Origin of the sequence: Streptomyces sp. NPDC046859, from assembly GCF_040645135.1 — a bacterium.
Classification (GTDB): domain Bacteria; phylum Actinomycetota; class Actinomycetes; order Streptomycetales; family Streptomycetaceae; genus Streptomyces.
Window position 1 is genome coordinate 56923 of the sequence record NZ_JBEYXR010000023.1, and the last position, 53071, is coordinate 109993.

Annotated in this window: 50 protein-coding genes and 1 pseudogene (1 of these 51 cut by a window edge); 31 read left to right on the forward strand and 20 right to left on the reverse strand. The window is 71.6% G+C overall.

The window, feature by feature from the left end:
* The 3 genes and pseudogenes from ABZ899_RS28110 to ABZ899_RS28120 all read left to right on the forward strand — a co-directional run.
* Positions 1-295, forward strand: partial view of an acetyl-CoA C-acetyltransferase gene (locus tag ABZ899_RS28110; RefSeq protein WP_361351134.1) — the final stretch only. The gene continues 908 nt to the left of window position 1, outside the view; only the last 295 of its 1203 coding nucleotides appear in the window; its start codon lies off the left edge, out of view; it ends in the stop codon at positions 293-295.
* Positions 296-344: 49 nt separating this feature from the next.
* Positions 345-1301 (forward strand): methylmalonyl Co-A mutase-associated GTPase MeaB, encoded by a 957-nt coding sequence (gene meaB / locus ABZ899_RS28115; RefSeq protein WP_361351220.1) that lies wholly within the window; start codon positions 345-347, stop codon positions 1299-1301.
* A 146-nt stretch (positions 1302-1447) separates the two neighbouring features.
* Positions 1448-2688, forward strand: a pseudogene (locus ABZ899_RS28120) (MFS transporter).
* Between the two features lie 2 nt (positions 2689-2690).
* Here the strand turns inward: ABZ899_RS28120 and ABZ899_RS28125 are convergent.
* A complete protein-coding gene (locus ABZ899_RS28125; RefSeq protein WP_361351136.1) occupies positions 2691-3356 on the reverse strand; it encodes a PepSY domain-containing protein in 666 nt (221 codons plus the stop codon).
* A 132-nt stretch (positions 3357-3488) separates the two neighbouring features.
* On the opposite strand from ABZ899_RS28125, the gene ABZ899_RS28130 reads away from it, so the two are divergent.
* Complete coding sequence (locus ABZ899_RS28130; protein WP_361351138.1) at positions 3489-4166, forward strand: response regulator transcription factor; 678 nt, start codon at positions 3489-3491, stop codon at positions 4164-4166.
* Complete coding sequence (locus ABZ899_RS28135; protein ID WP_361351140.1) at positions 4163-5611, forward strand: HAMP domain-containing sensor histidine kinase; 1449 nt, start codon at positions 4163-4165, stop codon at positions 5609-5611. Before ABZ899_RS28130 ends, ABZ899_RS28135 begins: the two co-directional genes overlap by 4 nt.
* Positions 5612-5623: 12 nt before the next feature.
* Here the strand turns inward: ABZ899_RS28135 and ABZ899_RS28140 are convergent, their stop codons facing one another.
* The 4 genes from ABZ899_RS28140 to ABZ899_RS28155 form a co-directional block, all read right to left on the reverse strand.
* Positions 5624-6100: a MarR family transcriptional regulator gene (locus tag ABZ899_RS28140; protein ID WP_361351142.1), complete on the reverse strand. Its 477-nt coding sequence runs from the start codon at positions 6098-6100 to the stop codon at positions 5624-5626.
* A gap of 104 nt (positions 6101-6204) precedes the next feature.
* Complete coding sequence (locus ABZ899_RS28145; RefSeq protein WP_361351143.1) at positions 6205-7002, reverse strand: AIM24 family protein; 798 nt, start codon at positions 7000-7002, stop codon at positions 6205-6207.
* Positions 6999-7649 (reverse strand): AIM24 family protein, encoded by a 651-nt coding sequence (locus ABZ899_RS28150; RefSeq protein ID WP_361351145.1) that lies wholly within the window; start codon positions 7647-7649, stop codon positions 6999-7001. The genes ABZ899_RS28145 and ABZ899_RS28150 overlap by 4 nt, the downstream gene beginning before the upstream one ends.
* Before the next feature lies 1 nt (position 7650).
* Positions 7651-8283, reverse strand: coding sequence for an AIM24 family protein (locus ABZ899_RS28155; protein ID WP_361351222.1), 633 nt, complete (start codon positions 8281-8283; stop codon positions 7651-7653).
* 226 nt (positions 8284-8509) lie between these two features.
* Here ABZ899_RS28155 and ABZ899_RS28160 point away from each other — a divergent pair, with 226 nt between their 5' ends.
* The 9 genes from ABZ899_RS28160 (at position 8510) to ABZ899_RS28200 (ending at position 14574) form a co-directional block, all read left to right on the forward strand.
* Positions 8510-8854 carry a DUF3817 domain-containing protein gene (locus ABZ899_RS28160; protein WP_361351147.1) on the forward strand — a complete coding sequence of 115 codons (345 nt, stop codon included), beginning with the start codon at positions 8510-8512 and terminating at the stop codon, positions 8852-8854.
* On the forward strand, positions 8851-9147 hold the full coding sequence (locus ABZ899_RS28165; protein ID WP_361351148.1) for an MTH1187 family thiamine-binding protein: 297 nt from the start codon (positions 8851-8853) through the stop codon (positions 9145-9147). The genes ABZ899_RS28160 and ABZ899_RS28165 overlap by 4 nt, the downstream gene beginning before the upstream one ends.
* A gap of 242 nt (positions 9148-9389) precedes the next feature.
* A complete protein-coding gene (locus tag ABZ899_RS28170) occupies positions 9390-10499 on the forward strand; it encodes a SchA/CurD-like domain-containing protein (protein ID WP_361351150.1) in 1110 nt (369 codons plus the stop codon).
* Between the two features lie 44 nt (positions 10500-10543).
* Complete coding sequence (locus ABZ899_RS28175) at positions 10544-11008, forward strand: cupin domain-containing protein (protein WP_361351152.1); 465 nt, start codon at positions 10544-10546, stop codon at positions 11006-11008.
* On the forward strand, positions 11005-12276 hold the full coding sequence (locus ABZ899_RS28180; RefSeq protein ID WP_361351153.1) for a beta-ketoacyl-[acyl-carrier-protein] synthase family protein: 1272 nt from the start codon (positions 11005-11007) through the stop codon (positions 12274-12276). Before ABZ899_RS28175 ends, ABZ899_RS28180 begins: the two co-directional genes overlap by 4 nt.
* Positions 12273-13523 (forward strand): beta-ketoacyl synthase N-terminal-like domain-containing protein, encoded by a 1251-nt coding sequence (locus ABZ899_RS28185; protein WP_361351155.1) that lies wholly within the window; start codon positions 12273-12275, stop codon positions 13521-13523. Before ABZ899_RS28180 ends, ABZ899_RS28185 begins: the two co-directional genes overlap by 4 nt.
* Before the next feature lie 19 nt (positions 13524-13542).
* A complete protein-coding gene (locus ABZ899_RS28190) occupies positions 13543-13809 on the forward strand; it encodes an acyl carrier protein (protein ID WP_361351157.1) in 267 nt (88 codons plus the stop codon).
* Position 13810: 1 nt separating this feature from the next.
* Positions 13811-14266 (forward strand): SRPBCC family protein, encoded by a 456-nt coding sequence (locus tag ABZ899_RS28195; RefSeq protein WP_361351159.1) that lies wholly within the window; start codon positions 13811-13813, stop codon positions 14264-14266.
* Entirely contained in the window at positions 14251-14574 is a 324-nt protein-coding gene (locus ABZ899_RS28200) for a TcmI family type II polyketide cyclase (protein ID WP_361351160.1), read from the forward strand. The genes ABZ899_RS28195 and ABZ899_RS28200 overlap by 16 nt, the downstream gene beginning before the upstream one ends.
* 94 nt (positions 14575-14668) lie before the next feature.
* Here the strand turns inward: ABZ899_RS28200 and ABZ899_RS28205 are convergent, their stop codons facing one another.
* Entirely contained in the window at positions 14669-15637 is a 969-nt protein-coding gene (locus tag ABZ899_RS28205; RefSeq protein ID WP_361351161.1) for an amidohydrolase family protein, read from the reverse strand.
* A 49-nt stretch (positions 15638-15686) separates the two neighbouring features.
* Positions 15687-17318, reverse strand: a complete 1632-nt coding sequence (locus ABZ899_RS28210) for an FAD-dependent monooxygenase (protein WP_361351163.1) — start codon at positions 17316-17318, stop codon at positions 15687-15689.
* Positions 17319-17464: 146 nt separating this feature from the next.
* Here ABZ899_RS28210 and ABZ899_RS28215 point away from each other — a divergent pair, with 146 nt between their 5' ends.
* From ABZ899_RS28215 to ABZ899_RS28235, 5 genes are all read left to right on the forward strand, one after another.
* Positions 17465-18733, forward strand: coding sequence for a cytochrome P450 (locus tag ABZ899_RS28215; RefSeq protein WP_361351164.1), 1269 nt, complete (start codon positions 17465-17467; stop codon positions 18731-18733).
* The gene (locus ABZ899_RS28220) at positions 18730-19050 is read left to right on the forward strand and encodes an antibiotic biosynthesis monooxygenase family protein (protein ID WP_361351166.1); all 321 of its coding nucleotides are present in this window, start codon (positions 18730-18732) and stop codon (positions 19048-19050) included. The genes ABZ899_RS28215 and ABZ899_RS28220 overlap by 4 nt, the downstream gene beginning before the upstream one ends.
* 83 nt (positions 19051-19133) lie before the next feature.
* Positions 19134-19643, forward strand: coding sequence for a MarR family transcriptional regulator (locus tag ABZ899_RS28225; RefSeq protein WP_361351168.1), 510 nt, complete (start codon positions 19134-19136; stop codon positions 19641-19643).
* 43 nt (positions 19644-19686) lie between these two features.
* Positions 19687-20019 (forward strand): DUF3817 domain-containing protein, encoded by a 333-nt coding sequence (locus tag ABZ899_RS28230; protein ID WP_361351170.1) that lies wholly within the window; start codon positions 19687-19689, stop codon positions 20017-20019.
* 73 nt (positions 20020-20092) lie between these two features.
* The gene (locus ABZ899_RS28235; protein ID WP_361351172.1) at positions 20093-21793 is read left to right on the forward strand and encodes a methylmalonyl-CoA mutase family protein; all 1701 of its coding nucleotides are present in this window, start codon (positions 20093-20095) and stop codon (positions 21791-21793) included.
* A 39-nt stretch (positions 21794-21832) separates the two neighbouring features.
* Here ABZ899_RS28235 and ABZ899_RS28240 read toward each other — a convergent pair whose 3' ends face one another.
* On the reverse strand, positions 21833-22462 hold the full coding sequence (locus ABZ899_RS28240) for a TetR/AcrR family transcriptional regulator (RefSeq protein WP_361351174.1): 630 nt from the start codon (positions 22460-22462) through the stop codon (positions 21833-21835).
* Positions 22463-22685: 223 nt separating this feature from the next.
* Here ABZ899_RS28240 and ABZ899_RS28245 point away from each other — a divergent pair, with 223 nt between their 5' ends.
* From ABZ899_RS28245 to ABZ899_RS28275, 7 genes are all read left to right on the forward strand, one after another.
* Positions 22686-23660: a tetratricopeptide repeat protein gene (locus tag ABZ899_RS28245; protein ID WP_361351176.1), complete on the forward strand. Its 975-nt coding sequence runs from the start codon at positions 22686-22688 to the stop codon at positions 23658-23660.
* 652 nt (positions 23661-24312) lie between these two features.
* Positions 24313-24951 (forward strand): DUF6230 family protein, encoded by a 639-nt coding sequence (locus tag ABZ899_RS28250; RefSeq protein WP_361351178.1) that lies wholly within the window; start codon positions 24313-24315, stop codon positions 24949-24951.
* A gap of 149 nt (positions 24952-25100) precedes the next feature.
* Entirely contained in the window at positions 25101-25673 is a 573-nt protein-coding gene (locus ABZ899_RS28255; RefSeq protein WP_361351180.1) for a DUF6114 domain-containing protein, read from the forward strand.
* Complete coding sequence (locus tag ABZ899_RS28260; RefSeq protein ID WP_361351181.1) at positions 25663-27030, forward strand: hypothetical protein; 1368 nt, start codon at positions 25663-25665, stop codon at positions 27028-27030. The genes ABZ899_RS28255 and ABZ899_RS28260 overlap by 11 nt, the downstream gene beginning before the upstream one ends.
* 395 nt (positions 27031-27425) lie before the next feature.
* On the forward strand, positions 27426-27872 hold the full coding sequence (locus tag ABZ899_RS28265) for an RNase A-like domain-containing protein (RefSeq protein ID WP_361351183.1): 447 nt from the start codon (positions 27426-27428) through the stop codon (positions 27870-27872).
* Between the two features lie 73 nt (positions 27873-27945).
* A complete protein-coding gene (locus tag ABZ899_RS28270; protein ID WP_361351185.1) occupies positions 27946-29214 on the forward strand; it encodes a hypothetical protein in 1269 nt (422 codons plus the stop codon).
* On the forward strand, positions 29211-29600 hold the full coding sequence (locus ABZ899_RS28275) for a hypothetical protein (RefSeq protein ID WP_361351187.1): 390 nt from the start codon (positions 29211-29213) through the stop codon (positions 29598-29600). The genes ABZ899_RS28270 and ABZ899_RS28275 overlap by 4 nt, the downstream gene beginning before the upstream one ends.
* Positions 29601-29681: 81 nt before the next feature.
* Here the strand turns inward: ABZ899_RS28275 and pyk are convergent, their stop codons facing one another.
* From pyk to pta, 3 genes are all read right to left on the reverse strand, one after another.
* Entirely contained in the window at positions 29682-31112 is a 1431-nt protein-coding gene (gene pyk / locus ABZ899_RS28280; RefSeq protein ID WP_361351189.1) for a pyruvate kinase, read from the reverse strand.
* 113 nt (positions 31113-31225) lie between these two features.
* Positions 31226-32440 (reverse strand): acetate kinase, encoded by a 1215-nt coding sequence (locus ABZ899_RS28285; RefSeq protein WP_361351191.1) that lies wholly within the window; start codon positions 32438-32440, stop codon positions 31226-31228.
* Positions 32437-34539, reverse strand: coding sequence for a phosphate acetyltransferase (pta, locus tag ABZ899_RS28290; protein ID WP_361351193.1), 2103 nt, complete (start codon positions 34537-34539; stop codon positions 32437-32439). The genes ABZ899_RS28285 and pta overlap by 4 nt, the downstream gene beginning before the upstream one ends.
* A 302-nt stretch (positions 34540-34841) precedes the next feature.
* Here pta and ABZ899_RS28295 point away from each other — a divergent pair, with 302 nt between their 5' ends.
* The gene (locus ABZ899_RS28295; RefSeq protein WP_361351194.1) at positions 34842-35867 is read left to right on the forward strand and encodes an ATP-dependent 6-phosphofructokinase; all 1026 of its coding nucleotides are present in this window, start codon (positions 34842-34844) and stop codon (positions 35865-35867) included.
* 19 nt (positions 35868-35886) lie between these two features.
* Here ABZ899_RS28295 and ABZ899_RS28300 read toward each other — a convergent pair whose 3' ends face one another.
* From ABZ899_RS28300 to ABZ899_RS28325, 6 genes are all read right to left on the reverse strand, one after another.
* Positions 35887-36510, reverse strand: coding sequence for an XRE family transcriptional regulator (locus ABZ899_RS28300; RefSeq protein WP_361351224.1), 624 nt, complete (start codon positions 36508-36510; stop codon positions 35887-35889).
* A gap of 468 nt (positions 36511-36978) precedes the next feature.
* Positions 36979-37818: a carbohydrate ABC transporter permease gene (locus ABZ899_RS28305; protein ID WP_361351196.1), complete on the reverse strand. Its 840-nt coding sequence runs from the start codon at positions 37816-37818 to the stop codon at positions 36979-36981.
* 3 nt (positions 37819-37821) lie between these two features.
* Entirely contained in the window at positions 37822-38757 is a 936-nt protein-coding gene (locus tag ABZ899_RS28310; RefSeq protein WP_361351198.1) for a sugar ABC transporter permease, read from the reverse strand.
* A 10-nt stretch (positions 38758-38767) separates the two neighbouring features.
* A complete protein-coding gene (locus ABZ899_RS28315; RefSeq protein ID WP_361351200.1) occupies positions 38768-40141 on the reverse strand; it encodes an extracellular solute-binding protein in 1374 nt (457 codons plus the stop codon).
* A gap of 181 nt (positions 40142-40322) precedes the next feature.
* Positions 40323-41027 (reverse strand): response regulator, encoded by a 705-nt coding sequence (locus ABZ899_RS28320; RefSeq protein ID WP_361351202.1) that lies wholly within the window; start codon positions 41025-41027, stop codon positions 40323-40325.
* Complete coding sequence (locus ABZ899_RS28325; RefSeq protein ID WP_361351204.1) at positions 41024-42700, reverse strand: sensor histidine kinase; 1677 nt, start codon at positions 42698-42700, stop codon at positions 41024-41026. The genes ABZ899_RS28320 and ABZ899_RS28325 overlap by 4 nt, the downstream gene beginning before the upstream one ends.
* 196 nt (positions 42701-42896) lie before the next feature.
* Between ABZ899_RS28325 and ABZ899_RS28330 the strand changes: the two genes are divergently transcribed.
* The 4 genes from ABZ899_RS28330 (at position 42897) to ABZ899_RS28345 (ending at position 47522) form a co-directional block, all read left to right on the forward strand.
* On the forward strand, positions 42897-44294 hold the full coding sequence (locus ABZ899_RS28330) for a cation:dicarboxylase symporter family transporter (protein WP_361351206.1): 1398 nt from the start codon (positions 42897-42899) through the stop codon (positions 44292-44294).
* Between the two features lie 115 nt (positions 44295-44409).
* The gene (locus tag ABZ899_RS28335) at positions 44410-44796 is read left to right on the forward strand and encodes a MerR family transcriptional regulator (protein ID WP_361351208.1); all 387 of its coding nucleotides are present in this window, start codon (positions 44410-44412) and stop codon (positions 44794-44796) included.
* Positions 44797-44810: 14 nt separating this feature from the next.
* Positions 44811-45125 carry a thioredoxin domain-containing protein gene (locus ABZ899_RS28340; RefSeq protein WP_361351210.1) on the forward strand — a complete coding sequence of 105 codons (315 nt, stop codon included), beginning with the start codon at positions 44811-44813 and terminating at the stop codon, positions 45123-45125.
* A 180-nt stretch (positions 45126-45305) separates the two neighbouring features.
* Positions 45306-47522, forward strand: coding sequence for a UvrD-helicase domain-containing protein (locus ABZ899_RS28345; protein WP_361351212.1), 2217 nt, complete (start codon positions 45306-45308; stop codon positions 47520-47522).
* A gap of 73 nt (positions 47523-47595) precedes the next feature.
* On the opposite strand, the gene glgB is transcribed toward ABZ899_RS28345, so the two are convergent.
* From glgB to ABZ899_RS28360, 3 genes are all read right to left on the reverse strand, one after another.
* Complete coding sequence (gene glgB, locus ABZ899_RS28350) at positions 47596-50406, reverse strand: 1,4-alpha-glucan branching enzyme (RefSeq protein WP_361351226.1); 2811 nt, start codon at positions 50404-50406, stop codon at positions 47596-47598.
* A gap of 155 nt (positions 50407-50561) precedes the next feature.
* The gene (locus ABZ899_RS28355) at positions 50562-52010 is read right to left on the reverse strand and encodes a maltokinase (RefSeq protein ID WP_361351214.1); all 1449 of its coding nucleotides are present in this window, start codon (positions 52008-52010) and stop codon (positions 50562-50564) included.
* Positions 52011-52093: 83 nt separating this feature from the next.
* The coding region (locus tag ABZ899_RS28360) for an alpha-glucosidase C-terminal domain-containing protein (protein ID WP_361351216.1) at positions 52094-53071 on the reverse strand (978 nt) is incomplete at its 5' end.

Genomic DNA, 53071 nt, shown 5'->3' on the forward strand with positions numbered 1-53071 from the left:
GCACGCCCTGAAGAAGGAGGGCCTGGAGGTCTCCGACCTCGACCTCATCGAGATCAACGAGGCCTTCGCCGCCGTCGCGGTGCAGTCAATGAAGGACCTCGGCGTGTCATCGGAAAAGGTGAACGTCAACGGTGGTGCCATCGCCCTGGGTCACCCGATCGGCATGTCGGGCGCCCGTCTCGTGCTGCACCTGGCCCTGGAGCTGAAGCGGCGGGGCGGCGGCGTCGGCGCGGCCGCGCTGTGCGGTGGCGGCGGTCAGGGTGACGCGCTGATCGTGCGGGTACCGAAGGCCTGACGTCCTTTCCGGAGGACGCAGGAGCGAACGATCTGTGAACGGAGCTGTGATGCAGGACGTCTCCACCCTGGTGGCCCAGGCCAGGGAAGGCCGGCCGCGGGCCGTGGCCCGGCTGATCTCCCTCGTGGAGGGGGCGTCCCCGCAGCTGCGGGAGGTCATGGCGGCGCTGGCGCCGCTCACGGGCAACGCCTACGTCGTCGGCCTGACCGGCTCGCCGGGCGTGGGCAAGTCGACGTCCACGTCCGCGCTCGTGACGGCCTACCGCAAGCAGGGGAAGCGGGTCGGCGTCCTGGCCGTCGACCCGTCCTCGCCCTTCTCCGGGGGCGCCCTGCTCGGCGACCGGGTCCGGATGTCGGACCACGCCTCCGACCCCGGCGTCTACATCCGGTCCATGGCGACCCGGGGCCATCTGGGTGGCCTCGCGTGGGCCGCCCCGCAGGCCATCCGCGTCCTGGACGCGGCCGGCTGCGACGTCATCCTGGTGGAGACCGTCGGCGTGGGCCAGTCGGAGGTGGAGATCGCCTCCCAGGCCGACACCTCCGTCGTGCTCCTCGCCCCCGGCATGGGCGACGGCATTCAGGCCGCGAAGGCGGGCATCCTGGAGATCGGAGACGTCTACGTCGTCAACAAGGCGGACCGCGACGGCGCCGACGCCACCGCCCGCGAGCTCAATCACATGCTCGGCCTCGGCGAGTCCCGCGGCCCCGGCGACTGGCGCCCGCCCATCGTCAAGACGGTCGCCGCCCGCGCCGAGGGCGTCGACGAGGTCGTGGAGGCCCTGGAGAAGCACCGGGCCTGGATGGAGGAGCGGGGCGTCCTGTCCGAGCGCCGGCGCGCCCGCGCCGCCCGCGAGGTCGAGACCATCGCCGTCACCGCGCTGCGCGAACGCATCGCCGACCTGCACGGCGACCGCCGCCTCGGCGCCCTCGCGGAGCGGATCACCGCCGGCGAACTGGACCCGTACCGCGCGGCCGACGAACTCGTGGCGGGCCTGACCCGCACCTGAGGGCTGTCCGCCCCCGCGCGGGCGCTGCTACCTTGATCCGCATGTTCCTCTCCTTGGCGTAGGCGCGCACCGGGCCGCGGTCCGAGCCCCCGGGCTCCCGCGGCTCCTCGGTGCCCCCTTCTCCCACGCCACCGCGAGGACTCGTCATGCCTGCCTCCTACGCGCACGTGCTGCGCCTGCCCCATGCCCGCACCACCTTCGCCGCCGCCCTGCTGGGCCGGCTGTCGTACGGGATCGTGCCCCTGTCCGTGATGCTCGCCGTGACCCGGGCCCGCGGGTCCTACACGGTGGCGGGCGCCGTGATGGCGCTGTTCTCCGGGACCAGCGTCTTCCTGTCGCCCGCCCGGGCCGCCCTGGTCGACCGGCACGGGCCGCGCCGGGCGCTCGTGCCGATGACCGCCGCCTACGCCGGGCTGCTCGGGCTGCTGGCGGCCGTCGTCTGGCGGCCGGGCGCCGCCTCGCCGCTGGTCCTGGGCGCCGTGGCCGCAGCCGCGGGCGCCTGCACCCCGCCGCTCGGCCCGGCCATGCGGGCCGTGTGGGGCAGGATCGCCGCCGACCCGGACCTGCTGCGGCGCGCCTACAGCCTGGACGCCGTCGCCGAGGAACTGCTGTTCGTATCGGGCCCGTTGCTGGTCGGCGTCGTCGTGGCCGTCGCCCCGCCGGCCGTGGGCATGTGGCCGGAGCGGTGCTGATCGCGGCCGGCGCGGCCGGCTTCGTGATGTCTCCGGCGGTGCGGTCGGTACGGCCCGGGCGCGCGGGGGCGACGGCGCACGACGGTGCCCGTGGCCGGGTCCTGAGGGCGATCCGGCGGCCCGTGACCGCCGCGCTGGGCGTCGGGCTCGCGCTCGGCGCCGCCGACCTGCTCGTCGTCGCGTTCGCCGAGGACCACGGCCCGGGCGGCGGTGGCGCCGCCTGGCCGCTGGCCGCCCTGTCCGCCGGGAGCGCCGTCGGCGGACTGCTCAACGGGGCGGTGTCCTGGCGCACGCCGGCGGGCGTACGGCTGCCGCTGCTGACGGCCGGGCTCGGCCTCGCCGTGCTCCTCGCGGGCCTGGCGACCGGCCTCGGCACGCTCACGGCAGTCATGGCGGCCGCCGGGTTCTTCGTGGCGCCCGCCCTCACCACGGCCTACCTCCTCGCGGACGAGGCGGCGCCCTCCGGGGCCCGGGTGCGGGCGGGCGCCTGGGTCAACACGGCGGTCAACGCGGGGAGTACGGCCGGCACGGCGGCCGCCGGGGTGCTGGCCGGGCTGCTCGCCACGGGCTGGTGTCTGGCAGCGACCGGCGCGGCGACGCTGCTCGTGGCGGCGACAGCGGTGAGGGGCGCCACCCCGCGGGGTGACGCCCCTCGACCCGTGGGGGACGGGGATCGTGTGACGACGACGCCCTGACGTCAGTCGTCGTCGCGGTCGTCGCGGTCGTCGCGGTCGTCGTCCCGGCCCGCGTCGTCGTGGTGCGGGGTCACCGCGCCGCTCTTCGGGTCGACGTTCCACTCGCCCTTCGAGGTCTCGGCCTTCCAGGCGGCCGGACCGTCGTCGTCCAGGTCGATCTCGACGACGGTGCCCTTGGCGGCCGCCGCCTCGGCGGCCTCACGGGCGTCCACGTCCGCACCCTTCAGCGCGGCGAGGTCCGCGCGGCCCTCGCGGCCGTCGTCGTCGCGCCGGTCGCCGAGGACCTTGCCGTCGCCCGCGGACACCCGCACGTCGTGCTCGGTGCCGTCGCCCTTGACGACGGTGACCTCCCAGACGCGCGAGCCGTCGTCGTCCAGCTCGGCGGAGACGGCCGTGCCCGGCGTCCGCTCCAGCGCCGCCGCGATCGCCTCGGCGGCGGTGACGCCGGTGCGGCCGGCCTGCGAGCGGGCCTCGTCGCGGTCGTCCCGGTCACGGTCGTCGTCCCGGCCGCCGTCGTCCTTCGGCGTGTCGTCGCGGTCGTCGGTGACCCGGACGTCCGGCTGCCGCGGCGACGCGCCGTCGTCGCCGCTGCCCGCGTAGGCCGCGACCGTGCCGCCGCCGATCAGGGCCGCGGCGGCGACGGTGGCGAGGACGAGGTTGCGCTTCATGGGGTTCCTCCCGTTTCCTGCCGAACATTCCGGCTCGTGCCTTTCGACGTGACCCAATGTGCCCGGCCGATGCTGAGAGGAAGCTGAAGGACCCTGAAGACGTCTTCAGGTGGGTTTTGCCAGGCTGTACGCATGCGCCTGCTGATCGTGGAGGACGAAAGACGCCTGGCCCGCTCCCTCGCCAGGGGCCTGACCGCCGAGGGCCACGCCGTGGACGTCGTCCACGACGGCCTCGAGGGGCTGCACCTGGCCGGCGAGGGGACGTACGACCTCGTGATCCTCGACATCATGCTGCCCGGCATGAACGGCTACCGCGTCTGCGCCGCCCTGCGCGCCGCCGGCCACGAGGTGCCCATCCTCATGCTCACCGCGAAGGACGGCGAGTACGACGAGGCAGAGGGCCTGGACACCGGCGCCGACGACTACCTCACCAAGCCGTTCTCCTACGTCGTCCTGGTCGCCCGGGTGAAGGCGCTGCTGCGGCGCGGCCGCCAGGGCGCGGGCGCCTCGCCCGTCCACGTCCTCGGCGACCTCAGGGTCGACACGGCCGCCCGCCGGGTCTTCCTCGGCGCCGACGAGGTGCCGCTGACGACGCGGGAGTTCTCGGTGCTGGAGACGCTCGTGACGCGGCCCGGCGAGGTGGTGTCCAAGCCGGAGATCCTGGACCACGTCTGGGACTTCGCCTACGACGGCGACCCGAACATCGTCGAGGTCTACGTCAGCGCGCTGCGGCGCAAGCTGCGGCCCGAGCTCATCCGGACCGTCCGGGGCGCCGGGTACCGGCTCGAGCGGCGGGAGACGACGCCGTGACGCGCCGCCTGTTCGGCTCCGTCCGGTCGCGGGCGACGCTCGCCGCCACACTCGTGGTCGCGGTGGCCCTGCTCGCCGCCGGGACGGCCGTCCTGCTGTCGCTGCGCTCCGACCTGACCGGGCAGGCGGAGACCGAGGCGGCGAGCGCGGCGCGGGCCGTCGCCGTCGAACTGTCCGACGGCCGGCCCTACGACAGGCTGACCGGCCTCGACGAGGACGACCGGCCCGTCCAGATCGTCGACGAACGCGGCAGGCTGGTCGCGGCGAGCGAGGACCTGGAGCGCGTCACCGGCACCGGTGTCGGCACCGTACGGCCCCGGCAGGACACGGACGGACGGGAGGGCGGGGACGCCGAGGACGACTCGGACGACGCGAACGGCTCCGGCGGCCCGGACGACGACGACCGCGCGCCCCGGAGCGGCGAGGTCGACTCCGGCACCGACCACAGCACCGGCACGGCGACCATCGACGGCACCACCGCGGACTACCGTTTCGCGTCCGTCGAGGTCGAGTTCGAGGACCGGGGGAAGTTCACCGTGTACGCCGGGGCCCCGCTCGCCGCGGAGCGCAGCGCCGTCGGCACCGCGACCTCCGCCATGCTGATCGGCTTCCCGCCTCTGCTCGCGGTCGTCGCGGGCGCCACCTGGCTGGTCACCCGGCGCGCCCTGAGCCCGGTCGAGGGCATCCGGCGGGAGATGGCGGCCATCACCGCCAGCGAGGACCTGGCCCGCCGCGTACCGGTCCCGGCCACCCACGACGAGGTGGCCCGGCTGGCCCTGACGACCAATGAGACGCTGGCCGCCCTGGAGAGCTCCGTGGAGCGTCAGCGCCGGTTCGTCGCCGACGCCTCGCACGAGCTGCGCAGCCCCATCGCCTCGCTGCGCACCCAGCTGGAGGTGGGCGCCGCGCACCCCGGCCTGCTCGACCTGGACGGAGCGGTGGCGGACACCGTACGGCTGCAGACGCTCGCCGCCGACCTGTTGCTGCTCGCCCGGCTGGACGCGGGGGAGCGGCCGGGGGACACGCGCTTCGACCTGGGCGCGGTGGCCCGCGAGCACGCCGAGGGGCGGGCCGGGGTCACGGTGACGGCGGACGCCGTGCCGGTGGCCGGGTCACGGGCGCAGGTGGGGCGGGTGCTCACCAACCTGCTGGACAACGCGCGGCGGCACGCCCGTTCGGCGGTCACCGTGAGCGTGCGGGCGCAGGGGGAGTGGGCGGTCGTGTCCGTCGCCGACGACGGGGACGGGGTGCCGGAGGCCGACCGGGAGCGGATCTTCGAACGGTTCGTCCGGCTGGACGAGGCGCGCAGCCGGGACGACGGAGGGGCCGGGCTCGGCCTGGCCATCGCCCGTGACGTCGCCGTACGGCACGGGGGCACGCTGACCGTGGGCCGGGCGCCCGCGGGCGGAGCTCTGTTCGAGCTCCGCCTGCCGCGGGATCGGTAGGCGCCGTCCGGGTCAGGGGCGCCCGCGCTGGCTGCGCAGGTGCTCGGCGATCGGCTTGAGGGCCTTGTCGAGCTCGGTCAGCGCCTCGGGGGAGAGCAGGTCGATGAAGTGCCTGCGCACGGACGCCACGTGATGCGGCGCGACCTTCTTCATCGTCTCCATGCCGTGCTCGGTGAGGACCGCGTAGAGCCCGCGCCGGTCGGACTCGCAGTTCTCGCGCCGGACCAGGTCCGCGTTCTCCATCCGGGTGATCTGGTGGGAGAGCCGGCTCTTGGACTGGAGGGTGGCCGACGCGAGGTCGCTCATCCGCATCCGTACGTCCTCCGCCTCGGACAGGTTCACCAGGATCTCGTAGTCGTTCATTGTCAGGCCGAACGGCTGGAGGTCCTTCTCGAGCTGGTACGTCAACAGCCTGTTGACCTCCAGGTGGGTGCGCCAGGCGCACTGCTCCGCATTGGTCAGCCAGGGGGTGGCCGTCTCGGTCTCCATGAATGAAGTCTACCTAAAATGTTGAAAGGCGAACTAGTGAGGGGTGTCGTGTGACGGTCACCCGTGTGCGCACACGTTCGATGTCACACTCCGCAGACTACCGCTCACAGCCCGAAGCGACGCTGGAGGTCTCCCAGCTGTCCGGGAAGGCGCGGTGTCCCACCCGCTGGTGAAGGGCCTGTGTGCGCCCCACCGGAACCGGGGACTCCGGCGTCCGGTGGCAGCACCCCCGTGGCCTGCTCCGCCATGAGGGTCTCGCTCGACTGGAGCAGCACCGTGCCGGCGCCGGCGAACTCGAACTGATGCTCCTCCCCGGAGGCCCCTCCGAGGCCCGTCAGTGCACGTAGACCGCCCATCACGCCGGTCATGTAGCCATGGTCGTAGTGGTGGCACGGCGACGGGCAGTCGGCCCAGCCGACCAGCGCCTGAGGGTCCACCCGGATCGGGGGTTCCATGAACACCACCGGCCCGTTAGATGCGGCGACGAACTTCCCGGTTCCGATGAGTGTGAGAAAACCCGGCACGATCGATTGCTTGAGGGCAAGAGTTGGCTGAAAAGCGAGCAGGTTGCCGGAGCGAATGGTCAGGTTGCCGTCGTCGAGGTCGTAGGAATTGACGTCGAAAGCCCGGTCGGCCAGCAGCATCTTGCCCGAGCCCTCCGCCACGACCCAGTCGCTCGCGTGCAGTGGCGAATGGAAGGACGTACGGACCAGGCGGTCCAGACGCCCGTGCCCGATGCCGTTGAACTCCATCGAGCCGTAGTAGGCGATCATCTTGCCCTTCTGCAGGAACCACTGGGTCCCCTTGAGCTCCACGCAGAAGGTGTACGCGTCGACGTTGTCGTCGCTGGGCAGCGTCATGGGGTCGTACACGGTGGGACCCGCGCCCGGGTGGTGGCTCACAGCTTCTCCTCCGACGCCTGCACGTACACCGCACCGCTGCCGCTGAGCTCCAGCTGGAACGCCTCGCCGGAGCCCCGGCCCACCATGTCCCGCCAGCCCAGCGCCGTCGACAGCTTGTTGCGTACGTCGCCGTGGTGGGCGACGTACGCCTGCGGGTCGACGTGGACCGGGCGCTGCGGGGTGATCGGGACCTCGAAGACCCCGCCGTGCGCCATGACCGCCACCGACCCGTGCCCCTTGAGGGTCGTGGTGAACAGGCCCTGCCCGCTGACCTGCCCGCGCACCATGCCCATCACCCCGCCCTGCGAGCCGAGGAACAGCGTGCCCTGCTGGAGGGTGCCCTCGAAGGCGAGCAGCCGGTCCGCCTCCACGCACAGGGTGTCCCCGGCGAGGTGGATCACCTGGATGTGGTGGCCGCCGTGCCCGAACAGCACCGTGCCGCTGCCCTCGACGGTCATCAGCGGAGTGTCCTCGTTCGCCACCCGGCGCCCGATCATCGACATGATGCCGCCCTGGCCGCCGGCCATGTTCGGGGTGAAGGACACGTCGCCCTGGTAGGCGAGCATCGCGCCGCGCTGACTGAACAGCCGCTGCCCCGGAACGACGGTCGCCTCGATCATCTTGGAGTTGATCTCCCGGAAGGCCATCTCAGACGCCCCCCGCGATCGTGTTGCGCTCACTCGGCTGCACGTACACCAGCCCGTCCCCCTCGAAGCGGATCTGGAAGGCCTCCCCGCCGCCCTCGCCCAGGAGCGTGCGGAACGTCACACCCGACTGGAAGGACTGCCGCAGGTTCCCCTGGTGCGCCACATAGGCACCCGGGTCGACGGTCAGCGGGTACTGCGCGCTGACCCGCAGCACCACGGCCGGACCGTCCGACATGATCGCCGCCTGCCCGTGCCCCTCGACCGTGGTCGTGAACAGCCCGTTGCCCTGGGAGGCGCCGCGCAGGCCCGTGAAGGACGTGCCGGTCCGCAGCGCCGCGTCCGTCGCGAGCAGGTTGCTCGACTCGACGTACAGCTTGTCGCCCTGGAGGCCGACCAGGTTGATCTCGGAGGCCCGGTCCGCGAACCAGCACGTCCCGTGCCCCTTCACCTCCATCACCGTCATCTGCTCACCGGTGAGGCGCCGGGTCACCATGCCCCGGATGCCCTCACCACCGCCGCTCATCTTCTTGAAGGCCATCTGCCCGTCGTACGCGACCATCGAGCCGTTCTTCGCCCTCACGGCGTCCCCGGTCATGTCGACGGCGAGCACCTTGCTGCCCTGAAGTCGGAACATCGCCACGCAGCGAAGGTAACCGCAGGCGCCCCCGGCGGACAGATACCTGCGACGGACTTCACCCCTGACGGGACCCTGGGCCGGACGTGTGCCCGGGCGGCCGCCGACCCCCGCGCCCCGGACGCCTCCAGGGTTTGCCACAATGGCCGAGGCGTTTGTGCTTGCGTTCACAAGCTGAGCCGGGCCGCTCGCCGTCTCTCCCGCCGACTCCACCCGAAGGTGACCCGTGGACCTCAAGACCGCCGGCGCGCTGCGCCGCCTTCGTCTCGTCTCGACCCCCGAGGCGGTGTCGTTCCTGATCCTGCTCGTCTGCTCGGTGCTGAAGCGGACCACGGACTTCAACGCGGTGCCCGTGATGGGCGCGGTCCACGGCATGCTGTTCGTGCTGTACCTGGTCTTCTGGGCGGACGCCTGGAACCGCGCCAAGTGGCCGCTGGGCACCGCCGCCCTCTACCTCGTGCTGTCCGTCCTGCCGACCGGCGGGTTCTTCGCCGACCGCCGGCTCAGGCGGGAGGCCGAGGACGCGGTGATCGCGTCCCGCGCCCGTCGGGAAGGGATCGTGAAAGCATGATCGTCGCGTTCTCCGTGACCCCGCTCGGTGTCGGCGAGGACGTGGGGGAGTACGTCGCCGACGCCGTCCGGGTGGTCCGCGAGTCCGGTCTGCCCCACCGCACCGACGCGATGTTCACCTCCGTCGAGGGCGAGAGCTGGGACGAGGTCATGGACGTCGTCAAGCGCGCCGTCGCGGCCGTCGAGGCGCGGGCGCCCCGCGTGTCGCTCGTGCTGAAGGCGGACATCCGGCCCGGCGTGACCGACGGACTCACCTCCAAGGTGGCGACCGTGGAGCGGCACCTGGCCGGGTGACCGGCGGCCGGTGAGCTCCGGCATCGCACAACCCCCCTGCCGGCAGGGGGACTTCGAGGCGCCCCCGGCCACGGGGGCGCCTCGCGGCGTTCCCGGACGCGGGCGGATCCCTCAGATGGCCCGCGCGGCTCGCGGTCCCCAGGGCCCTGACCCACGATGAAGGCTCAGGGCCGGGACCCGCGTTCGCGCTGGTGGACGAGGGTACGGCCGCCGCTTGCTCCCGCGAAGGAAGGGTCTGCCGGATGGCCACTTCGCCCTATACGTCGCAGTCGGCGTTCGACGGCTCCAGGATGCGCGTCCTCCTGTTCGTCGACCTCAAGGAAGGCGCGCAGCAGGAGTTCCTGGACGCCTACGAGCAGATGCGCGACCGCGTCGCGTCGATACCCGGTCACCTCGGTGACCAGCTCTGCCAGTCCGTGGAGAACCCCTCCCAGTGGATCATCACCAGTGAGTGGGCCACGGCTCCGCCCTACCTTGCCTGGGTCAACAGCGAGGACCACATCGAGACGGTCCGGCCGCTGCAGAACTGCGTCCGTGAGCTCCGCTCGACACGCTTCGGCGTCGTCCGCGAGACCGGCGGACGGCAGCGTCCCACCGGTGGGCTCCAGACGGCCCCGCGCACGGGCGACGGCGTGATCCGACACGCCCTCACCTTCACCGTCAAGCCCGGTTCCGAGTCCAAGGTCGCGGAGATCCTCGCCGGTTACACCCCGCCGGAGGCCCGCGTCGACGACACCACGCGGCTGCGCCGCACCACCCTCTTCATGCACGGCAACCGCGTCGTGCGCACCGTCGAGGTGGAGGGCGACCTGACCAGGGCGCTGCGCCACGTCTCCCGCCAGCCCGAGATCCGGGCCGTGGAAGAGGCGCTCAACCCGCATCTGGAGCAGCACCGGGACCTCACCGACCCCGAGTCGGCCCGCACCTTCTTCATCCGCGCCGCGATGCCGCCCGTCCACCACGTGGCGCGCGGCGGCCCGGAACCCGACGGCATCACCCGGCACGCCCTCTACCACCCGGCCCGCCCGGGCTGCGGACTGGCGCTCGCCGAACTGCTGGCACGTCAGGACGAGGCGGCCGCCGCCGACCCGGCGTCCCCCGTCCACCGCAGCACCATCTTCCAGCGCGAGGACATCGTCGTCCGCCTGGTCGACGTCCGGGGCGACCCCGAGACCGACCCGGTCAGGACGCTCGGCCTCCAGGGCCCGCGCAAGGCCGCCGTCCTCGCCCGCCTGCTCGACGGCGAGGCGCTCGGCGTGCCGGGACCGCTCACGGGCGAGCGCGGGGCCACCCGCCTCCTCGCCCACGCCGGCATGACGCTGATCACCGACCGCAGGGCCGCGCAGTCCTGACGGCGCGGGGACCGACACCTCACCGAACGACCTGGAGACAGACCATGGACAAGATGCGCCCGCGCGTCGTGGACCTCAACGAGATCGAGCCGAACCGCAAGCGCGGCGGCGACCTGCGGACCCTGCTCACCCCCGTCACGGTGGGCGCCACGAGCGGTTTCATGGGCCTGGCCATCATGCGGCCCGGCGAACGCATCAGCGAGCACTACCACCCGTACTCGGAGGAGTTCGTGTACGTCGTGGAGGGCCGGCTGGAGGTCGACCTGGACGGAGAAACGTTTTCCCTCCGGGCCGACCAGAGCCTCATGATCCCCATCGACATGCGGCACCGCTTCCGCAACGTCGGTGACGAGGAGGCCCGGATGGTCTTCCACCTCGGCCCGCTGGCCCCCAAGCCGAGCCTCGGTCACGTCGACACCGAGGCCCCGGAGATCAGCGACGACATCAAGCCCTACCCGCTCGTCCAGGAAGAGGGAGCGAGCCCCGCCCGGCCCGGGGTGTTGTCATGACCCGGCGTGTGGCGGTGACCGGCATAGGCGTGGTCGCCCCGGGCGGCATAGGCGTCCCCGCCTTCTGGGACCTGCTGTCCAGCGGCCGTACGGCGACCCGCGGGATCACCCTCTTCGACCCCGAGGGGCTGCGCTCCCGGATAGCCGCCGAGTGCGACTTCGACCCCGTCCAGCACGGTCTCGACCCCGCCATCGGCGAACGCGCCGACCGCTACATCCAGTTCGCTTTGGTCGCCGCCCACCAGGCCGTGACCGACAGCGGGGTCGACCTCGCCGCCGAGAACCCCTGGCGCGTGGCCGTGTCCCTCGGCAGCGCGGTCGGCGGCACCACCCGGCTGGAGCACGACTACGTGCTGGTCAGCGCGCACGGCGAGCGCTGGGACGTCGACCACCGGGCCGCCGGACCGGAGCTGCACCGGGCGTTCTCGCCCAGCACGCTCGCCGCCGACGTCGCCGAACGCTTCGGCGCCCAGGGGCCCGTGCAGACCGTGTCCACCGGCTGCACCTCCGGCCTCGACGCCGTCGGCTACGCCTTCCACACCATCGAGGAGGGCCGCGCCGACATCTGCCTCGCCGGGGCCTCGGACTCCCCGATCTCCCCGATCACCATGGCCTGCTTCGACGCCATCAAGGCCACCTCGCCGAACAACGACGACCCGGCCCACGCCTCACGGCCCTTCGACGCCCACCGCGACGGCTTCGTCATGGGCGAGGGCGCCGCCGTCCTCGTCCTGGAGGAACTGGAGCACGCCCGGGCCCGCGGAGCGCACGTCTACTGCGAGATAGGCGGCTACGCCACCTTCGGCAACGCCTACCACATGACCGGTCTGACCAGTGAGGGCCTGGAGATGGCCCGGGCCATCGACGAGGCGCTCGATCACGCGCGGGTGAACCCCACGGAGATCGACTACGTCAACGCGCACGGCTCCGGCACCCGCCAGAACGACCGGCACGAGACCGCCGCCGTCAAGAAGTCGCTGGGCTCGCACGCCTACGACACCCCCATGAGCTCCATCAAGTCCATGGTGGGCCACTCGCTCGGCGCGATCGGCGCGATCGAGGTCGTCGCCTGCGTCCTCGCGCTGGCCCGCCAGGTGGTGCCGCCGACGGCCAACTACGAGACCCCGGACCCCGAGTGCGACCTGGACTACGTCCCGCGCACCGCACGCCCCCGCCGGCTGGACAACGTCCTGTCCGTGGGCAGCGGCTTCGGCGGGTTCCAGTCCGCGGTGCTCCTGACGGGCCCCCAAGGGAGGAGACGACGATGAGTGGTCGAACCGCCCGGCAGACGGCCGTCACGGGCATCGGAGTGGTGGCGCCCAACGGGCTGCACGCGGAGACGTACTGGAAGAACGTCAAGGACGGCGCCAGCGTCCTCGACCGGGTCACCCGGGAGGGCTGCGAGCACCTGCCGCTGCGCGTCGCCGGCGAGGTCCGCGGCTTCGACGCCTCCGCGCTGATCGAGGAGACCTTCCTCGTCCAGACCGACAAGTTCACCCACTTCGCGCTCGCGGCCGCCGACGCCGCCCTCCAGGACGCCGGCCTGAGCCAGGCCGCCTGGGCCGAGACGCCGTACTCCGTCGGAGTCGTCACCGCCGCCGGATCCGGCGGCGGCGAGTTCGGCCAGCGCGAACTGCAGAAACTGTGGGGCAAGGGCTCCCGGTTCGTCGGGCCCTACCAGTCCATCGCCTGGTTCTACGCGGCCAGCACCGGCCAGATATCCATCCGCAAGGGCTTCAAGGGCCCCTGCTCGGTGGTGGCCGGCGACGAGGCGGGCGGCCTCGACGCCGTCGCGCACGCCGCCCGGGCCGTGCACCGCGGCACGGACGTCGTCGTGGTCGGGGCGGCCGAGGCACCCCTCGCGCCCTACTCGGGCGTCTGCCAGCTCGGCTACCCCGAGCTCAGCACCGAGGCCGACCCCACCCGCGCCTACCGCCCGTTCACCTCGGCGGCCTGCGGATTCGTGCCCGCCGAGGGCGGTGCCGTGCTGGTCGTGGAGAACCAGGACCGGGCGCGGCGCCGGGACGCGGACGTCCGGGCCACCGTCGCCGGGCACGCCGCGACCTTCACCGGCTCCTCGCGCTGGGAACGCTCCCGGGAAGGGCTCGCGCAGGCCATCCGCGGCGCCCTCGACGAGGCCGGCTGCGCACCGGAGGAGATCGACGTGGTCTTCGCCGACGCGCTGGGCGTCCCGGAGGCCGACCGGGCCGAGGCGCTCGCCCTCGCCGACGCCCTCGGCACGCACGGCACCCGCGTGCCGGTCACCGCCCCCAAGACCGGCATCGGGCGCTCCTACTGCGGCGCCCCCCTGCTCGACGTCGTGGCCGCGGTGCAGGCCATGGAGCACGGGCTGATCCCGCCGACGCCGGGCGTCTTCGACGTCTGCCACGACATCGACCTCGTGACGTCCTCGGCCCGCCCGGCCGACCTGCGCACCGCCCTCGTCCTCAGCCGGGGACTCATGGGCTCCAACGCGGCGCTCGTCCTGCGCCGGGGCGACGCGTCCGCCGTATAGACCGACAAGGAGAACGTCTATGACCACGCAAGTGACCCAGGTGACCTTCAAGGAACTGGCGACGCTGATGAAGCAGGCCGCCGGTGTGACCGTCGACGCGCACGAGCTGGAGGGCCGGGCGGACACCCCGTTCGCCGAGTTCGGGCTGGACTCGCTCGGCCTGCTCGGCATCGTGGGCGAGCTGGAGAACCGCCACGGCCGGGCGCTGCCCACCGACGCCGAGCGCTGCAAGAGCCCGCGCGCCTTCCTCGACCTGGTCAACGGCTCGCTGGCGACGGGAGCCTGACATGGCCGGACACACCGAGAACGAGATCATGATCGCCGCTCCCGTCGACCTCGTCTGGAACATGACGAACGACCTGGAGCGCTGGCCCGAGCTGTTCAGCGAGTACGCCTCCTGCGAGGTGCTGTCCCGCGAGGGCGACACGGTGAGGTTCCGCCTCACCATGCACCCCGACGAGAACGGCAAGGTCTGGAGCTGGGTCTCCGAGCGCGTCGCCGACCGCGAGAAGCTCGTCGTGCGCGCCCGCCGGATCGAGACCGGTCCCTTCGCCTACATGAACATCGTGTGGGAGTACGAGGAGACCCCGGACGGCACCCGGATGCACTGGACGCAGGACTTCGAGATGAAGCCCGACGCCCCCGTGGACGACGCCGGGATGACGGAGATCATCAACCGCAACTCGCCCATCCAGATGGCCCTCATCCGCGACCGTGTGGAGGCGGCATGCACCACGCGCTGATCGTCGCCCGCATGGAGCCGGGCGCGGCCAAGGACATCGCCGGCGTCTTCGCCGACTCCGACCGCGGTGAACTGCCCCATCTGGTGGGCGTCACCCAGCGCTCGCTGTTCCAGTTCGGCGACGTCTACATGCACTTCATCGAGGCCGAGCAGGACCCGGGCCCCGCCATCGCGAAGGTGACCGGGCACCCCGAGTTCGTCGACATCAGCCGTCGGCTCGAGGCGTTCGTCAGCCCCTACGACCCGCAGACCTGGCGGAGCCCGAAGGACGCCATGGCCCGCTGCTTCTACCAGTGGCGCAAGGACTGACGGCCCCCACGACGAAGGCCGCCGCCCGCACCCCCTCGAGTGCGGGCGGCGGCCTTTCACATCCGCCGTGGGTCCGGCTGCGTCCGGCTACCGGCTACGACCGGTCGAGCGCCGGCATCAGGCGCAGCGCGTTGTCCCGGTTGATGCGCTGGAGCTGCTCCCCGGACAGGAACGGGTCGCTGTCCAGGGCCGGGGTCACCCGGTCGGCGATGACGTGCGCGGGCGTGGGCGGCCAGTCGGTGCCGAAGAGGATGCGGTCCGGGTCGACGGTGGCCATCAGCGTCGGCGTCGCCGACGGCGACATCGGGCCGGCCGTGTCGAAGTAGAAGCGGTGCAGGTAGTCGCGGACCCGCTCGGGCTCGATGCCCGGTTCCACGGAACCGCCGAACAGCTCCAGCCGGGTGGCCATGTACGGGAGGAAGCCACCGCCGTGCGGCAGGATGAAGCTCAGGTTCGGGTAGCGGTCCAGCGTGCCGTTGCGGATGAGGTTCACGGCCGCGCGGGTCGTGTCCATCAGGAAGTCGCACACGAAGGGCGGCATCCCGGGCAGCCCACCGTTGCCGTCCTTGCCGGCCGGCACCTCCATGGGGTGCGTGCTGACGACCGCGGACCGCTCGTCCAGCTCCCGCAGCAGCCGGTCGTGCGCCGGGTCGCCGAGGAAGACCCCGCCCATGCTGGTCCGGGTGCTCACCCCGACCGCCCCGAGCTCGTCGAGGCCGTGCCGCACGCTCCAGGAGGACAGCTCCAGGTCGTCCAGGAAGACCGGGGTGAAGAAGGCGAAGCGCTTCGGGTCGGCCTCGACGACGTCGGCCGCCGCGCGCAGCGCGACCCGGGCGCTCTCCTGCCGTTCGGCACGCTCCTGGAACCGGCCGAGCATGGCCACGGTCATCACCGCGGTGCCGATGCCCGTCTTGTCCATGATCTCCAGAGCCGCGTCGCGGTCCCAGCGGGTCCACCAGGGCAGTCTCTCCCGGTCGACGACGCCGCGTTGCTCCGCCCAGTCCAGCCAGGCCGGGGCGGTGAAGTGGTGGTGGACGTCGATGCGTCCGGCGAGAGGGGGCATGGCTCGTCCTCGGTCCTCGTTGGGTCGGTACAGCGCGGGAAAGCGCGGATCAGTCGCGGCAGAGGATGCTCTGCAGCACGTTCGTCAGCACCCGGTCGGCGTCCGGCGTCGGCGCGTCGGCCCGCCAGGCGACGAAGCCGTCGGGCCGCACCAGCACCGCGCCGTCCTCGGCCGTGCCGTGCAGTTCGGCCCAGTCGACGCCCACCTCCGGGGCCAGGTCGTGGTCGGGTCCGGTGCCCACGAGGTACGCCTCGACGGGCACGCCCAGGTTCGCCGACGCCTTCCCCACGGCGGTCCGCCACTTCTGCCCGCCCGACCCGGCGAGCAGCACGAAGGAGCGCTCGTACAGGTCCAGGCTGGAGATCCGGGCGCCGTCGCGGGTGACCCACAGGTGGGGCGCGCGGCTTCCCGGTTCACCGCCGAGCTCGAAGGTGTCGGGCACGACCGGGCGCTGCGCGGGGGCGTCCACGACGGCCCGGGAGGCGTAGCGGTAGCACAGGGCGACGGTCATCAGGTCCGACGGGTCGTCGTTGCGTCCCGTGGCGGGGCTGAAGCCGGGGTGCTGCTCGTCGGCGGCCTGGACGCAGGCGCGGGTGCCGGTGGCCAGGGCGACCGGGCGCCGTTCGAGCTCGTAGGTGTCCAGCAGCGCCGGTCCCGCCCAGCCGCGCAGCACGGCCGCCAGCTTCCAGGCGAGGTTGTGGGCGTCCTGGATCCCGGTGTTGGAGCCGAACGCCCCGGTGGGCGGCATCTCGTGGGCGGAGTCGCCGGCGAGGAAGACACGTCCCTGGCCGTAGGCGTCCGCGACCCGCTTCGAGGCGTGCCAGGGCGCCCGGCCGGTGATCTCGACGTCGATGTCCGTGACGCCGACCGCGGCGCGGATGTGCGCGGCGAGCCGCTCGTCGGTGAAGTCCTCGAGGGTCTCGCCCTGTGCCGGATACCAGGGGACGTGGATGACCCAGCGTTCCTCGTTGTCGACCGGGAGCAGCGCGCCCTCGCCGTCGGGGGTGGTGACGTAGCAGACGACGAATCGTTTCTCGCCGACGTGGTCCTTCAGCTTCCGGCTGCGGAAGGTGACGCTGACGTTGTGGAACAGCTCGCCCGGCCCGGACTGGCCGATCCGCAGGCGGGTGCGCACCGGGCTGCGCGGGCCGTCGGCCGCCACCAGGTAGTCGGCGTGCACCACCCGGGTCGTGCCGGACGCCCGGTCCAGGATCTCGGCCCGTACCCCGTCCCCGTCCTGGGTGAAGGAGAGCACCTCGGAGCCGAAGCGGATGTCGGCGCCCAACTCCCGCGCGTACTCCAGGAGAACGGGCTCCAGGTCGTTCTGGCTGCACAGGCACCAGTCCGACGAGCTCACCCGGGAGATGTCCATGCCGCCGGAGATGTCCCCGATGATCCAGCGGCGGCGGGACCCGGTGAGGGTGTCCACCTGGAGGATCCCGTCGTTGCCGGACAGCACGCGCGCCGCCTCGCGGATCCGCTGTTCCACGCCGGCGGTCCGGTAGATCTCCATCGTGCGCACGTTGTTGCCGCGGCCCCGCGGGTGCGTGGACGTCCCGGCATGCCGTTCCACGACGAGGTGCTGAATTCCGAGGCGTCCCAGGAAGACCGAAGTGGAAAGGCCCACCAGGGAACCGCCGACGACGAGAACTGGTACAGATTCCGCTTCGTGTCCGCTCACGTCGTCGATGTTTACCAGGACGGCCCGCGAGCCACACGTGCTCCATCGAGCGAACCCATATGGCGCAGCGCCGTTTGCGGCGTCCCGCGCCCCGGGGAACTGTGGCTTCGACCACGGACATTCACGCCAACCCCGGGGAATCAGTCATGACGCAAGCGTTCGCATCCGAGGAATCCGAGGCACTGTCGGCACAGGAGGCGGCGGCCGCGGCGTCGTCGTGCAGCCGGGAGTTCCGCGCCGACCCGCACCCCGTGTACGCCGCCCTCAGGGAGTCGGCGCCGGTCTGCCCCCTGACCCCGCCGCACGGCGTGCAGACGTACCTCATCACGCGTTATGACGACGCCCGCGCCGCCCTCGCCGACCCCCGGCTGAGCAAGGACATGTACGGCGCCATCGACGCCTACCACCGCATCTTCGGCGACTCGTCGATCGCCCTCGACGACAACATGCTCTTCTCCGACCCGCCGAAGCACACCCGGCTGCGGCGCATCGTCGGCAGCACCTTCACCCCGAAGCGCGTGGAATCCCTGCGGGCGCGGGTCCAGCAGATCACCGACGACCTGCTCGACGCGTGCCCGACGACCGAGACGGTGAATCTGCTCCCGGAATTCTGCTTCCCCCTTCCGCTGCACGTCATCTGTGAACTCCTCGGCGTTCCGGAGAACGAGCGGAAACAGGCTCAGGAATGGTCCGCCACCGTCGCGCAGACCGGATTCGGCCCGGAGGCGCGGGCGAAACTGGAGATCGCCGAGGGAAATCTGCGCGACTATCTCGTGGACCTGTGCGCGCGCAAGCGCCGGGAGCCGGACAGCGGTCTGCTCAGCGCCCTCGTCACCGCCCAGGACCAGGAGGGCGCCCTCACCGACGGCGAACTCGTCTCCACGGCCTGGGTGCTGCTCTTCGCCGGGCACAAGTCGACGGCGTACCAGATCGGGAACGCGGTCTACCACCTGCTCAGCCGCCCGGAGCAGAAGGAGCTGGCGCTGCGGGACGCGAGCTCGCTGGCCGCGGCTATCGAGGAGGTCTTCCGGTTCGAGACCTCCGTGGAGAACTCCACGTTCCGCTACGCCAAGGAGGACGTGGTCATCCGGGACACCCTCATCCCCAAGGGCGCCCTGGTCCAGATCTCGATCACCGGTGCCAACCGCGACCCGGAGATGTTCACCGCCCCCGACGAGATGGACGTCCGGCGCCCGAACGTCCAGGCCACGCACCTCGCCTTCGGCTACGGCCCGCACTACTGCGTCGGCGCCCCGCTGGCCCGGCTGGAGATGCAGATCGCGCTGGGCACGCTCTTCGCCCGGCACCCCGGGATGGCCCTCGCCCAGAAGCCCGAGGACGCGCGCTGGATGACCGTGCCGTTCCCCGCCTTCCGCGGTCTGGCCGAACTCCCCGTCGTCCTCGACCCGTCATGACGGGCGGTGCCCCGGGGCGCGTGCGCGTGGTGCGGCTGCTGCGCGTGCGCGAGGGGATGGAGGCGGACTTCGTCACGTCGTACGACGAGGTCCGCCGGGGCTCGACGGCCGTCCCCGGCCATCTCGGGGAAGAGCTGTGCCGCTCCCTGGACGACCCCGCCCAGTGGCTTCTCACCAGCGAGTGGGAGAGCTTCGAGGCGGTCCGGCGCTGGCGGACCGGCTCCGCGCACCGGGCCCTGGTCGAGCCGATGAACGCCTGTCTGCACGACGACCGCTGGACGGCGGTCTTCGAGGTCAGGGAGACCACGTCGGCGTGAGCGGCCGGCGCGGGCGCCGGGGAGTGCGACCGAAGAGCGAGACGGGGCTGACCAGCATGTGACCGGCCGGTAAGGTCGTGCGCGTGCCGAAGCCGCTCAGTCTTCCCTTCGACCCCATCGCCCGCGCCGACGAACTCTGGAAGCAGCGCTGGGGAAGCGTGCCGTCCATGGCCGCGATCACCTCGATCATGCGGGCCCAGCAGATCCTGCTCGCCGAGGTCGACGCGGTGGTCAAGCCCTACGGGCTGACGTTCGCCCGCTACGAGGCCCTGGTCCTGCTGAACTTCTCCAAGGCCGGCGAACTGCCGATGTCCAAGATCGGCGAGCGGCTGATGGTGCACCCCACCTCGGTGACGAACACCGTCGACCGGCTGGTCAGGTCCGGTCTGGTGGCCAAGCGCCCCAACCCCAACGACGGGCGCGGCACCCTCGCCTCCATCACCGACAAGGGCCGCGAGGTCGTCGAGGCGGCGACCCGCGACCTGATGGCGATGGACTTCGGTCTCGGCGCGTACGACGCCGAGGAGTGCGCGGAGATCTTCGCGATGCTGCGCCCGCTGCGGGTCGCGGCACACGACTTCGAGGAGAGCTGACCCCGGCCGAGATCTCCCGGAACGGATGGTTACGCTCTTTCCCATGAAGAAGAGCGTCCTGACCCGCTACCGGGTGATGGCCTACGTCACCGCCGTCATGCTGCTCGTGCTGTGCACCTGCATGGTGTTCAAGTACGGCTTCGACATGGGCGAGGACGTCACCTTCGCCGTCTCCCAGGTCCACGGCTTCCTCTACATCGTCTACCTGATCTTCGCGTTCGATCTCGGGTCCAAGGCGAAGTGGCCGTTCGGCAAGCTGCTCTGGGTGCTCCTCTCGGGCACGATCCCCTTCGCCGCCTTCTTCGTCGAGCGCAAGGTCACGCGCGCGGTGGAACCGCAGGTCAGCGGGGTGGAGCCGGCCGTCGCCAAGGCCTGATACGACCGCCGCGCCCCGGGTGCGGCGGTTCTCCCATCGACATTTACTTGGACGTCCTAGTAAATTCGTGGGTATGGACGCTGACGCCATCGAGGAGGGCCGCCGACGCTGGCAGGCCCGGTACGACGCCGCGCGCAAGCGCGACGCAGACTTCACCACGCTCTCCGGGGACCCCGTGGAGCCGGTGTACGGGCCCCGGCCGGGAGACAGGTACGAGGGCTTCGAGCGGATCGGCTGGCCCGGGGAGTACCCCTTCACCCGCGGGCTGTACCCGACGGGCTACCGAGGGCGGACGTGGACCATCCGGCAGTTCGCCGGGTTCGGCAACGCCGAGCAGACCAACGAGCGCTACAAGATGATCCTCGGCAACGGCGGAGGCGGGCTCTCCGTCGCCTTCGACATGCCGACCCTCATGGGCCGCGACTCCGACGACCCGCGCTCGCTCGGCGAGGTCGGGCACTGCGGCGTCGCCATCGACTCGGCCGCCGACATGGAGGTCCTGTTCAAGGACATCCCCCTCGGCGACGTCACCACGTCGATGACCATCAGCGGGCCCGCCGTGCCCGTCTTCTGCATGTACCTGGTGGCCGCCGAGCGCCAGGGCGTCGACCCGGCCGTGCTCAACGGCACCCTCCAGACCGACATCTTCAAGGAGTACATCGCCCAGAAGGAGTGGCTCTTCCAGCCCGAGCCGCACCTGCGTCTCATCGGCGACCTGATGGAGCACTGCGCGGCCGGCATCCCCGCCTACAAGCCGCTGTCCGTCTCCGGCTACCACATCCGCGAGGCCGGGGCGACGGCCGCGCAGGAGCTGGCGTACACCCTCGCCGACGGCTTCGGGTACGTCGAGCTGGGCCTCAGCCGCGGCCTGGACGTGGACGTCTTCGCCCCGGGCCTGTCCTTCTTCTTCGACGCGCACGTCGACTTCTTCGAGGAGATCGCCAAGTTCCGGGCCGCCCGCCGCATCTGGGCGCGCTGGATGCGGGACGTGTACGGCGCCCGGACCGACAAGGCCCAGTGGCTGCGCTTCCACACCCAGACCGCCGGTGTCTCGCTGACCGCGCAGCAGCCGTACAACAACGTGGTGCGCACCGCCGTGGAGGCGCTCGCCGCCGTGCTCGGCGGGACCAACTCGCTGCACACCAACGCCCTCGACGAGACCCTCGCCCTGCCCTCCGAGCAGGCCGCGGAGATCGCGCTGCGCACCCAGCAGGTCCTCATGGAGGAGACCGGCGTCGGCAATGTCGCCGACCCGCTGGGCGGCTCCTGGTACGTCGAACAGCTCACCGACCGGATCGAGGCCGACGCCGAGAAGATCTTCGAGCAGATCAAGGAGCGGGGCCTGCGGGCCCACCCGGACGGCAAGCACCCCATCGGGCCGATCACCTCCGGCATCCTGCGCGGCATCGAGGACGGCTGGTTCACCGGCGAGATCGCCGAGTCCGCCTTCCAGTACCAGCGCTCCCTGGAGAAGGGCGACAAGAAGGTCGTCGGCGTCAACGTCCACACCGGCTCGGTCACCGGCGACCTGGAGATCCTGCGGGTCAGCCACGAGGTGGAGCGCGAGCAGGTGCGGGTGCTGGCCGGCCGCAAGGCCGCCCGCGACGACGCCGCCGTGCGCACCGCGCTGGACGCGATGCTGGACGCCGCCCGCAGTGGCGCCAACATGATCGAGCCGATGCTGGACGCCGTACGCGCCGAGGCGACCCTGGGCGAGATCTGCGACGCCCTGCGCGACGAGTGGGGCGTCTACACCGAGCCGGCGGGCTTCTGAGCCCCGCGGGGAGGGCGGCCGGCCCGTCCTCCCCGCCCCTCAGTCACCGGTCGCGGCCGCTCCCGCCAGTCCCAGCAGCAGCACCTGGGTGAAGCCGCGCACCCACTCCTCGTCCGCCGGATGCCCGCTGACCAGCGTCCGGTGCACCACGGCTCCCGCCACCATGTCGAAGATCAGGTCGGCCGTACGGTCCGACTCCGCCGGGTCGGTTTGCGGCGGCAGCTCCCCGCGGCCCTGGGCGCGCGCCCGGCCCTCCAGCACCAGCCGCTTCTGCCGGTCGACGATCGAGGTGCGGATACGGTCGCGCAGCGCCTCGTCCCGGGTGGACTCCGCCACGACCGCCATCAGGCCGCTCTTCGCCTCCGGCCGGGCCAGGATCGCCGCGAACTGGAGCACGACGCCCTCGATGTCGGCGGCCAGGCTGCCCCGGTCGGGCAGACGCAGCGCGTCGAAGAGCTCGGCGACCGCGTCCACCACGAGTTCGTGCTTGCCGGCCCAGCGGCGGTAGAGAGTCGTCTTGGCGACCCCGGCCCGGGTGGCCACGTCCCCCAGGGTGAGCTTCGACCAGCCCAGCTCGACCAGCGCCTCCCGGGTGGCCGCCAGGATCGCGGTGTCCGCGGCGGCGCTGCGCGGGCGTCCCGGGCGGGCGGGAACGGGGTGGCTCTGCATGGTTCGACCCTATCCGCGCGGATGTCGTGCGACGGGTGAGGGAGATCACGGGCGGGGGGTGTTCCGGAGGCACCCGTTGCCATTACGCTACGACTCGTAGCGAAAGCGATGACCACGCTTGACCACGCTGACGCGGGTGGGGACCCGGCGTCGAACCACACCGGTCCAGGCCGGTTTTCCTGCCGCTTTTCACAGCGCGCGCAGAACGGGGGAGGATAGACGCATGCAGCCACGGAACATGTCCATGAGCGGGGTCGTCGACCTCGCCGCGGTGAAGGCGGCCCAGGAGGCCAAGGCGAAGGCGGAGCAGGCGCGAGCCGAGGCCGCCCGGCAGGGCGGGCCGGGAGCCGTGTCACCCGCCGACCTCGTCATCGACGTGGACGAGGCGGGCTTCGAGCGCGACGTCCTCCAGCGCTCCGCCGAGGTGCCGGTCGTCATCGACTTCTGGGCCGAGTGGTGCGAGCCGTGCAAGCAGCTCAGCCCGCTGCTGGAGCGGCTCGCCGTCGAGTACAACGGCCGTTTCCTCCTCGCCAAGATCGATGTCGACGCCAACCAGATGCTGATGCAGCAGTTCGGCGTGCAGGGCATCCCTGCCGTCTTCGCGGTCGTCGCCGGCCAGGCGCTGCCCCTCTTCCAGGGCGCGGCCGGCGAGGCGCAGATCCGTCAGACGCTGGACCAGCTCGTCGCGGTGGCCGAGGAGCGCTTCGGGCTCACCGGCCTCACCGTCGACCCGGACGCCGAGCCCGGCGGCGCCCAGGCCGCCTCCGGGCCGGCCGCCGGCCCGTACGACGCCCTGCTGGAGGCCGCCGTGCAGGCCCTTGACGCGGGCGATCTGACCGGTGCCGTCCAGGCCTACAAGAGCGTGCTGGCCGAGGACCCGGCGAACAGCGAGGCCAAGCTCGGGCTCGCCCAGGCCGAGTTGCTCCAGCGGGTGCAGGGCCTCGACCCGCAGCAGGTGCGCAAGGACGCCGCGGACAAGCCGGCCGATGTGCAGGCGCAGATCGCCGCCGCCGACCTGGACCTGGTGGGCGGGCACGTCGAGGACGCCTTCGGCCGGCTCATCGAGACGGTGGGGCGCACGGCGGGCGACGACCGGGACGCCGTCCGGCTGCGGCTGCTGGAGCTGTTCGAGGTCGTGGGCGCCGACGACCCCCGGGTGGCGGCGGCCCGCAGGGCGCTGGCGCGCGCGTTGTTCTAGGGGATCCGCGAGCGGGGCGAGGAACCGGTTCCGGGCGCCCGCCCCGTGGTGCGGCTGTGAAGGGAATGGCCGACAGAGCATCCAGGCGGCCGCGTTTTGCCAAATCTTGGTAATCGCGGCCGCCGTTACTGCGGGTAAGCCGCAGGCGTCGTTCTGTCGGCTTTCGTCTGCCCATTCGTGGATTTTTCCGGTCGTCCGGGACCACCCTGTGTCGCTGACCGAGACCGGCGGGTCGTTGTTCGGTTATCCCGCCGTTACTACCGAGTAACGAAGCCCCTTGTGCGGGCGGCGAGAATGCACCACGATCGGCCACGCTCGGTCCTGTTCCCGTCGCCCGCCAGCCAGTCGGGTCGTGGGAGTTCCTGGGTCCCCACCGAGCAGAGCCGGCGGCAGTGGCGCCGGCTCTTGGGCAGGGGGGTCTTCGTCCGTCAGGCGAAGCCTGTCCAGCAAGGTTGTGCGTGATGCGTGTCAGGCGCGACCAGTGGTTGTCGCTCGGGGGTGATCGCCGGTGATTCGGGCGCGGTTCTCGCGCCACCGAGCGCGGGCGCTCTCCTTCCCGAGGACGTAGCACTTCTCCCATCCCTGCCCGGCTGAGCCGTCGAGCTGACAGTGGCAGCCAGGGCCGGAGATGTACGTCCGAGAAGGAGGAAATATGGAGTCCCAGGTGCGTGGCGGGACCAGATGGAAGCGGTTCGCTGTGGTCATGGTGCCCAGCGTCGCCGCCACGGCAGCGATAGGTGTCGCCCTCGCGCAGGGCGCTCTGGCCGCGTCGTTCAGCGTTTCGGGTCAGTCGTTCAAGGTGACGACCGACAAGCTCGTCGGTTCGGGCTTCTCGCAGTACGGCGCTCTTGACGAGGGCTACACGCTCTCCGGCAAGAAGACGGTTCACCCCGTCGCCGTCTCGGGTTTCAAGTCCGCGACGATCAGCAACATGTGTCAGTCCGTGGTCACGCCCGACATCCCGATCCTCGGGAACGTCAGCCTGATCCTGCGGGCGGGCGAGAACCCGAGCAAGCCGGTCGAGGCCAAGAACCTCTACATCGACGTCGCCGACCTCGAGGCCGACGCGACGTTCGAGAACATCGACATCGGTGTTGCCGCCAAGGACGCCAGCAAGGGTCCGGGCATGAAGGGTGGCGGCGAGCAGGCCAACCCCTTCGGTTTCGCCCAGCAGGCCGACAAGGCCACGCTGAGCAACGTGAAGCAGACGGCGTGGGCGACCACCGCCGGAACCTTCAAGCTCAGCGGTCTGAAGATGTCGCTGTCGACGGGTGTCAAGGAGTGCTACTAAGCACTCTCTGACGGGCGGGGGAGCCGATGGCGCCCCCGCCCGTCCACTCTCCGCCCGCCTTCTTCACAAGGGGTCACAGGGCCGCGACACATGACCGCATCACCATCGCACCACCACCACAGCAATGCCGTACCAGGGAGCTGTTTTCGATGAGCGCCGAGACTCCTGCCGCGCCCGGCCATGACGAGCACTACCTCCGGGTATTTCGGCGCAACTTCCGCGCCTGGCGCGGTGCGCGGCCCTTCTGGGCCGGTCTGTTCGTCATGCTCGGCGGACTGCCCATCGCCTACTTCCCTTACGCGAACCTCCAGATCGGCCACCTGACGCTGGCGATGCAGACCGCGGGGGGCTCCAGCTCCCTGATCATCGGTGTGCTGCTCGTGGTCCTCGGCTTCACGCTCTGGTTCCAGAAGCACGTCCGCACCTTCGCGGGCATCGCGGCGATCCTGCTGGCACTGGTGTCCATCCCGCTGTCCAACCTCGGCGGTTTCCTCATCGGCTTCCTCTTCGCCCTCGTGGGCGGGGCGATGGCCGTTGCGTGGGTGCCCGGCGGGGACGCCGACGCAACTCCGGCGAAGACGGACACGACGGGCGAGGGCGACGCACCCGAGGGTGCCGCCGACCCCGACACCGCCATCCTCAAGCCCGTGGTGGGCGAGCCGAACGATCTGTCAGGAACGAGCCCGGCGAACGGGGCGAACGGGAGGCACAGTGCCGGCTGACGAGGTGACCCACGGGACTGAGGTGGACACGTCCCGTGTGAGAACCGGGCCGCGTCACGCGGCGCCCAAGAAGCCGCTGTTCACCAGATTCCACGTGCCGGCGGGCAAGGCGATAGCCCTGGCGGCGATGCCGACGGCGGTCCTGATGGGCATGGGCTTCACGCCCACCCTCGCGCAGGCCGACAGCGACAACGCCACCAAGCCCACGGCCAACAGCCTGACGGCCGACGAGTACAAGGACTGCGTGGCCGCACTGGAGGACGACGCCTCGGCGTCCCCGTCCCCGAGCGCCAGCGCGTCGGCCGACGAGGAGGAGACGGCGAAGCCGGACCCCTCGGCGTCGGACTCCGGCGACTCCTCGGACTCCTCCGGCTCCTCGGATTCCTCCGGCTCCTCGGACTCCTCGCAGTCCGCGGGCGGTTCGTCCTCGTCGGATTCAGGTTCCGACGATGCCGAGCCCGCGCCGGAGCCGTCCCCGAGCAGGACGAGCGAGTCCCCGTCCGGCCAGGCGGCCACGCCGTCCCCCTCGCCGTCCGAGGGCGGTGGCAACCTGCTGGAGGACATCGGCGACGCCGTCGAGGGCATCTTCACGGGCGGTGCGAAGGACGACGAGAGCGCGAGCCCCACCCCGTCGCCCTCGGCGAGCGCCACCGAGGAGGCGTCCTCCGGCGGCGAGGAGCCCGCCGCGAAGGAGACCCCCGCGGCGTCCGACCCCGTGAAGGAGACCACCGACAAGGTCACCGACACGGTCGAGGAGACCGGCGAGGACGCCGGCGACAAGGCGTCCGACGCGGCGAAGGACCCCTCCGACGCGGTGCGGGACGCGGCCGACGAGGCCACCGCCACGCCGAGCCCGTCCGAGAGCGCCGACGCCGACCCGGAGGGCTGCCCGGTCGCCACCGACGACGAGGGCGGTGTCGACAACACCGTGCCGCTGCCGGACGACCCGTGGTACCTGAACGCCAGCTCGCTGCTGCTGAAGGGCGCCGACTACCAGGGCATCGTCGAGGTGAGGACGGCCAGCGGCAAGAAGAAGAAGGTGCTCAAGTACGTCATATCCGACGGCACCGACATCGGCGACCTGCACCAGACGGTGAACGACAAGCAGTCCGGCAAGACCTACCACGTGCAGGCGGCCAAGGGCTCGACGTCGACCATCCGCGGTGGCAAGACGGTGATGTACACGGAGAGCATCTCCGGCAACCTGCTCGGCCTGATCCCGGTCACCTTCGACCCGGACAACCCGCCGCCGCTGAACATCCCGCTGATCTACTTCACCAAGGTCAAGGTCACGCAGGCCGCCCAGTTCGGCGGCACCCTGCACGTGCCGGGACTGCACAACTTCACGACCGACTGAGCCGGGCGTCGTCCTGACGCCGACACGAGCCCGTTCGGGAGCCGCACACCGGCTGTGGCCCGGTCCTCACCCGAGGACCGGGCCACAGCCGTGTCCGGGGCGCCGTCGGCCCCCGGACCTCGCTTCACCTTTCCTTCGGGCCAACGCCGACGCCAAGGCCGCGTACGCCGAGTCCCTGGACGCGGGCGACGCGGCGGACACCGCGCGTGCCGCGGCCAACGAGGCGGACAAGCACGCCGACGACGCGGAAGCGGCCGCGGGCCGGGCCCGGACGGCGGCCAACGCCGCCACCAGGGCGGCCGAAGAGGCGGATGCCGCGGCCACGCGGGCCGAGGCGGCCGCCAAGCGTTCCCGCGCCAATGCCGACGCCGCAGGCCGCGAAGCTGCACAACTGCATGAACCTCTCCGACGAACTGCTGTTCCCGCAGACGGGTGCCCATACGCTGAGCAGGCACGTCCGAGTGACCCCGCAGCAGGCCCGCGCGTTCGCCGAGGAGAACCTGAGAAAGGGCCGACCGGGGATCAGCAGTGTGTGGATGAGCGAGGAGATCGCCCAGCAGGGGGTTGACCGGGCATTCGCCCAGTACTTCTTCCCGAACGGTGAGAAGCGGACGGCCAGCTTCGATGCCCTCGACAACTGGCTGAACAAGAGAGGCAGTTGGAGAAGCAAGCCGGAGTTCGAGTTCACCGCGCGCTGGGACAAGCACTCGTCCTTGGGGACGGTGTACCGCGCGGATGGCGGCTCATATGCTGCGGGAAACACGATCAAGGTCGTCCTCCACAGAATGCCCGGGAAATCCGGTCATGAGGGCTTCATCGTGTACACCTCGTACCCGGTCTGACCTTGCACCACGGGCCCGTCCGGTCTCCGGGCGGGCACAGTCGGGGCGGATTCGAAGAGACAAGGAGCAGTCTGTGGGCAGACGGCGGCCGGCGTTCGGCGTGTTGTACGAGGGCGACTTCGGGCTGAGTGAGCTGGCCGCGCGGATCTTCGACGCCCAGGCGCCGGACGCCGGCCGGGCACTGGCCCTTGCGGCCGAGGTGGCCGGTCTCGCCGAGGGGGAGGGGGCCGTGGAACTCGGCGACGACGTGCGCCGACTCCTGGACTCGGCGCTGCCTGACGACGTGCTTCGTACGGCGTGGCTGGCGGCCACCCTCCATCGGTTCGACCCGTCGGAACACGGAATGACCTTGCGTGAGTGGCTCTCCTCGCTCGCGGACCGGTGGCCGGGCCCAAAGGCCGTCGCGGAGGAGGGCCCGTGTGAGGCGGTGCCGGCACTCATCCGCACCTCCTCCTTGCCCGAGCCTTCGGCCCTCGCGCGCGTCACGGAGGAGGCCGACGCCGGCCTGGGTTTCCGTCTCTTCCTCCGCGCGATCAAGGTCCATTCCGGCCCTGTCGGGAAAGAGCAGTACGACCGGCTCACGGCCCTCGGTAAGCAGTTCGGCTACCCCGGGCCCCTCGTCCACGACGGCCTGGACGTCCGGTGGCCGGCCCTCGACACCGGCCGGCGTGATGCCCTGGGTGACGTCGGCTTCTCCCACCTCACCGCCTGGTTCGCCGGCTCCTGGCATCACGACACCAAGCCCGAACGGGCCTTGCGCCAGGCCGCCGCGGCCGATCACGAAGGTCAGACCCCCGGCTCCCAAGCCGCCTTCCTCCTCCAGGACACTATTCGCCTGCTGGACTCAGCACTCCCCACGTCCACCCTCACCATGCTCTGGCTGTCCGCGACGGCTCGCGGTTACAACATCGATCAGCTCGGCATGGACGGACGGGACTGGCTCCAGCGGATCGCGTGGATGTGCCGGGAGGTCCTGCGTGACCTCGCCCCCGCCTACACACCGCCCCGACCACGCGCCGTCACCGAGTCGGCCGACCCGGTGCTGCGGGAACTCCGCGCTGTGGCGTCGCGGATGGCGGACAGAACCGTGAGCCCTCACTGGGAGCCGATTCCCGGTGACGAGGCGGCCGCAGTCCTGGAACAGGTCGTGACCCGAGTCGATCCCGACCTCGGCTTCCGTCTGCTCTTGCGGATGCTGGACGTCCTGTCCGTGCCGATCACGGAAGACGAATACGCCCGCTACCAGCGCCTCGCCGCCCACTTCGGGCACCATGAGCACCTGGTCACCGAGGCACTGTGGCAACGCGTCGAAGACAGCGACGCTGGAGAGAGAAACAGTTGAGAACCCAGCTGAAAGTGACCCGCGACGGCGACGCCTTCGTCGTCCGGCTCACGCCCCGTCAGGTTTCGGCGATGTACGAGGCGCTGAGCTATCTCGCCGACCGGGACTACGGTGACACGGAGCTGACCCTGCTGGTCGGCGCGGGCCGGGAGGCCGTCGACGGGCTCGTGGAGCGCCTGATCGGACGGCGCACGGAGTCCTGCGACTTCCGTCTCACCATCGAGGAACTGCACATGCTGCACAGCGCGCTGACCGCCGTGCCCACCATGTTTCTCGAGCGCGGCGGCCTCTTCGCGGAGGAGCCGTTCCACATCCGACTGGGCTTCTACCGGGAGAACTTCGACGCCCTGGCGTCCGCCCTCGTCTGCGCGGTCGCCGAGGCGTGACACCCGGCGGAAGCAACTGACGGCACAGAAGGACGAGGGCGCCCCCTCCCGACAGGGGGCGCCCTCCGAGACGTCCAGGCGTCAGCCCCGGACGGGGCCGCCCAGGTGGTGCACCCGCACCATGTTCGTCGTCCCCGGCACCCCGGGCGGGGAGCCGGCCGTGATGACCACGATGTCGCCCTCGTGGAACAGGCCCAGCTTGACGATCTCCTGGTCGACCAGGTCGACCATCTCGTCGGTGCTGTTCACGAACGGCACGACGTGCGGCTCGACACCCCAGCTGAGGGTCATCTGGTTGCGCGTGGACTCGTCCGTCGTGAACGCGATGATCTGCTGCGCCGCCCGGTAGCGGCTCAGGCGGCGGGCGGTGTCGCCGGACTGGGTGAAGGCGACCAGGCCCCTGCCGCCGAGGAAGTCGGCGATCTCGCAGGCCGCGCGGGCGACCGAACCACCCTGGGTGCGGGGCTTCTTGCCCGGCACCAGCGGCTGGAGGCCCTTCGAGAGGAGTTCCTGCTCGGCCGCGGTGACGATCTTCGACATCGTCCGGACCGTCTCGATCGGGTAGGCGCCGACCGAGGACTCCGCCGACAGCATGACCGCGTCGGCGCCGTCCAGGATCGCGTTGGCCACGTCGGAGGCCTCCGCGCGGGTCGGACGGGAGTTGGTGATCATCGACTCCATCATCTGGGTCGCCACGATCACCGGCTTGGCGTTGCGCCGGCACAGCTCGATGAGGCGCTTCTGCACGATCGGGACCTTCTCGAGCGGGTACTCGACGGCCAGGTCGCCGCGCGCGACCATCACGCCGTCGAACGCCATCACGACGTCCTCCATGTTGGCGACCGCCTGCGGCTTCTCCACCTTGGCGATGACCGGGACGCGGCGGCCGACCTCGTCCATGACCTTGTGCACGTCCTGCACGTCGTCGGCGTCCCGCACGAAGGACAGGGCGACCATGTCGCAACCCATGCGCAGCGCGAAGCGCAGGTCCTCGACGTCCTTCTCGGACAGCGCCGGCACGTTCACCGCCGCGCCCGGCAGGTTGATTCCCTTGTGGTCGGAGACGACGCCGCCCTCGATGACGATGGTCCGCACCCGCGGGCCCTCGACCTCGACGACCCTCAGCTCGACGTTGCCGTCGTTGATGAGGATCTGGTCGCCCTTGCCGACGTCACCGGGCAGGCCCTTGTAGGTCGTCCCGCAGATGGACTTGTTGCCCGGGACGTCCTCGGTGGTGATGATGAACTCGTCGCCGCGCTCCAGCTCGACCGGGCCCTCGGCGAAGGTCCCCAGACGGATCTTCGGCCCCTGGAGGTCGGCCAGCACGCCGATGGCGCGGCCGGTCTCCTCGGCGGCGGCCCGCAGGCGCTCGTACCGCCCCTGGTGGTCCTCGTGGGTGCCGTGGCTGAAGTTGAAGCGGGCCACGTTCATGCCGACTTGGATCAGCGACACGAGCTGTTCATGGGAGTCGACCGCGGGGCCGAGAGTGCAAACGATTTTCGAACGGCGCATGGGACGATCCTATCGGTTTGTTTCGCCGCGGAATATTCCGTCTGGTGGAAAGTACAAATGAGCTGTGCTTTGCTCAGCCGTGTTACCGGGCCGTTTACCTCCGTTGCCGTCACTCAGTCGCCGCCCCCGCCGACCAGAGCATAGGTCTGCGTCGCGATCTCCAGTTCCTCGTCGGTCGGCACCACCGCGACCGCGACCCGCGCGCCCACCGGTGAGATCAGGCGCGCCCCGCCGCCGCGCGCGGCGTTCAGCTCCGGGTCCACGGCGAGGCCGAACTGCTCCAGGCCCGCCATGGCGGCCTCGCGGACCGGTGCCGCGTTCTCCCCGACCCCGGCGGTGAACACGACGGCGTCGACCCGGCCGAGCACCGCGCAATAGGCGCCTATGTACTTCTTCAACCGGTGAATGTAGACGTCGAAGGCCAATTGCGCGCGCTCGTCGCCCTCGTCGATCCGGCGCCGGATCTCCCGCATGTCGTTGTCGCCGCAGAGCCCGACCAATCCGCTCTTCTTGTTGAGCAGGTCGTCGATTTCCGCAATGGACATTTCGGCGACCCGCGCCAAATGGAAGATGACGGCGGGATCGATGTCACCCGATCGCGTACCCATCACGAGTCCCTCCAAGGGCGTCAGCCCCATGGAGGTGTCCACGCACCTGCCGCCCCGCACCGCGGACGCCGAGGCGCCGTTGCCGAGGTGCAGCACGATGACGTTCACCTCTTCGGGGGCCTTGCCCAGCAGCTCGGCGGCGGCCCGCGAGACGTACGCGTGCGAGGTGCCGTGGAAGCCGTAGCGGCGGACGCGGTGCCGGTCCGCGGTCTCGACGTCGATGGCGTAGCGGGCGGCGGACTCCGGCATCGTGGTGTGGAAGGCCGTGTCGAAGACGGCGACCTGCGGCAGGTCGGGGCGCAGCGAGCGCGCCGTGCGGATACCGGTGAGGTTGGCCGGGTTGTGCAGGGGCGCCACCGGGATGAGCCGCTCGATCTCGGCGAGCACGGCCTCGTCCACGACCGTCGGATCGGTGAACCGCTTGCCGCCGTGCACCACCCGGTGGCCGATCGCGGCCAGCTCCGGCGAGTCGAGCCCGAGGCCGTCCTGGGCGAGCTCCGCCGCCACCGCCTTCAGGGCCGCGTCGTGGTCGGCGATCGGGCCGCCGCGCTCACGGCTCTCGCCGCCCCCCGTGAGCGGCGTGTGCTTCAGCCGGGAGGTCCGCTCGCCGATGCGCTCGACGAGCCCCGTGGCGAGCCGGGCGCGCTCGCGCATGTCGAGGAGCTGGTACTTCAGCGACGACGAGCCGGAGTTGAGGACGAGGACGCGGGTGGCGGTCACGGGGCGGCGGCCTTCCGCTCGGAGGACGGGGCGGGGGACTGGGACTGGATCGCCGTGATGGCGACGGTGTTGACGATGTCCGAGACGAGGGCGCCCCGGGACAGGTCGTTGACCGGCTTGCGCAGGCCCTGCAGGACCGGGCCGACGGCGATGGCTCCGGCCGAGCGCTGCACGGCCTTGTAGGTGTTGTTGCCCGTGTTGAGGTCCGGGAAGATCAGCACCGTCGCCTGCCCGGCCACGTCGGACTCCGGGAGCTTGGTCGCGGCGACCGACGGCTCCACCGCGGCGTCGTACTGGATGGGGCCCTCGATCCGCAGGTCGGGGCGGCGCGAGCGCACCAGCTCGGTCGCCGCGCGCACCTTGTCGACGTCGGCGCCCGAGCCCGAGGTGCCCGTGGAGTACGACAGCATCGCGATCCGCGGCTCGACCCCGAACCGCGCGGCCGTGGCCGCCGACTGGACGGCGATGTCGGCCAGTTGCTCGGCGTCCGGGTCGGGGTTCACCGCGCAGTCGCCGTAGACGAGCACCCTGTCGGCGAGGCACATGAAGAACACCGAGGAGACGATGGCGGCGTCCGGCTGCGTCTTGATGATCTCGAAGGCGGGCCGGATGGTCGCGGCCGTGGAGTGCACCGACCCCGACACCATGCCGTCGGCGAGCCCCTCCTGCACCATCAGCGTCCCGAAGTAGTTGACGTCGCTCACCACGTCGTACGCCAGCTCGACGGTGACCCCCTTGTGGGCGCGGAGCCGGGCGTACTTCTCGGCGAAGGAGTCGCGCAGCTCGCTGGTCGCCGGGTCGATCAGCTGGGTGTCGCCGAGGTCGATGCCGAGGTCGGCGGCCGTCTTGCGGATGCGGTCGGCCGGCCCGAGGAGGGTCAGGTCGCAGACGTGGCGCCGCAGCAGCACCTCGGCGGCCTGCAGGACGCGCGGCTCGGTGCCCTCCGGCAGCACGATGCGCCGGATGTCCGAGCGGGCCTGCTCCAGCAGCTTGTGCTCGAACATCATCGGCGTCACTCGGTCGGAGTTCGGCGCCGAGACCCGCCCGAGCAGCTCCCCGGTGTCGACGTACCGCTCGAACAGGCCGAGCGCGGTCTCCGCCTTGCGCGGGGTGGCCGCGCTCAACTTGCCCTCCAGCGACGACAGCCGCTCGGCGGTCGAGAAGCTGTAGCCGGGCACGGACAGCACCGGGGTGCCGGGGGCGAGGCGCGCGGCCAGGGTGAGGATCTCGTCGCCCGGCCGCTCGTCGAGGGTGAGCAGCACCCCGGCGATCGGCGGGGTGCCCGCGCTGTGCGCGGCCAGCGAGCCGACGACCAGGTCGGCGCGGTCTCCCGGCGTGACGACCAGGCAGCCCGGCGTCAGGGCGGTCAGGAAGTTCGGCAGCATCGCGCCGCCGAACACGAAGTCCAGGGCGTCGCGCGCGAGCCCCGAGTCGTCGCCGAGCAGGACCTTCGCGTCCAGTGCCTGGACGATCTGCGCGACCGTCGGCGCGGACAGGGTGGGTTCGTCGGGGACGACGTAGCAGGGCACGGGCAGCCGGGAGCCCAGCCGCTCGGCGATCTCGTCCCGGTCCTCGCGGGCCACCCGGTTGGCCACCATGGCCAGCACGTCGCAGCCCAGATTCTCGTAGGCCCGGTAGGCGTTGCGCGTCTCGGCGAGCACCGACTCGGCGGTCTGCCCGCGCCCGCCGACGACCGGGAGGACGGAGGCGCCGAACTCGTTGGCGAGCCGGGCGTTGAGGGACAGCTCGTCCGGGAGCTGGGTGTCGGCGAAGTCGGTGCCGAGCACCAGGACGACGTCGTAGTCGCGGGTGACCGCGTGGAAGCGGTCGACGAGCGTGGACACCAGTTCGTCGGTGCCCCGCTCGGCCTGCAGGGCGGACGCCTCGTGGTAGTCCATGCCGTAGACCGTCGCCGGGTCCTGGGAGAGGCGATACCGGGCGCGCAGCAGTTCGAACATGCGGTCGGGGGAGTGGTGGACCAGCGGCCGGAACACCCCGACCCGGTCGACCTTGCGGGTCAGGAGCTCCATCACCCCCAGCTCGACGACCTGCCGGCCGTCGCCGCGGTCGATGCCGGTCACGTACACGCTACGCGTCACGCGTGATCTCCGTTTCCTCTGTCGCCGTCTCGTCCGTCGCCCGTCCCCGGGTCCCACAGCGGGCCGCGACATCACCCGGTGAGGGCAGTGAAACCCTCTTGACACTACCCTTGGCCGTCGTTAAGGCGCCCGCCAGGATGAGGGGCCCGGCAGGGGGTACGCGCGGGGCGGGGGAGGCCTCGGCAGGGTCCGGAACGGGGAGGAAACGGGACGGGCCGGACGCAAGCGACAGGCCTCTCGGCGGCATGAAACAATCGGATCGGCTCACCGGCATCACGACAGCGAGCAGGAGACACAGCACGATGCGCATCGGAGTTCTCACCGCAGGCGGCGACTGCCCCGGCCTGAACGCCGTGATCCGGTCGGTCGTGCACCGGGCCGTGGCCCACTACGGCGACGAGGTGATCGGCTTCGAGGACGGCTTCGCGGGTCTGCTCGACGGCCACTACCGCCCCCTCGACCTGGAGGCCGTCAGCGGCATCCTGGCCCGCGGCGGCACCATCCTCGGCTCGTCCCGGTTGGAGCGCGCCCGGCTGCGCGAGGCCTGTGAGAACGCCCCGGACATCGCCCGTGACTTCGGCATCGACGCGCTCATCCCGATCGGCGGCGAGGGCACCCTGACGGCCGCCCGCATGCTGTCGGACGCGGGCCTGCCGGTGGTCGGTGTGCCCAAGACGATCGACAACGACATCTCCTCGACGGACCGCACCTTCGGCTTCGACACCGCCGTCGGCGTCGCCACCGAGGCCATGGACCGCCTGAAGACCACCGCCGAGTCGCACCAGCGCGTCATGGTCGTCGAGGTCATGGGGCGGCACGCGGGCTGGATCGCCCTGGAGTCCGGCATGGCGGCCGGTGCGCACGGCATCTGCCTCCCGGAGCGCCCGTTCGACCCCGCCGACCTCGTCAAGATGGTCGAGGAGCGCTTCGCCCGCGGCAAGAAGTTCGCGGTGATCTGCGTCGCCGAGGGCGCCCACCCCGCCGACGGCAGCATGGACTACGGCAAGGGTGAGATCGACCAGTTCGGCCACGAGCGCTTCCAGGGCATCGGCACCGCCCTCGCCTTCGAGCTGGAGCGCCGCCTCGGCAAGGAGGCCAAGCCGGTCATCCTCGGCCACGTCCAGCGCGGCGGCGTGCCCACCGCGTACGACCGCGTCCTCGCCACCCGCTTCGGCTGGCACGCCGTCGAGGCCGCGCACCGCGGCGAGTTCGGCAGGATGACGGCCCTGCGCGGCACGGACATCGTGATGGTCCCGCTCGCGGAGGCCGTCACCGAGCTGAAGACGGTCCCCAAGGACCGCATGGACGAGGCGGAGTCGGTCTTCTAGAGCGCGGCGCGGCCCGGCGTCAGGGCGTACCGCCCCGCACCGCCGTCCAGAAGCGCTCCACGATCCCGTCCAGGAACGCACGGCCCGCCGCGCTGTGGTCACCCCTGCCCGCGCCCCAGCTGAGGGTGGCGGTCATCTGCCCCTGGTACTCCTGGTGCAGCTCCCGCAGGGCGTGCTGGATCAGCCGCCGCTCCAGCGGAGCCATCGCGGCCACCGGGCGGACGTACGCCTGCCAGCGCGTCGTCACCGCGCTGCGCAGCAGGTCGGCCAGGCGCCCGTCGCGGCCCGTGACGGTGATGAAGTCCGGAAGCGACAGCCCGAGCACCTCGGCGAGCGCGGCGGACTGGCGGTCGGTGCCGCGCCAGTCGTCGTGGTCCTCCATCCGCAGATAGGCGTGCAGGTCGTGCCCGACGGCCCGGGCCACGTCCTCGGGTGCGAGACCCCGGGCGACGCGGTGCTCGCGCAACGTCCGGGGTCTGCCGAGCAGTTCGCCCGGCGAGCACCAGAGCACGCCCGCGAGGGCAATGAGTTCGCCGTCGTCCGGCGCGACGAGTTCGCGTTCCCAGGCGAGGACGAGGTCCCCGGTGACATGGGGGAGGCCGTAGGAGACCCGGATGCCGTAGGCGACGTGCTCGGGCCCCATGTCGAGGCCGGCTCTCAGACGGCGGGCGGCCGGGGCGTCGAACGGCGGGGTGGGCGGATTGCGGAGGCTGGAACGGCGGGGCGGCTGGTTCGGCTGAGCTGGCGGTCGGCGCACGGCCCACACCGTAGGACGGCTGGCATACCGTGACTACGATCTGTTCGGCCAGGATCACGGATCGTATGAAGATACGGCTACCGGCGGGTTCGGTCTCCGGAGGGTGGCGGTGCCGCCCGCGGGGGAACGCCGCGCGGCCGAGCACTCGCCCGGCCCTGCGGGTGCTGGGCCCGAGGGAACGGCAAGCTCAGGCGACATATTCGCTCCCGTGTGCGGGGCCGGGCCCGGCGATGGCGCGCCCCCGTCGCGGTCGCGCGCACACCCGGAACTCGAAGAGGAGTGCGGCCCGCCGCCGTACGGCGGCCGCCCGCGGCACCCGGGGAGGCGGCTCGAATCCGACGCCCGCCCCGCCCGCTACCCCTTGACCGCCCCGCCCAGCGCGAACCCGCCGCCCAGCCGGCGCGCCACCAGCACGTACAGCAGGATCACCGGGGTCGAGTAGAGGATCGAGAACGCGGCCAGCTGCCCGTAGACCACCGTGCCCCGGTTGCCGAAGAACTCGTTGATGCTCACGGCCGCCGGCATCTGGTCGGGGGTGAGCAGCAGCATGAACGGGACGAAGAAGTTCCCCCACATCATCACGAACGAGAACACGGTCACCACCGCCACGCCCGGCCCCATCAGCGGCAGCACGATCCGCACCAGCGACTGCAGCGACGACGCCCCGTCCGTCCAGGCCGCCTCCTCCAGCTCCTTCGGCACCCCGTCCATGAAGTTCTTCATCAGCCAGATGGCGAACGGCAGTTGGGACGCGGCGAAGAAGAAGATCGTGCCTTCCACGGTGTCGATCAGGTTCACCTGCACGAACAGCGCGTACACCGGCACCATGATCGCGGTGATCGGCAGGCTCGTCGCGAACAGGACCGTCAGCAGGAACGGCCGGTTGAGGCGGGACCGGAACCGCGACAGCGGATAGGCGGCCAGCGCCGCGCACGCCACCGTCAGCAGCGTCCCGCCGCCGCACAGCAGCAGGCTGTTCAGCAGCGGGGTGAAGGTGATGTCCGGGGTCATGACGGCGTCGAAGTTGTCCAGGGTCAGCCCGTCCGGGAGCTTCACCCGCAGATCGGCGTGCGGGTCCAGGGCGGACAGCACCACCCAGGCCAGCGGGAGCACGAACGCGGCGGCCACCACCAGCAGTCCGGCGTCGGCGGCCAGCCGGTGCGAGGCCCTGCGGGACGAGAGCGTGCGCGGCATGGCTCAGACCTCCGTCCGCAGCAGACGCAGATAGACCACCGAGAACAGCGAGCCCACCACGAGCAGCAGCAGGGCGACCGCGGTGCCGTAGCCGATCATGCTCTTCTGGAACGCCTCCTCGTACATGAACAGCGGCAGCGTCTGGCTGCGGCCGCCCGGACCGCCCCGGGTCATCACCCAGATCAGCCCGAACACGGACAGCGTCTGCAGGGTGATCAGCATCAGGTTGGTGCCGATGGAGCGCCGGATCATCGGCAGCGTGATGTGCCACAGCCGGCGCCGGCCGCCGGCCCCGTCGACCTCGGCGGCCTCGGTGATCTCCTTCGGGATCTCGTTGAGGGCCGCCGAGTACACCAGCATTGAGAAGGCCGTGCCCCGCCAGACGTTCGCGAAGGACACCGCGAGGATCGGGAGGGTGAACAGCCAGTTCTGGGTGGGCAGATGCAGCCAGTCCAGTACGGCGTTCAGGGTGCCCTCGCGGCGGAAGAAGGCGTACAGCAGGAATCCGGCGACGACCTCCGGCAGCACCCACGCCGTGATGACGATCCCGCCGACCAGCGTGCGCACCGATTTCGAGGCGCGCTGCATCAGCGCCGCCAGCGCCAGCCCCAGGGTGTTCTGGCCGATCAGCGCCGAGATCACCGTGAAGACCAGGGTGTGCCGGACGGCGTTCAGGAACGCGTCGTCGCCGAAGGCGGTGGTGAAGTTCTCGAAGCCGACGAACGAGTCCTCGGCCTGCCCGGTGAGCTGGAGGTCGGTGAACGCGATGTAGGCGCAGTACGCGATCGGACCGGCCAGGAACAGCAGCAGCAGGACGACCGCCGGGGCCAGCGGCAGGACCCGCAGCAGCGGGACGCGGCGCGGCCGGGTACCCGGGCGAGGCGACACGGCGGCCGGACCCGGCCCCTTCGCGAGGCCGGGGTCGGTGGCGGTCTTCATGAGCGGTGGCTCACTTCTCGATCACCTGGCCGTCCGTCGCCGACTTCAGCTCCTCGTCGTACGCCTTCGCCGCGTCCTCCACCGACACGTCACCCGTCGTCACGCCCTCCATGGCCTCCTGGATCGCGGTCGAGACCTTCGGGTACGCCGGGTAGGCGGGCCGGTAGTGGGTCGAGGCCACCAGGTCCGTGAAGAACTCGATGCCGGGCTGGGCGTCGACGTACGCGGGGTCGGCGGCGACGTCCTTGCGGACCGCGATGCCGGAGTTGGCGATGTACCACTTCTGCGCGTTCGCCTTGGTCTGCATCGTCTTCACGAACTCGAAGGCGAGGTCGGGGTTGCCCGCCTTGGCGGGGATCGCCCACGTCCAGCCGCCGGACATGCTCACCTTGCCGGGCGCCTGCCCGTTCTGGGTGGGCATGGGGGCGAGGCCCAGCTTCTCGGACCACTCGGGCCACTCGTGCCCGCTGCCCTCCAGCCAGTCCTGCGGCAGCCAGGAGCCGTCGAGGTCGATGCCGAGCCTGCCCTCGGGAAGCAGCTCACCGCGCACCCGGGTGCCGAAGTTGGGGTCGAGGGCGTCCGAGACGTCCGGTCCCAGCCTCTCCTTGTAGACCGTCTCCACGAACGCCAGGGCGTCACGGAAACCCTTGCCGCCGGTGATCCACTTCTTGGACGCCTTGTCGTAGAGCGGGTCCGAGGCGCCGTCGTTCGTGCCGTACAGCAGCATCTCGAAGCCCTGCATGGTGGCGGCCTCGCCGGCGGGCTTGCCGGTGTAGACGTTGAGGGGGGTGACGCCGGGGACCTTCTTCTTGATCGTGCGGGCCGCGTCGAGGACGTCGTCCCAGGTCCTCGGCCGCCAGTCGGACGGGAGGCCCGCCTTGGCGAAGACACCCTTGTCGAACCACAGGCCCCGGGTGTCGGTGCCGTCCGGGACGCCGTACGTCTTGCCGTCCTCGCCCTTGGCGGCGGCCTTCGCGGTGTCGATGAACTGGTCCCAGTCCCGCCACTTGGCGAGATACGGGTCGAGCGGCTTCAAGTACCCGCTGGTGATGTCCGAGTTGATGAGGAAGGTGTCCTCGTAGACCAGGTCGGGAGCGGTCTTGGGGGAGCGGAGCATCTGCTGGAGCTTGGTGTAGTACTCCGAGTCCGGGGCCTTGATGGGGACGAACTCCACCTTCTTGCCGGGGTTCGCCTTCTCGAACTGCTTCTTGATGTCCGCGAGATAGGTGTCCATCACCTTCACGGAGTTGTCCGTGGACTGCTTGAAGGAGACCTTCACGGTGTCCGGGTCGCTGCCGGCACCGCCGCCGCACGCGGTGAGCGTGGCGGCGGCGAGGGCGGCGGCGAGGAGCGGGGGGAGGGCGGCGGTGGGGCGCACGGGCATGACCTCCTGCGGGCGCACGACGTTGTGGCGCTGGACGGCTGCCCGGTGAACCTAAGAGGAGTGGTCTAGTCAGGTCAATGCATGTGCGGGGGAAAGCGGTCGAGGAGGTCGTGCCGGGCGGCGCAAGGCCCGCCCCACGGCGGACGACGCGACCTCACGGACCCGGCCTACACGAAAGGTCCTAGCGGCCCGTCCCGGGCCCCGGAACCCACCGGTACACCAGCTCCGGTCGCCCCACCTGCCCGTACACGGGCCTGCGTTCGGCCCGCCCCGCGTCCACCAGGTGCTCCAGATAGCGGCGGGCCGTGATCCGGGAGATCCCGACGGCCTCGGCGACCCCGGCCGCCGTCAGCCCCCCGTCCGCGTCCCGCACCGCACCGGTCACCCGCTCCAGCGTCGGACCGCTCAGGCCCTTCGGCAGCGCGGCGGGGCCCGGTGCCCGCAGCGCGGCGAGCGCCCGGTCCACCTCGTCCTGGCCGCTCGCCTCGCCCACGGCCGCGTGGAACTCCGCGTACCGCACCAGCCGGTCCCGCAGCGTGGCGAAGGTGAACGGCTTCAGCACGTACTGCACGACGCCCAGCGACACGCCTTCGCGCACCACCGCAAGATCCCGCGCGGACGTGACCGCGATCACGTCCGCGTGATGCCCGGCGGTCCGCAGCGACCGGGCCAGCTGCAGCCCGTGCACATCCGGCAGATGCAGATCGAGCAGCAGCAGATCCACCGGTGTGCGCTCCAGCGCCCGGCGCGCCTCCGCACCCGTGTGCGCCTTGCCGACCGCCACGAATCCCGGCACCCGGCCGACGTACATCACGTGCGCGTCCGCCGCGACCGGGTCGTCCTCCACCACCAGCACCCGGATCGCCTGCGCGGCGCCCGCGGTCATACGTCACCTCTCACGGCCACGGCGTCCCCGGCGGGGGAGCCCTGCGCGGGCACGGCTCCAGCCCCGGCGCCGCCGCCCGCCAGGCGCAGCCGCGCCTCGAAGGCCGCCCCGCCGCCCTCGGCCCGGGTCACCGCCAGCTCTCCCTGGTGCCGGATCACGACCTGCCGGACCAGCGCGAGGCCCAGGCCCCGGCCGCCCGGGCCGGCCGGCTTCGTGGAGAACCCGCGCCGGAACACCGCCTCGGCGTGGGCGGGGTCCACCCCGGTGCCGGTGTCCGTCACCCGCAGTACCAGCTCGCCGTCCTCGGCGTACGCCGTCACCGTCACCCGCGCCCCCACACTTCCCTGCGCCGCGTCCACGGCGTTGTCGATCAGATTGCCCAGCACCGTCACCAGGTCCCGGGCGGGCAGCGCGTCGCTCAGCAGCCCGTCGTCGAGCCGGCTGTCCTCCGACACGACGAGTTCCACGCCCCGCTCGTTGGCCTGCGCGGTCTTGCCCAGCAGCAGCGCTGCCAGCACCGGCTCGCTCACCGCCGCGACCACCTGGTCCGTCAGCGCCTGCGCCAGCTCCAGCTCGGCGGTGGCGAACTCCACCGCCTCCTCGGCCCGCCCGAGCTCGATCAGCGACACCACCGTGTGCAGCCGGTTCGCCGCCTCGTGCGCCTGCGAGCGCAGCGCCTGCGTGAAGCCCCGCTCCGAGTCCAGCTCGCCCATCAGCGACTGCAGCTCGGTCACGTCGCGCAGCGTCACCACCGTGCCGCGCCGCTCGCCGCCGGACACCGGGGAGGTGTTCACCACCAGCACCCGCTCCGCGGTCAGGTGCACCTCGTCCACCCGGGGCTCGGACGCGAGCAGCGTCCCCGTCAGCGGCGCCGGCAGCCCCAGCTCCGCCACGGAACGGCCCACCACGTCGCCCACCCCGAGCAGCTCCCGGCCCCCGTCGTTGATCAGCGCCACCCGGAACTGCCCGTCCAGCATCAGCAGCCCCTCCCGCACGGCGTGCAGGGCGGCCTGGTGGTAGTCGTGCATCCGGCTGAGCTCGGCCGCGTTCATCCCGTGGGTGTGTCGGCGCAGCCGGGCGTTGATCACGTACGTGCCGACCGCGCCCAGTGTCAGCGCCCCCGCCGCCCCGCCGATCAGGGCGGTCAGCTGCTCCTGCACCCGCTTGCTGATCTCCTCCACCCGGATGCCCGCGCTGACCAGGCCCACGATGTGCTCCCGGCCGGTGCCGCCGTCGTAGATCGGCACCACCGCCCGCACCGACGGGCCGAGGGTGCCGGTGTAGGTCTCCGTGAACGGCTCGCCGCGCAGCGCGCGCTCGGTGTGCCCGCGGAAGTGCTGCCCTATCTGCCGCTCGTCGGGGTGGGTCCAGCGGATCCCGCCCGGATCCATGATCGTGACGAAGTCGACCTCGGCGTCCCGCTGCACGCGCAGCGCGTACGGCTGGAGCGCGGCCGTCGGGTCGTCGGTGCGGATGGCGTCCGGCGTGGACGGGGCGTCGGCGATGGACTGCGCCACGGCCGCGGCCTGCCGGCCCGCGGCGTCCTCGGCCTGGTCGCGGTCGCTGAGGTAGGTGAAGACCGCGTATCCGGAGAACAGCACCGCGATCAGCACGGCCTGCATGGCGAAGAGCTGGCCTGCCAGGCTGCGCGGGCTCGGGACGGGGATACGCATGCCGCCAGTCTGCCCGCACGTTTCCCGGTGAACTAAATGAACGGAAGGGTGACCGCCCTCACACGCCGGGAGATAGTCACCGCATCGCTGCACACGACCCCCGTCCCCAGGGGCGCGCCTGTCCACCAGCGAACCCCCACCCCGGACGTGAGCCGCACGCCGGTGACAACCGACGAAGACGTCAAGGAGGGCAGCCGTGGCCGCCGCCAGTTCCCCCGATACGGCACCTGCCGCACCCGTCACCAAGCGGGACCGCACGCACTACCTCTACATCGCGGTGATCATCGCGGTCGCCCTCGGCATCGCCGTGGGCCTGGCCGCGCCCGACTTCGCCGTGGAGCTGAAGCCCATCGGGACCGGCTTCGTCGCGCTGATCAAGATGATGATCTCGCCGATCATCTTCTGCACGATCGTGCTGGGCATCGGCTCCGTGCGGAAGGCCGCCAAGGTCGGCGCGGTCGGCGGTATCGCGCTGGGCTACTTCCTGGTGATGTCGCTGATCGCCCTCGCCATCGGGCTCGTCGTCGGCAACATCCTCGAGCCCGGCTCCGGTCTCGCGGTCACCGACGCGGTCAAGGACGTCGGCCATGCGCAGGTGGACGCCGAGGCCAAGGACACCACCGAGTTCCTGCTCGGCATCATCCCCACCACGATGGTCTCCGCCTTCACCTCCGAGTCGGTTCTGCAGACCCTCCTGATCGCGCTGCTCGCCGGTTTCGCCCTGCAGGCCATGGGCTCGGCCGGGGAGCCGGTCCTGCGGGGCGTGCAGCACATCCAGCGGCTCGTCTTCCGCATCCTCGCCATGGTGATGTGGGCCGCGCCGATCGGTGCCTTCGGTGCCATCGCCGCCGTCACCGGCTCCGCCGGAGTGGACGCGCTCAAGAGCCTCGCCGTGCTGATGCTCGGCTTCTACGTCACCTGCTTCCTCTTCGTCTTCCTCGTGCTCGGCGCGCTGCTGCGGATCGTCGCCGGCCTCAACATCTTCACGCTCTGCAAGTACCTGGGCCGCGAGTTCCTGCTGATCCTGTCGACGTCGTCCTCGGAGTCGGCCCTGCCGCGCCTCATCGCGAAGATGGAGCACCTCGGCATCAGCAAGCCCGTCGTCGGCATCACCGTCCCGACCGGCTACTCCTTCAACCTCGACGGCACCATGATCTACATGACCATGGCGTCCCTGTTCATCGCCGACGCCATGGGCACCCCGATGTCGATCGGTGAGCAGATCCCGCTGCTGCTCTTCCTGCTGGTCGCCTCCAAGGGCGCCGCCGGTGTCACCGGCGCCGGCCTCGCCACCCTGGCGGGCGGTCTGCAGTCGCACAAGCCGGCCCTGGTGGACGGCATCGGCCTGATCGTCGGCATCGACCGCTTCATGAGCGAGGCCCGCGCCCTGACGAACTTCGCGGGCAACGCCGTCGCCACGGTGCTCATCGGCACCTGGACGAAGGAGATCGACCGCGAGCGGGTCGACCAGGTCCTCGCCGGCCAGATCCCCTTCGACGAGAAGACCCTGCTCGACGACCACGGCCACGAGGGCGAGCCCGCGCCGGCCGCGGCGCCGCGGCAGGACGGCGAGAAGGAGCTCGCGAAGGCCTGACCGCCCTGACCGGTCCCTTCGCACCGGACGCCCGGCCCCGCCTGAACCGGGGCCGGGCGTCCGGCCGTGTGCGGCCCTTGCCCTGACGTCGGCGTCAAGGACTACGTTCGACCGCATGCGAATCGGCGAGCTGGCCGCACGGGCCGGGACCACGACGCGCACCCTGCGCTACTACGAGTCGCGCGGGCTGCTGCCCGCCCGGCGCGGCGCCAACGGGCACCGGGTGTACGACGAGGGCGATCTCCGGTTGCTCCGGCAGATCAGGACGTTGCAGGACTTCGGGTTCGACCTGGAGGAGACCCGGCCGTTCGTGGAGTGCCTGCGGGCCGGGCATCCGGAGGGCGACACCTGTCCGGCCTCGCTCGCGGTGTACCGGCGCAAGCTGGACGAGCTGGACGCGCTGATCGGTGAGTTGCGGGCCGTACGCGCCAAGATCGGGCTGCGGCTGGCGCTGGCCGAGAGCGAACCACCGTTGTGCGAACTGGGAGGGCGGGACCTGTGACCGGGACAGCGGGCGTGACCGAGGTGACGGACGCGGACTTCGAGGCGGAGGTGATCGGGGCGCGGCTGCCGGTGCTGGTGGAGTTCACCGCCGACTGGTGCCCGCCGTGCCGGCAGATGGGACCGGTGCTCGGCGCGCTGGCCGCGGAGGAGGGGGAGCGGCTGAAGGTGGTCCAGCTCGACGTGGACACCAATCCGCTGACGACCAACGCCTACAAGGTGCTGTCCATGCCGACCTTCATCGTGTTCCGCGACGGCGAGCCGGTGAAGGCGATGGTCGGGGCACGGGCCAAGCGGCGGCTCCTTCAGGAGCTGGCCGACGTGCTCTGAGCACCGCGCCCACCGCGCCGCGCACAGCAGAAATCCCCCGGGGCAATTGCGCCCGGGGGATTTCTTTGCGTATATTCAATGGTTCGCGACTTCGAATAGCGAAGACGCGGAGAAGTCCAGTGAGCACAGTATATCCGGGCGGGAGCGGAATTGTCAAACACCGAATTCCAAGACGGTGAATTGCGACGCGAGCAGGAATTCATCGACGGCCTGTACGCACGCGTCGACGCCCTGCGCGGCGACACCGAGGCCGGAGTCTCGGACGCGCTCGCCCAAGGCGACAAGCCCATGCAGGCCCGCCTGGAGCGGGACATCCTCGTCGCCGAACGCTCGGGGCTGCTCGCCGCGCTGAACGCGGTGGACGGCTCCCTGTGCTTCGGCCGGATCGACCTCTCCTCGGGCGCGGCCCACCACATCGGCCGGATCGGGCTGCGCGCCGACGACGCCGAGCGCACCCCGATCCTCGTCGACTGGCGGGCCGACGTCGCCCGCCCCTTCTACCTGGCCACCGGCCACACCCCGATGGGGCTGCGGCGCCGGCGGCACATCACCACCGAGGGGCGTACCGTCACCGCCCTGCACGACGAGATCCTCGACCTCGGCGACCGCGAGCGCACCGGCCACGAGGACCCCACCGGCGACGCCGTCCTGCTCGCCGCGCTCGACGCCGCCCGCACCGGCCGCATGCACGACATCGTGCAGACCATCCAGGCCGAGCAGGACGAGATCATCCGGGCACCGCACCGCGGCGTCCTCGTCGTCGAGGGCGGCCCCGGCACCGGCAAGACCGCCGTCGCCCTGCACCGCGCCGCCTACCTGCTCTACGAGCACCGCGAGCTGCTCGCCAAGCGCGCCGTCCTGATCGTCGGCCCCAACCCCGCCTTCCTCGGCTACATCGGCGAGGTCCTGCCCTCCCTCGGCGAGACCGGGGTGCTGCTGGCCACCGTCGGCGAACTGTTCCCCGGCGTGAGGGCGACCGCGGCCGACACCCGGGAGGCGGCGGCCGTGAAGGGCCGCGCCGACATGGCGGACGTCCTCGCCGAGGTCGTCCGGGACTGGCAGGCGCTGCCCGATCCGGTCATCGCCATCGAGCACGACCGCGAGGTCCTGATGCTCGACGACGGACTGGTGAAGGTGGCCCGGGAGAAGACCCGCGCCGCCCGGCTGCCGCACAACGCGGCCCGCGAGCACTTCGAGGGGCACATCCTCAACACCCTCACCGAGCTGTACGCCGAGCGGGTCGGCACCGACCCCTTCGACGGCACCAGCCTCCTCGACCCCAGCGACATCACCCAGATCCGCGACGAGATCGCCGAGAACCCCGAGGTGTGGGCGGCCATCGACCAGCTCTGGCCGCGGCTCACCCCGCAGCGCCTGGTCGCCGACTTCCTCGCCGACCCCGTCGGCTACCTCCCCGACGAGGACGCGGCCGCGATCCGGCGGCCCGTGACCCGGGCGTGGACCGTGTCGGACGTACCGCTGCTCGACGAGGCCGCCGAACTGCTCGGCGAGGACGACCGTCTCGCCCGGGCGCGGGCCGAACGTGAGCGCGAGACGCAGATCGCCTACGCGCAGGGCGTGCTGGACGTGTCGTACGCGTCCCGGACCTACGAGTTCGAGGACAAGGGAGAGGAGGACAGCGAGGTCCTCTCCGCGCACGACATCATCGACGCCGAGCGGTTCGCCGAGCGTCAGGAGGAGGACGACCACCGCAGCGCCGCCGAGCGCGCGGCGGCCGACCGCACCTGGGCGTTCGGGCACATCATCGTCGACGAGGCGCAGGAGCTGTCCCCGATGGCCTGGCGGCTGCTCATGCGACGTGTCCCCACGCGGTCGATGACCCTGGTCGGCGACCCGGCGCAGACCGCGGAGCCGGCCGGCGTCGGGTCCTGGGCGAAGATCCTCCAGCCGTACGTCGAGGACCGCTGGGAGCACGCCCGGCTGGGCGTCAACTACCGCACGCCCGCCGAGATCATGGAGCTGGCGGCGGCCGTCGTCAGGGCGGAGGACCCGGACTTCGAACCGCCGAGTTCCGTACGGTCCACAGGTGTGCGTCCCTGGGTCCGGGCCACCGACGATCTGCCCGGCGCGGTGGCCAAGGCCGTCGAGGAGCTCACGCCGGCCGAGGGACGCCTCGCGGTCATCGCGCCCCGCCATCTGCACCGCAGGCTCGCGGCCCGGCTGGACGGCGTGACGGCGGGCGAGCAGCCCGACCTCACCCGCACGGTCGTCCTGCTCGACCCGCGCCAGGCCAAGGGGCTGGAGTTCGACTCGGTGCTGGTGGTCGAGCCGGGGCTGTACGGCACCAGCGACCTGTACGTGGCGCTGACCCGGGCGACGCAGCGGCTCGGCGTCCTGCACACGGGCCGCCTGCCGAAGGCGCTGGCCACGAACTGAGCAACGCCGGAGGGGCTGAGAAGTCAGCCCCTCCGGCGTCCGAGGAGCGGCATCCGGGGCGGAGCCGTTGGAACTAAGCCGGGCGCAGCCACACCGTGGCCAGCGGCGGCAGCGTCAGCCGGATGCTCGCCGGGCATCCGTGCCAGCTCTGCGGCTCCGGCTTGACGGGGTCGGGGTTGGTGACGTCGCTGCCGCCGTAGCGGGCCGCGTCCGTGTTCACCGCCTCGTGCCAGGCCGGAACGTCGTCCGGGACGCCCAGCCGGTAGTCGTCACGGACGACCGGCGACATGTTCGACACCGCCAGCAGCGGCACGCCCTCGGCGTCGTAGCGCAGGAACGCGAAGACGTTGTCGTCGGCCGCGTCCCCCACCACCCACCGGAAGCCGGACGGGTCGGTGTCCCGCTGCCAGAGCGCCGGCGTGTGGCGGTAGACCGTGTTCAGGTCGCGCACCAGGTCGCGCACGCCCCGGTGGTCCGCCTCCGCCCCGTACGCCGGGTCCAGCAGCCACCAGTCCGGGCCGTGCGCCTCCGACCATTCGGCGCCCTGCGCGAACTCCTGTCCCATGAACAGCAGCTGCTTGCCGGGGTGCGCCCACATGAAGCCCAGGTAGGCCCGCAGGTTGGCCCGCTGCTGCCACCAGTCGCCGGGCATCTTCGACACCAGGGACCGCTTGCCGTGGACCACCTCGTCGTGCGAGATGGGCAGGACGTAGTTCTCGCTGTAGGCGTACACCATCGAGAAGGTCATCTCGTCGTGGTGGTGCCTGCGGTGGACCGGCTCCTTCGCCATGTACTCCAGCGAGTCGTGCATCCAGCCCATGTTCCACTTCAGCCCGAAGCCCAGCCCGCCGAAGCCGCCCGGCCCGGTCACGTGCGTCGGACGGGTCACGCCGTCCCAGGCGGTCGACTCCTCCGCGATGGTGACGACCCCCGGGTTGCGCCGGTACACGGTCGCGTTCATCTCCTGCAGGAACGCCACCGCGTCCAGGTTCTCCCGGCCGCCGTGCTCGTTGGGCACCCACTGGCCCGGCTCGCGGGAGTAGTCCAGGTAGAGCATCGAGGCGACGGCGTCCACCCGCAGCCCGTCGATGTGGAACTCCTCGCACCAGTACACCGCGTTGGCGACCAGGAAGTTGCGCACCTCGCGCCGCCCGAAGTCGAACTCCAGCGTCCCCCAGTCGGGGTGCGCGGAGCGCAGCGGGTCCTCGTGCTCGTACAGGGGGCGCCCGTCGAACTCGGCCAGCGCCCAGTCGTCGCGCGGGAAGTGCGCCGGCACCCAGTCCATCAGCACCCCGATGCCGGCCTGGTGCAGCCGGTCCACGAGGTACTTGAAGTCGTCCGGGGTGCCGAGCCGGGCCGTCGGCGCGTAGAACCCGGTGACCTGGTAGCCCCAGGAGCCCCCGAACGGGTGCTCGGCCACGGGCATCAGCTCCACGTGCGTGAACCCGAGGTCCTTGACGTAGGCGGGCAGCTGCTCGGCGAGCCGGCGGTACGTCAGCCCCGGCCGCCAGGACGGCAGGTGGACCTCGTACACGGAGAGCGGCGCCTCGTGCGGGGCCGGGGCGCCGCGCCGCTCCAGCCAGTCCGCGTCACCCCACTCGTACTCCGAGGCGTGCACGATGGAGGAGGTGTTCGGCGGAGCCTCCGTGCGGCGGGCCATCGGGTCCGCGCGCAGCGTCTTCGAACCGTCCGGCCGGGTGATCTCGAACTTGTACAGCTCGCCCTCGCCGATGCCGGGCACGAACAGCTCCCACACGCCGGTGCCGCCGAGCGAGCGCAGCGGGAAGCCGGTGCCGTCCCAGTAGTTGAAGGTGCCGGCGAGCGAGACGCCGCGCGCGTTCGGCGCCCACACGGTGAAGCGGGTGCCGGTCACGCCCTGGTGGGTCATCGGCTGGGCGCCGAGCGCCCGCCACAGCTCCTCGTGCCGGCCCTCGCCGATCAGATGCAGGTCGAGCTCGCCGAGCGCGGGCAGGAAGCGGTAGGCGTCCTCGGTCTCCTGCACCGTCCCCTCGTACGCCACGAGGAGCCGGTAGTCCTGCGGCGCGTCCCGCAGCGGCAGCAGCCCCGTGAAGAACCCGTCGCCGTCGTCGTGGAGCTCGGCCCGCACGGTACCGGCGACGACCGTCACCGACAGGGCGAACGGCCGGAAGGCACGGAAGGCGACGCCACCGGGGACGGGATGCGCCCCGAGCACGGAGTGCGGGTCGTGGTGCGTGCCGGAGAGCAGCCGCTCGCGGTCGGCGGCGTCGAGGGCGGCGGAGCCGGCGGCTGTGACGGGAGCCGGCTGCTCGGCGGGGGTACCGGGTCCGGCGGTGCCCCCGGACGCCTGCTGGGCCGGGATCTTCTTCCGGGGGGCCTGCTGGGCGGGGATCTTCCGGCCCCCGGCCTTCTTCGCGTCCGCGCCCCCGGCCGGCGGGACCGCGGCGGCGGTCCCCTTGCCCGCGGCGGCCTCGGCAGGCGTCCTGGCGGTGGCCTGCCGGGCCACGGTCTTCTTCGCGGTGGTCTTCTTGGCGACGGTCCTGGTGGTCGCGGCCGTCTTCTTGGCGGCGGCCTTCTTGGAGACGGCCTTCTTCGCCGCGGCTTCCTCGACCGCGGCCTTGTCCGGGGCCGGAGCGTCGGCCGCGGCCCTCCTGGCGACCGCCTTCTTCGCCACGGCCTGCTTCGCCACGGCCTGCTTCGCCACGGCCTTCTTCGTCACGGCCTTCTCGGCCGGAGCCTTCTTCGCGGCGGTCCTCCTGGCCGCGGGCTTCTTCGCCGGGGCCTTCTCCGCGGCGGCCTCCCCGGGGGCCGCCTTCTTGGCGGCCGCCGTCACCGGGGCCTTCTTCGCGGCCGTCCTCTGCGCCGCCGCCGCGGGTGCGGCCTTCTTCGCCACGCCCCTCCGCATCGACGCCACGGCCTTCTCGACGGCCTTCGCGGGCGTGGCCTTCCCGGCCGCCGCGGCCTTCTTCGCCGTCGCCTTCTTCGCGGCCGGCGTGGGCTCGGCCGTCGTCCCGGGCGGTGTCTGCGGGTCCGGACCGCTGGAGGGAGTGGTGCGCGGGGTCACGGGCGTGGCCTCCTCGGCGAAGGGGGGGAAACGGGAGTGGAGGGAGGTGCGGGCGGGACGTCGGCGGCGAGGCGGCGTATCGCCGCCATCGGCACCGGCAGCCAGTCGGGCCGGTGCCGTGCCTCGTAGACGACCTCGTAGATCGCCTTGTCGGTCTCGTACGCCCGCAGCAGCACCGGATCGGTCCGCGGGTCGGCGCCACCGGCCTCGGCGTACCCGGAGCAGTAGGCGGCCCGGCAGGCGTCCGCCCAGCCCGGTGCGGGGTGCTCGGCGGAGTGGGCGGCGTAGTCGAAGGAGCGCAGCATGCCGGCCACGTCCCGCACCGGAGGCTGCGGCATCCGCCGCTCGGCGAGCGGCTTCGACGGCTCGCCCTCGAAGTCGATCAGCCACCACCGGCCGGCGGGCGAGCGCAGGCACTGCCCGAGGTGCAGATCGCCGTGGACGCGCTGGGCCGTCCAGGTGCACCCCTCGGCGGCGAGATCGGCCAGCGCGTCGAAGCCCGAGCGCAGGGCGGGGGCGTACGGCCGCAGCGCGGGCACCGCCTGGGCGGCCGCGTCGAGCCGTCCTGCCATGCCCTCGACCTGCTGCCGCACCTGGGTGTGCCCGAGCGTGACGGTCGGCAGGGCACGGGCCAGCGCCATGTGCACCTCGGCCGTCGCACGCCCGAGGGCCCGGGCCGCGGAGGTGAACTCCTCGCCCTTGGCGAGACCGCGCAGCGCCAGGTCCCAGCCGTCCCCCGCGCCCTGCACGAACGGCTGGAGCACACCCAGCACATACGGCTCACCCGACAGCTCCGCCCGTATCCACGCCGTCGGCGCGGGCACCCGGTCGCAGCCCTCGCGGGCCAGCGCCAGCGGCAGCTCCAGATCCGGGTTGACGCCGGGCACCACCCGGCGCAGCAGCTTCAGGATGAACGTATCGCCGTATACGACCGACGAGTTGGACTGCTCCGAGGTGACCAGGCGGGGCACCAGCGCCGACCGGATCTCGGCGCCCGGGTCCCGTTCGAAGCGCAGGGCGCCGACGCGTGCCCCGCTGCGCAGGGCCTCCAGCAGGAGTTCGCAGGGGCGCTGGTCGTACAGCGCGTCGTACACGGTGCGCCCCGCGAGGGGGCCCTCGGTGACATGCCCGATCAGCGCGGGCGCCAGCCGGGGCGGCAGCGCCTCACGGTCCCCGACGAGCAACTGGTAGCAGTCGGCCGGCTGCTCCGGCGCGCCCCGCGCCGGTGTGAGCGGCTGATGGGCGCGCACCAGCAGGTGGTACAGGCCGCGCTTGCCTCCGGGCGGCAGCAGTTCCGTCGCCGCGACCAGCGAGAAGCCCGTGACCGGACGTCCCTTGCCGGCGAACCAGCGCTGCCGTGGCAGCCAGTCTCTGAGCAGGGGGTCCAGTGACGCGAGGAGGCCGGGCGGGGTGACGAGGGTGCTACGGGTGACGGCTTCCGACATGACGTCGCGTCCTTTCCCCGGACGGTCGGGGTGATACTTCTGCGTGCCCCGGGCGGGGCGGTGGAAACCGCCCCGCCCGGGTCTCAGGCGGCGTCCTTGCGCAGCCGGAACCAGTAGAAGCCGTGGCCCCCGAGCGTCAGCAAGTACGGCAGATCCCCGATGGCCGGGAATCGCACCCCGCCGAACAGCTCGACCGGATGGCGCCCGGCGAACGGGCTGAGGTCCAGTTCCGTGGGCTGCGCGAACCGGGAGAAGTTGTTCACGCAGAGCACGAGGTCGTCCTCGTACTCGCGCAGGAACGCGATCACCGCCGGGTTCGACGACTGGAGTTCGGTGTAGGAGCCCAGTCCGAAGGCGGGGTTCTGCTTGCGGATCTCGATCATGCGCCTGGTCCAGTGCAGCAGCGAGGACGGCGAGGACATCGACGCCTCGACGTTGGTGACCTGGTAGCCGTAGACCGGGTCCATGATCGTCGGCAGGAACAGCCGTCCCGGGTCGCTCGACGAGAAACCGGCGTTGCGGTCCGGCGTCCACTGCATCGGTGTGCGCACGGCGTCGCGGTCGCCGAGCCAGATGTTGTCGCCCATGCCGATCTCGTCGCCGTAGTAGAGGATCGGCGAGCCGGGCAGGGACAGCAGCAGCGCGGTGAACAGCTCGATCTGGTTCCGGTCGTTGTCCAGCAGGGGCGCCAGCCTGCGCCGGATGCCGATGTTGGCGCGCATGCGGGGGTCCTTGGCGTACTCGGCCCACATGTAGTCGCGTTCCTCGTCGGTGACCATCTCCAGGGTCAGCTCGTCGTGGTTGCGCAGGAAGATGCCCCACTGGCAGCCCGACGGGATGGCCGGGGTCTTCGCCAGGATCTCGGAGACGGGGTAGCGGGACTCGCGGCGCACGGCCATGAAGATGCGCGGCATGACGGGGAAGTGGAACGCCATGTGGCACTCGTCGCCGCCGGAGGCGTAGTCCCCGAAGTAGTCGACCACGTCCTCGGGCCACTGGTTCGCCTCGGCCAGGAGCACGGTGTCGGGGTACTGGGCGTCGATCTCCTTGCGGACCCGCTT

Coding starts and splice junctions, on each gene's coding strand:
- meaB (WP_361351220.1), top strand. CDS start 345: ATGCAGGACGTCTCCACCCTGGTGGCCCAGGCCAGGGAAGGCCGGCCG.
- ABZ899_RS28125 (WP_361351136.1), bottom strand. CDS start 3,356: ATGAAGCGCAACCTCGTCCTCGCCACCGTCGCCGCCGCGGCCCTGATC.
- ABZ899_RS28130 (WP_361351138.1), top strand. CDS start 3,489: ATGCGCCTGCTGATCGTGGAGGACGAAAGACGCCTGGCCCGCTCCCTC.
- ABZ899_RS28140 (WP_361351142.1), bottom strand. CDS start 6,100: ATGGAGACCGAGACGGCCACCCCCTGGCTGACCAATGCGGAGCAGTGC.
- ABZ899_RS28150 (WP_361351145.1), bottom strand. CDS start 7,649: ATGGCCTTCCGGGAGATCAACTCCAAGATGATCGAGGCGACCGTCGTT.
- ABZ899_RS28155 (WP_361351222.1), bottom strand. CDS start 8,283: ATGTTCCGACTTCAGGGCAGCAAGGTGCTCGCCGTCGACATGACCGGG.
- ABZ899_RS28165 (WP_361351148.1), top strand. CDS start 8,851: ATGATCGTCGCGTTCTCCGTGACCCCGCTCGGTGTCGGCGAGGACGTG.
- ABZ899_RS28170 (WP_361351150.1), top strand. CDS start 9,390: ATGGCCACTTCGCCCTATACGTCGCAGTCGGCGTTCGACGGCTCCAGG.
- ABZ899_RS28175 (WP_361351152.1), top strand. CDS start 10,544: ATGGACAAGATGCGCCCGCGCGTCGTGGACCTCAACGAGATCGAGCCG.
- ABZ899_RS28180 (WP_361351153.1), top strand. CDS start 11,005: ATGACCCGGCGTGTGGCGGTGACCGGCATAGGCGTGGTCGCCCCGGGC.
- ABZ899_RS28185 (WP_361351155.1), top strand. CDS start 12,273: ATGAGTGGTCGAACCGCCCGGCAGACGGCCGTCACGGGCATCGGAGTG.
- ABZ899_RS28190 (WP_361351157.1), top strand. CDS start 13,543: ATGACCACGCAAGTGACCCAGGTGACCTTCAAGGAACTGGCGACGCTG.
- ABZ899_RS28195 (WP_361351159.1), top strand. CDS start 13,811: ATGGCCGGACACACCGAGAACGAGATCATGATCGCCGCTCCCGTCGAC.
- ABZ899_RS28200 (WP_361351160.1), top strand. CDS start 14,251: ATGCACCACGCGCTGATCGTCGCCCGCATGGAGCCGGGCGCGGCCAAG.
- ABZ899_RS28205 (WP_361351161.1), bottom strand. CDS start 15,637: ATGCCCCCTCTCGCCGGACGCATCGACGTCCACCACCACTTCACCGCC.
- ABZ899_RS28215 (WP_361351164.1), top strand. CDS start 17,465: ATGACGCAAGCGTTCGCATCCGAGGAATCCGAGGCACTGTCGGCACAG.
- ABZ899_RS28220 (WP_361351166.1), top strand. CDS start 18,730: ATGACGGGCGGTGCCCCGGGGCGCGTGCGCGTGGTGCGGCTGCTGCGC.
- ABZ899_RS28230 (WP_361351170.1), top strand. CDS start 19,687: ATGAAGAAGAGCGTCCTGACCCGCTACCGGGTGATGGCCTACGTCACC.
- ABZ899_RS28235 (WP_361351172.1), top strand. CDS start 20,093: ATGGACGCTGACGCCATCGAGGAGGGCCGCCGACGCTGGCAGGCCCGG.
- ABZ899_RS28240 (WP_361351174.1), bottom strand. CDS start 22,462: ATGCAGAGCCACCCCGTTCCCGCCCGCCCGGGACGCCCGCGCAGCGCC.
- ABZ899_RS28245 (WP_361351176.1), top strand. CDS start 22,686: ATGCAGCCACGGAACATGTCCATGAGCGGGGTCGTCGACCTCGCCGCG.
- ABZ899_RS28250 (WP_361351178.1), top strand. CDS start 24,313: ATGGAGTCCCAGGTGCGTGGCGGGACCAGATGGAAGCGGTTCGCTGTG.
- ABZ899_RS28255 (WP_361351180.1), top strand. CDS start 25,101: ATGAGCGCCGAGACTCCTGCCGCGCCCGGCCATGACGAGCACTACCTC.
- ABZ899_RS28265 (WP_361351183.1), top strand. CDS start 27,426: ATGAACCTCTCCGACGAACTGCTGTTCCCGCAGACGGGTGCCCATACG.
- pyk (WP_361351189.1), bottom strand. CDS start 31,112: ATGCGCCGTTCGAAAATCGTTTGCACTCTCGGCCCCGCGGTCGACTCC.
- ABZ899_RS28295 (WP_361351194.1), top strand. CDS start 34,842: ATGCGCATCGGAGTTCTCACCGCAGGCGGCGACTGCCCCGGCCTGAAC.
- ABZ899_RS28300 (WP_361351224.1), bottom strand. CDS start 36,510: ATGGGGCCCGAGCACGTCGCCTACGGCATCCGGGTCTCCTACGGCCTC.
- ABZ899_RS28305 (WP_361351196.1), bottom strand. CDS start 37,818: ATGCCGCGCACGCTCTCGTCCCGCAGGGCCTCGCACCGGCTGGCCGCC.
- ABZ899_RS28310 (WP_361351198.1), bottom strand. CDS start 38,757: ATGAAGACCGCCACCGACCCCGGCCTCGCGAAGGGGCCGGGTCCGGCC.
- ABZ899_RS28315 (WP_361351200.1), bottom strand. CDS start 40,141: ATGCCCGTGCGCCCCACCGCCGCCCTCCCCCCGCTCCTCGCCGCCGCC.
- ABZ899_RS28320 (WP_361351202.1), bottom strand. CDS start 41,027: ATGACCGCGGGCGCCGCGCAGGCGATCCGGGTGCTGGTGGTGGAGGAC.
- ABZ899_RS28325 (WP_361351204.1), bottom strand. CDS start 42,700: ATGCGTATCCCCGTCCCGAGCCCGCGCAGCCTGGCAGGCCAGCTCTTC.
- ABZ899_RS28335 (WP_361351208.1), top strand. CDS start 44,410: ATGCGAATCGGCGAGCTGGCCGCACGGGCCGGGACCACGACGCGCACC.
- glgB (WP_361351226.1), bottom strand. CDS start 50,406: ATGCGGAGGGGCGTGGCGAAGAAGGCCGCACCCGCGGCGGCGGCGCAG.
- ABZ899_RS28355 (WP_361351214.1), bottom strand. CDS start 52,010: ATGTCGGAAGCCGTCACCCGTAGCACCCTCGTCACCCCGCCCGGCCTC.